The following is a 57,671-nucleotide window of genomic DNA, read 5'->3' as shown; positions in this document are numbered from 1 at the left end:
GCGTCTCACGGAGCGTATCCACCGCATCATTACACGATGGTTGAAAACTTCGGCCTGTACTGGCACTTTGTAGATATTATTTGGATCTTCCTGTTCCCATTGCTGTACTTAGTAAGTCGCAGTCCCGTGCATTGAATTCAGGCCTTCGGAATCTGTATTCGCGATTTCGGAGCTCTAAGTTAGCTAAACGAAAATTCGGCAGGAGCCGTTAAGGTAGGAAAGCATGTCCGCTGGCGGAGACCACATCGTTTCACCCAGGATCTACATAACCATCTGGCTGATCCTGCTTACGTTCACCGGACTCACGGTTTGGGCAGCTTTCCAGAACTATGGCATCTTCAATCCCATCATTGCGCTCACCATCGCCTGCACCAAGGCTACGCTGGTGATTCTCTTTTTTATGCACGTGAAGTACTCGCCGAAGATGATCGCGCTCGTGATCGGCTGCGGCCTTTTCTTCCTATCGATTTTGATGGTGCTTACCTTTGCGGACTACATTAGCCGGGCTTGGGCGAGTTAGAGAAGCTCCCCAAGGCTTTACGCCCCGAAAAAGAACAGCGAGAAATACTGGGCATTTGCGAATTTGAACTCGCCGAATTCTGCCCAAATAGGCAAATTTTGCTTAAGGGCAGGGCGCTCAGCAGGGAGTATATGGATTTTGGGACTAACCCATATGAGCCAGGCAATTCGACACCTTTCTCGCTCGATGCAAGAAACAAGCTTGGAACCACCAGAGAATTCTGGGCCCTAAACTTCACGCAGCACCTAGTAGTCCCACTCACCTGAAGTTCGGCCGCCACCAGCCGCTTGCGATGGTCTAATCTTGTGTGCCTGAGCTACTTCTCGCGATGATGCCATGGTCCCGACGGGCAACTAGGTTTTCGTTAGAACCAGGAGTCCTTTCCCTCCTTATTCTAAGCATTTTCACGGTCAATCTTTCCTGGCAGCAGTCTTCTGCTCAGAAATATACCGCCAGCAGACGCCTTCCGATTCCGGCAGATTCGATTCGCTTCATCGCGTTTGCCGACGCTGACCCAGTCATCAAAGCCTTCTCTGCCGACTTGCCGGAGGAGTTGGTGCACGCCGTTGCGGCCCACGACGAGTCGGAGTGGGACAAGTATGTGCGCGGCAAAGACCGCGAAATCAGAGAGCGGCTTCGTCGTGGCGATCTTGATACTCTGGCGAACCTCCTGCTTTTTGGCACATCGTACACGGTTGCGACTCCGCTAACGGCGGAGCTCCTTAAGAACATTCACGCGCAGACGGCGCGCACTGCAAGTTCCGATCTGGGAAGCCGGGCGGTACTGAAGCGTCTCGACGACCTCACTGCCGGAGTCGCGCGACCGAGAACGAACGAGCGTCTCAAATATTTTCATGACCTTCTTGCCGGCCAGCAGTACCGCTTCGAAACTCCGGAGCAGCTATTCAAGGTAAAAGAGTTTCTCGGATCGAATCTTTTGCGCATGATTCACGAAGACACCGCCTATGCCGCCGCTCTGGCCGAAGCGCGGCGCGTGCAGAAGAATGAGTTCCAGAAACGCTCGCAGGTCTTTGCCCAGCGGGGCATTTCGCTGGATACTTCTTTGTTCCCAAACTATGCCATCGAGAAAGCGCTGCTCCACGCGAAGCAGCAAGGACTTCTTCCAACTTGCGTGACGAAGGTTGGCATCATCGGACCTGGGCTGGACGTGGTCAACAAGGACGAAGGATTGGACTTCTATCCGGAGCAGACGATTCAGCCATTTCTTCTGGCAGATAGCCTGGTCAGGTTGGGACTGGCAGATCCTCAGCAACTGCAGATCACGACCTTCGATATCAGCCGCCTGGTAAACCAGCATATCGCCGGCATTCGGGCGCGTGCCGAACACGGCTCGCCGTACACGGTTCAGTTGCCGATTCGTTCCGACATCCCTTGGACGCCGCAGGCACTCGCCTACTGGAAGCATGCCGGCCTGACGCTCGGTCGTACCACTGTGCCACTCAAAAGCAGCAGGCCGGCTCCGCTCAAGTACAAGGCAGTGACGTTCCGCCCCTCGCAAGCACTGCGCATTCAACCGGTGGACCTGGATGTCGTTTATCAACGAGCCGAGGTTCCCGAATCGGAACGATGGGACTTGATCATCGCAACCAACATGTTCGTGTATTACGGCGGCTTCGACCAGGCTTTGGCGATGAGCAATCTTGCGCCAATGTTGCGCACGAGTGGAGTGTTGCTGACCAATGACGTCCTACCAGAGCGGCCCGATCTCGCACTGAGAGCTGTGGGATTCAGCGAAACCCCGTATTCTTTTCGTCCCAATGATGGCGATCGAATAACTGCTTACCAATCTCGATGGTCGCAATAGCCACATGCCGTTAAACGCCATTTTCTGCCGCATGGTCTAGGGATACTCAGCCTAAAAAGTGGGACAAGATACATTTTTTTGGATTCCAGTCTGTCCCGTTTTCCATTTCTCGTATCCCACTCTGGTCCATTCGTACCTAAGCCCTTGGTCTGTAAGGCCTATTGAGCATGGAATCGCGCATGCTCGTACATAAGGTTTTTACCCAGCACTTGGAGTGTCGGCAGAGCTCCTCTTCTTTGAGGTTCTCTCTTCTGCTCAAACATTCCGAATTTTTGGAGAGATTAGATTATGAGAAATGGAATTCGTTATTTCCTATGCTTTATCGCTGTGTTAGCGCTTGCGAGCTTCGCGCTCGGTCAAACCGAAACGGGCCAGATCAGCGGCACGATCACCGATTCCACTGGCGCCGTGGTCTCAGGAGCGAAGATTACAGCCACATCCACCTCGACCGGACTGGCGCGTGTGGCCGTCAGTAACTCAACGGGTAACTACACGATAGCCAGCCTGCGACCTGATACCTACGAAGTGGCAATTGAGGCTCCTGCATTCCAGAGATTCACTCGGCAACTCAGAGTCACAGTCGGTTCCAGCAATGAGGTTTCGGCGCAGTTGAACGTTAGTGCATCGTCAACGACCATTGAAGTTACCGCCTCAGGCGAAGTAGCGGCGGTTAACACCGAGAATCAAACCCTATCCCAAATAATCGATTCGACGCAGGTGTTGGAATTACCAACGCTCACGCGCAATCCTTATGACTTCGTTGGCACAGCCGGGAATGTGACGGAAGACCTGGGGACTACGCGGGGTGTTGGCTACACCATCAACGGAATGCGTTCCGCTTCGACCAATATCCTGCTTGATGGCGGCGAGAACGTTAACCTGTTTGATACTTCTGTTGGGCAAAAGGTTCCGCTTGATTCAGTCCAGGAAATGAGCGTCCTAACCAACAATTTCACGGCTGAGTATGGTCGAGCGAGCGGCGGCGTGGTTAACGTCATTACTAAATCAGGCACCAACACGTTTCATGGCTCCGCATATGAGTTCAACCGCGTGTCTGCCCTGGCATCAAACACCTACCAAAACAACGCGACAGACACTCCCAAGGGCGTATTTACTCGAAACAATTACGGCTTTTCGCTGGGCGGTCCCATAGTCAAAAACAAGCTGTTCTTCTTCAACAACACTGAATGGATCCGTGTACGTAGTAGTTCGCCGGTACAGTTCACCATTATCGATCCCGCATCCATTCCCACGCTCGCTCCGGCAAGCCAAGCATATTTCAAGGCATATGGAACATTGGCGCCTGGTGTTCGCACGTTAAGCAAGGTTCCTTGCGGAACTCTTACTTGCGACACGGTAGCCATTGCGGTTCCTACGGATGCTGGTGGCGGGGCTCCGCAGAATACTTGGGAAGAAGTCGCTCGAATTGACTACAGCCTAAGCGAGAAGACCACTGTAACGGGCAGCTACGACTCGTACAAGGAACTCGATTTCGCTGGGTTCGTCAACAATAGTCCCTATGCCGGTTACAACACTGGACAGACGAACTACGATCAACACCTTACGCTCAACGTTACTCACCTTTTTGGTCCGAACGTCGTAAATACTTCGAAGGTCGTCTATAACCGCATTAACGGACCCGTCCAGCCCCTAGGAACAGCGCCAGTTGGCCCGACTCTCTATAGCTCCGGAGCGGTTCCGACTGTGAACGGACAGCAATTAGTGTTCCCCGGCTACAACGAAACCGCCCCCGGACTTGGACTGCCGTTTGGCGGCCCGCAAAATCTTTACCAGTTCTACGACGATGTCTCCTGGACGACGGGAAAACATCAGTTCAAATTTGGCGGCCAGTACATCCATGTACGCGACAATCGTACTTTCGGAGCGTACGAAAACGCCGTTGAAATTCTGGGCTCGAATTTGAACAATGGCCTTGCCAACTTAGTCGCCGGAAACATTTTCCAGTTCCAGAGCGCGGTCTATCCGCAAGGCAAATTTCCGTGTCCGAAGGATGCCAGCGGGAATGTTCTGCAGAGTCCCAGCTGCACGCTTAACCTTCCTGTCTCAAAACCGGCATTCAACCGCAACTACCACTACAACGATCTTGCTTTCTATGGGCAAGACTCGTGGAAGCTGATTCCAAACTTTACGGCCAATCTGGGGCTTCGTTGGGAGTATTACGGCGTACAGCACAATGCCAATACCGCTCTAGACTCGAACTTTGTCTTGGGTTCAGGTAATACGCTTTTTGACCAGATTCGCAATGGCTCGGTTAAGTTAGCTTCTGACGGTGGCGTGTTCTGGAAGCCAAAATACACTAACTTTGGCCCTCGAGTTGGCTTTGCCTGGGACCTGTTCGGCAACGGCACAACTAGCCTTCGCGGAGGCTTTGGAATCAGCTACGAACGTAATTTCGGAAACGTAACTTTCAACGCCATACAGAACCCACCAAATTACGCTGTGCTTAGTCTTACTTCGGGCACCGATGTTCCGACCATGCCAGTGTTCACGGACAATAATGGCCCCTTGGGAGGCACGGGAACGAAGGCATTGCCCGCAGTCAGTCAACGTGCCATAAACCAAAACATCAAGACTGCTTACGCCGAATCATGGGATCTTGCGATCGATCGCCAGGTAATGAAGAATTCGGTGCTCTCTCTTGATTATGCAATGTCGTACGGGTTGCATCTCTACGATATTGCCAATATCAACCCTTCCTTTGGCGGCTCCGCATTCTTGGGCGATACAAGGGCGGCGAATCGTATCAACTACCAGTACAGTAATCAGAATTTCCGCAGCGACAAAGGCTACAGTCACTACAATGCCTTAAACGTTAAGTACGCCGCCAACAACTTTCTGGACAAAGGCCTTAGTCTTAACGTCAATTACACTTTCTCCCACGCATTGGACAATCTATCGTCCACGTTCAGTGAAACAAACGGTGGCGGCCAGTCAGGACTGTACCAACTCGGCTATCTCGATGCCTTTAATCCGCAGCTGAACTACGGGAACGCTGATTTTGATGTTCGCCATCGGTTGACAGGCTACTTAATGTGGCAACTTCCGTGGCTGAAGAACTCAAGCAACGGGCTCGCGCGGACGATATTTGGAGGCTGGGAAATCGTTCCCGTTGGCAACGTCCGCAGCGGTTCGCCCTTCAGCATCTATGACTGCACGAACGCCCGGAATGGTGTCTGCCCAGAGTATGTTGCGAACGCACCAATCAGCACTTCGGGTTCGTCGACGCCGGCAGGATCGAATTTTGCTGGAAACACTTTTAACTACATAACGCTGCCGAATGCGGGCGGGGTCGTATCGAACCAGGGAGATGCGCTGGACGTGCCAAAGTGCAGCGGCTTATTCCACGTCGGTTGCAGATACTCGACGAGCGGTCTCCCATATCCCGAACGGAACCAATTCCGTGGACCCGGCTTTTGGAATATGGACTTTAACGTCTATAAAGACTTCAAGCTCACCGAGCGAGTGGGCCTGCAGTTCCGCGCTGAGTTTTACAACATCTTCAATCACTCGAATCAATACGTAGCCACTGAAAACCTGGACGTTTCCTCGCTCGCAGACGCTAACGGAGATCCCGCACCTTTCGTCCAAACCGAGAAGGGCGGCAAGTTCGGTGTCGCCGGCCAGCCCACCGACGAGCGGCGCAACCTTCAATTTGGATTGAAGGTAAGATTCTAAGTAGGCGCGACTGCGGTAACCGCGGGAGCCTTCGGGCTCCCGTTTTGTTTTGGTGTACTTGCTGCGGCGATTTGAAAACCGATTACCATTGTAATCTTCACCGCAACCTTCAACGGGCTTAATCTCATTTGACTAGTCGGTTACCTCGACTTTTTCTTCCATTTGCTGTTGACGAGGCATCGACGCACTTTTGGGCGTCTAAGGAAAAAGGTGCACAACAAACTCTCCGTGACTCTGCTGTTTGCTGCCAGCTTTGCAGTATCGAGTGCTCTTGCCTCCGATTCGGACAGAACGGACGGCAATTCGGCTAACACCGCTGCGATTTCTACGTCCAACAAATCAGAATCGACGCTGAGCAATCATCGACCCGGGATTGCATTCAAAACTTCGTTGCTGGGCTTTGGAGGGGACGTGGCGGTCCCCATGACTCGACGCTCGAACGTGCGTGTCGGATTCGCCGCGTTCAACTATGGTCGCGGATTCGACAAGGATGGGGTTAGCTACTCCGGCCGTCTGAACCTGCGGTCGATGCAGGCGCTTTACGACATCTTTCCTTTCGGCGGCGGATTCCATCTGAGCCCGGGCGTGATGATGTACAGCGGCAATCAGCTCAGCGGCAGTGCAATCGTTCCCGGTGGACAGACGGTTACGTTTGGTGGAGTTGACTACGCCAGCGATCCAGCGAACCCACTCAAAGGCAATGGAAAGCTTCAGTTCAGCAAGGCGGGACCGATGTTTCTGTTTGGCTTCGGCAATCTTGCTCGTCGCAGTGAGCGCCACTTTGGCATGACCGTTGATATTGGAGCTGTGTATCAGGGAGTGCCTCGCACTACGCTGAACTTTACCGGCGGAGCGTGCGATCCCACCGGCTTGGGCTGCCGCGACGTCTCGTCAGATCCGACGGTGCAAAGCAACATTCAATCGGAGCAGGCGAAGATCAATCACTCGGCCTCGCCGTTAAGGTTTTATCCGGTGATCTCGGTCGGGTTCGGTTATAAGTTCTGAAGTTTATTGCGACACCAGTTTCCGACGAGCCTCGAGCAATCGAGGCTTTTCTGTTTCGAAGCCAGCCGAATTCTCCACTGATCTGGCCATTCTCGAAAACACTGCCGCGGTCTTGTAGTCTTGATATGAATTGCTGCGATGTTCCAATGCGCGAAACCCCATTTTTTTGCTTGCCGTTTTGTGGTCTGCTTTTGGAATTTGCGACGCTGCCCTCGGACAATCATCCCAGGAGCAGCTGTTTTCGAAGTCGCGTGGGGCGATGGGGAGCACATTCACGATCTATCTGTATACTCACGACCAAACAAAGGCGGATGAGGTGTTCGAGGCAGCATTTGACGAGATTGAGCGAGTGGAAGAAGTCTTGAGCAACTATCGGCCGAGCAGTGAACTCTCACGAATTAATCGTATGGCGGCAACCGAGGCGACCACGACGGATCCGGAGGTCTTCAAACTGCTTGAGACATCGTTTGAGTACAGCCGCTTGAGTAATGGCGCATTTGACATTACCGTGGGACCGCTCATGCGCGCGTGGGGCTTCTTTCGCAAGAATGGGCGCTATCCGACGCGCGATGAGCTATCGCACGCGCGAGCAGAGGTTGGGTGGACCAAAGTGAAGCTCGATCCGAACCAGCGAACGGTCAGATTCGCTGTTCCCGGAATAGAACTGGATCCGGGCGGCATCGGCAAGGGCTATGCTGTGGATCGAGTGATCGATGTGCTGCGCGATGCAGGAGTCAAGGCCGCTTTGGTCGATGCCGGCTCAAGCTCGCTTTACGCGTTAGGCGCTCCGCCCGGAAAAGAAGGGTGGAAAGTGATTGTGCCGCGACCCGGCGATCGTGCGCATGCCGTTGCCGAGGTTGTTCTGCGCGATAATTCTCTCTCGACTTCGGGCAGCTATGAGAAGTTTTTTCGCCTGAATGGCAGGACGTACTGTCACATCATGGATCCGCGCACTGGAGAGCCGGTGCAAGGGATGCTGCAGACGACTGTGATTGCTCCAACCGGCACGGCGACCGACGCGCTCTCTACGACGATGTTTGTCATGGGCCCTGCGGAGGGCAGGAAGCTACTTGAATCCATGCCCAACACCAGCGCTATCTGGATTACAAACAGCACCAACGAACCCTTCATCGAGCAGTGGCATTGGCCGGGCCGGCTTTGCCGGATCCAAGACGACTGCCCGGCGGCAGGAGAGGAAAACAGGAAGCAATGAATCGACGAGAATTCCTGGGAGGCGCGGCGGCTGTGGCTGCCTCGACTCTCGTACAACCGAGCAGTGCCACGATGATGGCGGCGTCTGATCGCGTGAATTTGGCAATTATCGGTCCGGGCAGCCGCGGCCAACAGCTGATGCGGACTTTTCTCCGAGTGCCCGGCGTTCGCTTCGCGGCTCTCTGCGACATCTATGAGCCGCGGTGGGATCAGGCACGCAAGATCACTGGCGAGAATACACGGGCATTCAACGATTATCGCGAACTGCTTTCCACGAAGGATATTGATGCGGTGATCGTTTCCACCCCTCTGTCATTGCACTCGGAGCACGTGATCGCGGCTCTCGACAGCGGTCATCACGTTTATGGCGAGAAGAGCATGGCGCTCACCGTCCCACAATGCGGAGAAATGCGCGACGCGGTGAAGAAGAGCGGACGACATTACCAGATTGGGCTGCAGTATCACTACGCTCCGTGGTATCGGGAAGCGATGCGGCTGATTATGTCGGGGAAGATCGGTCAGGTTACACAAATCTATGCCTACTGGCACCGCAACAACAGTTGGCGGCGTCCGGTTCCCAACGATGATCCAAAACTCGAGCGGCTCATCAACTGGCGTTTATATCGCGAGTTCTCTGGAGGCCTTGTCGCTGAGCTGGGGTCTCACCACATTAACTTTGCAAATGAGGTTTTTGGAGGAATTCCCGAATCGGTAGTGGGAAGCGGCGGCGTGGATTTCTGGAAAGATGGTCGCGAAACCGCGGACAACGTGCAGGTTATCTACCGTTATCCTGACGGCAAGACGCTCTTCTTTAGCGCGATTACTACGAATCACTTCGACGGATGTCAGGTGCAAGTGTGTGGCACCGGTGGAAGCATCGTTTTGACAGAAGCCGATGGCACCTACTACTACGAGCCGAAGACCAGTTCGTCAGCGGTCCCGGAGGCGCTGGCGGTTGAGCATGGAGTCGTGACCGGTGCGAGTTACAAAGCGGAGTTACCTTATCGCGGCCAGGGACGCCCGCTGACTGTTCCTGCGGGCACACAAGGGAATCCGGATTTTGTGGCCTGTGATTCGTTCATTGAAAGCATTCGGAGCAACCAGCGTCCGAAGGCGAATGAGGACGTTGCCTGGAATTGTGGTGTGACGGTGGCGTTGGGGAACTATGCGATTGATCACGAGACGGGGATCAAGTTCGCGGATCATGTGCGGGCTTGAAGTTGAGTCCGTGGCTCCTCAATCACTTGAGTTCCCAACTCAAGCCGCAACGCCAGCGTTGCGCGCACGAGGATATTGCGTGCGCTCACCTCCTCGATTGCGAGAATCGTTGCAATCGTATCTAGCTTCAATCCGAAATACTGCTTCAATTCCAGCACGATGCGTTCGCGAGGCGATAGTTGCTCCAGGGCTTCTTGTAAGTGATTAGCTTGCCCGTCAATTGCCGGAGCTCGCCGTGTGAGGAACTCTATGCAAGTGCGGGCGACGACTCGGTAAATCCATAAGTAAAAAGAGCACTGAAACCGATAAGTGCGGAGTTCCTTATAACTTTGAAGTAGAGCTTTCTGAAACAGGTCGCGTGCTTCGCGTTCCGAATGGGCCAGGCGCAATGCCAGCGCCAGGATCGCGCGGTCATAGCGGCTTGCGACTTCGGCAAATGCTTCCCAGCGGCCGGCCTGCGCCTGACGAATCAGCGCAGCGTCGTCAGGCGCATAGGGCAAGCCTGGAAAAGCGCCTTGCGAGGCTGCCATGGCTTCGGGCGCCGTTCCAATCCGGAATTTGACGTCAAACGACCGCATGGTGCTCACCTTGGTGACGCTCCAGATACAATCAGCAGACTCAGATCATCTGTACGCGGAGTTCCATGGGCGAAATCCTGGGCTGCTGCGATCATAGAGAACAAGGCTGTGCTTGCAGGCTGACTCTGACAATTCCGGGCTTGGGCGAGCAGTCGTTCGATTCCGAACTCCTCGTCGTTCCCGTTTAGGCATTCAATCAAACCATCGGAATAGCCAACAAACATGTCGGATGGGGAGAACGGAACGCGCGTCTCTTCAAACTCGGCCAGCGGAATCGCGCCAAGCGCCGGACCACCTGCCGAGATGCGTTGCACTGCACCGTTCTGTCGCTTGATGAACGGCGGGAAGTGTCCCGCATTGCAGTAAGTGAGTTCGTCTCCTTGCCAGTCGAGAATTGCCAAGACCATCGTCGTGATTGGGGCGCCCGAACCCAGGGCACACAAATCACGATTGATCGCCGATGCAACTAGATTAGGTTTGCGGAGATTAGCAAACGATGTGCGGAGCAGGCTCATTACGTGGGTGGACCACATCGCTGCAGTCAAGCCTTTGCCGGCGACATCGCCCAACGCGAGGAGGGTAGAATCGCCGCAATCGAAGATGCAAACAAAGTCGCCGGAGAAATGCTGGACGGGAAAGATCTCCGCGGCGATTTCGAATTGTCCGCGCTGCAGCCTGCGCGGCCCGCTCAACCTGCGCTGCACCTGCTGCGCTTCGAACACTTCGCGATACAGCGCGGTAACTTCGGCCAGGTCAACTACGGGCATGCTGACCGCGGAACTATCTAGCGAAAGCTCAATGTCGAGCACGCTCGGGAGCGTCGTGCTCTCGAGCATCACTGAGCGATTCTCTGCGGAGCGTTCTCGGATTCGATGTGTTGCCGTGCAACCCATAAGTCACCCTCAAGAGGTTAGCCAACGAAGCGATACCCCATTCCATGAACCGTCAGAAAATACCGCGGCTGTTCCGGATTGGGTTCAAGTTTCTGGCGTAGGCGCACCAGGTGTGCATCTACTGTGCGGGTTGTTGGATACCTGTCGTATCCCCAGACGTCTTCAAGCAGACGCTCACGACTAAGAACTTCGCCTGCATTGCAGATGAAGTACTTCAGCAGTTCGAACTCCATCGCGGAAAACTCAACCTGCTTCCCGGCGCGACTAATGCGGCAGGTGCGAAGGTCGACTTCGACGTCGCTGAACGAATACTTGTCATGTTCCTTTGGGAGCGTGTGGCTACGACGCAGGACAGCTTTCACACGCGCGACTAGCTCCCGAATTGAGAACGGCTTCGTCACGTAATCATCTGCCCCCAGCTCGAGACCGACAACTTTGTCGATCTCCTGGCCGCGCGCGGTAAGCATGATGATGGGGATCGATGGCCGCTTGGCCTTCAGCTGCTTGCAGACATCGAGGCCGCTCATCTTCGGCATCATCACGTCCAGCACTACCAGATCGGGAGAGGTAGCCAAAGCCTTCTCGAGTCCTTCCGATCCATCGTATGCGCTGAGAACTTCGTAGCCTTCGAACTCGAAGTTGTCACGCAATCCTGCGACCATGTTGGGTTCATCTTCAACTATGAGTATTTTCGTCATGCCCCCACCGTGTGTACCTGTTCATTTGCTGGTTTGGAACCTTCAGCCGATTTGAGCGCTGCGTGCAGCGGCAGCGTGATCGAGAACCTGCTTCCTTTGCCGGGCGTGCTTTCTACCGAAACCTCTCCGCCATGCGCCTGCACGATGTGCTGCACGAGCGACAATCCAAGCCCGCTGCCTTTATTCTCGTGGCAGAGCGGATCGCACACGCGGTAAAACTTGTCGAAGACCTTATGCTGTTCCGATCGGGGAATTCCGATTCCGTGATCGCTCACATCCAGCTTCACCGATCCGTTCGCTCGATACAGACTCACGGCCAGGTACTTATCCTGATTTGAGTACTTAATCGCGTTATTCACCAGGTTGAGCAGAGAACGCGCGATCGCCTCGCGATCGATTCGGACCGGCGGCAACTCGTCGGTGATGTATTCCTCGTACGTAAAACCGTTTTGCTCGATCTGATAGCGGTACGCATCGAGTGTGCTGCGCACCAGCGACGACAAATCGGTGTCGCGAAATTCGTATTCTTTCTTACCGGCTTCGATTCTCGAGAAATCAAGAATGTTGTTGATCAGCGCAGTAAGCCGCTCACTCTCCTTGCGAATAATCCGGTAATACTCGAGCTGCTTGGCATCGTCAGGAATGCGTCCTAACTCGAGCGTCTCTGCATATAGGCGAATGAGAGAGAGCGGAGTGCGCAGCTCGTGGGAGACGTTCGACACGATGTCCGACTTGAGCTTCGCGAGTTCCATAGCTTTATTCACGCTGCGATACGTAAAGTACAGTCCGCTAATGAGCAGCAAAGAGATGCAGCCCAGCGTGATATAGCTTGTTCGCAGGAAACGCTCGGTGATTGCCTGAATCGTAGTGCCCTGATACTTGATACCCATTACTAACTCGGGAAACGCACCTTCCATCTTGCGCTCGACTTCTGGTTCACCACCGTCCCAGCCTGTGGACGCGGCGACTGGTTCCGAGTCTTTGTATTGGTGCAGCATGATCCCGATCTTCGGATGCGAGCTGTCACGAGCTGCTTCGGCCTCAGTATCGGCCATGATGGAACGCAGCGTACTTGGAAGAAATTCCCGCTGCAGAAAGTCGGCATCGAAACAGATCCCGCCCAGAGTGATTCGATCTTTTCCCGCAGCGTCTATCGGGAATACGAGAACGTTCTGATAAGCAGGATGTTTATCTCCCTTCGCGGCCGGATAGGAGAAGGCGAAATATGGCTTGTCGCCCTTGTGTTGCATCTTCCGGACTTTCTCCAGCAGACTCTCGGCCTCAATGCTGAACCACAGCTGAACTTCGTTCTGCAGCTTTACGCCTTGGGCGCGTGATTGGGGATCGCTCATCTTCGAACTCTGAGATCGGACGATCGTCCCGGTCGGCTTATCGAAGATGAAGGCGTGCGCTATCCAGGGATGGTCTTTGACAATCTTGTCCAGCTCCTCGCCGGCATTTGGTGCTGTGGGACACGGGAATTTGTGGCGCGCCTCATCCGCCATTTCGTAAGCGCGCTCGGTCAGCCGCTTATCGGAGATCGCTAGCATTTGCTGGAAGTCGCGCTGGAAAGCAGCTTCAACCGCGCGGTCGCGCTGGATGGACTTGAGGTGCAGCACGCTAAATACAACAAGCGCTGCCGCGGGAAGAGCCACTAGCTCGAGCGTCAGCAGCATTCGTGTGCGTGCATTCCAGAAGGGTTTTTTCATCGCCGTGCCCCAATCAACTCTGCAAAATCCTCAAGATCCGTCCAGAAACATACCCCGATGAACGTGAAGACATGCGAAAGCGCTGTAAATGATGGTAAAAAAATTGTAAAAACATCGGTCATTGGCCGCACTATATATCGAAACCTGCTTCCAGGCTTCCGTTCCATTGGATTCTTGGGGGAATTTGCCCGAGTTTGACAGGTTTGATATCAATCCATAGATTGATTTGCCGCTGTCTGGAAAGGATATATGCAGAATGAAATGAGCTTTGTGGAAGTCGCCAAGGCAATTGTGACCGACATTCATTTCCTCATTCCTGTGGCCGTCCTGATCGTCGGTGTGGCCCTGCTGATCAAGCTGCATTGATTCCTACGTTTCCGAACTAAAAGACCAGGGACCTCGCCTAAAAAATATGAGCACAGCGACTCAACCACTCACGTCTCAACGACTCGGATCGTTCCATAGTCTCGGCGTACTCTGCGGGCTTGGTGCCGGTGTATGGCTAGGGGCAGCCGAAGCCCCAACCAAGCTCGTGAATTCCGGTCTGTCTCCATTTGCCATTTCGCTGTGCATGGTGGCTGGGGTCTTCACTGCGCGATGGACATTTCCCACACTGATCAAGGGCACGCGATCGGTTTTTTCCGATCTCATGCAGAAGAAACACCTGATCGTGTGGGCAGTACTTGCGGGCGCATTGTGGGCTGTGGCCAACACTCTGACGGTTTTCGCCATACGAGACGTGGGACTCGCGATCGCGTTTCCATTATGGAATGCAAATTCGTTGATCGGAATACTTTGGGGATGGGCGCTGTTTGGAGAGCTGCGCGGTGCGGATAGTAAGACGGTGGCGAAAGTCGTGATCGGCGCGGTTGCGATTGTGATCGCCGCGATCCTGCTGGGCTTCAGCACAATCACGGGCGGGATCTCGGCGCCTCATGCAGCCCTCCGTGGAATTGCCGCTGCTGCCGGCGCCAGCTTGCTCTGGGGCACGATGTACGTTCCTTATCGGAAGGCGTACATCAGCGGAATGAATCCACTCTCGTTTGTTACGGCATTTACTGTCGGGGAATTGGGGGCGATGATCTCGCTGGTTCTGGCGCTGGACGGCGGCACAAACTCTCCTGTGTTCCATTCCAGTGGAATTCGACCGATGCTCTTTTGGCTGTTTCTTGGAGGGTTCGTTTGGGTAATCGGCGATCTGCTGCAGCAATTCGCGGTGAAGTACCTGGGAATCGGCCGCGGTATTCCGCTATCGAACACGAATCAGCTCTGGGGACTCGCATGGGGCGCGCTGGTTTTCGGGGAACTGGCTCACGCGGATTTCACGCACAAGCTTCTCGTGATTTCCGGTTCGCTTGTGATGGTGCTCGGAGCGCTATCGATCAGTTCTGCGGTGGCAGGCCAGGGAGAGCATTCGTCCGCAAGCGAGGCGGTTCTGGCTGAATGCAATCGCTATAAGTTGAATTATGAGAAGGTCCTGTCCGAATTCCGTGGTGAGTCCGAGGAGCGGGGAAAAAGCCGAGGCTGGTGGGACTACCTGATCATCCTTGGCGGAGTCGGCGTCTTTTTCTGGCTGGGGAGCCAGGCGGCTGTGCCTCCAATCTCGATGAATTTTTACTGGCTCGGACTTTTGAGCCTGATCCTGGTTGTCGCGCTGATTGCTTGCGCGTGGGCGCTGTGGAGGTCTACGAGGTTCTCGTGATCGCGCGAGCTTTATTCAGGTGAAGTCTAAGTTTGAGAAATTCACTGCTTATTCACTGTTAAACCAGGTAACAGCGAAAATATCAGCGAATTTAACAGTGAAAAAATCGGGCAAAGCTAGAACCCGCTTAAACAGCGGAGATGACGGTTGGCGCAGTGAATTATCAGCGAATTAACAGTGAATTCGGATTTGCCCTTCCCAAAGATAAGGCGGCCAAATAATCTCACTCGCGCGTTCCTGAGCCAAAGCTAACGTAAATGGGATTGCCGAGCAACTCTAATTTTCCAGATTGCGATACGACGTCAGCGCGTAACCAGTGGCGCTGACCGTCACTGCGCCACGCTGCTGTAAGCGTCTGGTCGGAGGTGGTAATGGCGACCGGCGGAATTGAGGCTTGCGGCTGACCATCGGCCAGAATTCGTAGTTGCGACCCCGCGCTTCCTGCCACTCGAACCGATAGACCCACGGTATCGCCAGCACCAACTTGCAGAATGCCGCCCATTGCCACTTTCGTGGTTCCAGCCTGGGCCGTGAAGTCGAGCAATCTATCCTGGGACCCCGTAAGGTCGACGAATACCCGTCCAGAATGGATCCCAGCCAGGATCCCAGGCACCGACAACTCGGAGGCGTACACGACGGTCGTCGGGCTTCCCACTGAGCCAGGCTTGTCCGGAGGAAGATCGGGATTGTGATTATCGCTGCCGCCAATGGCGGTAGCGCGATATCCGGCACTTAACTGTTGCTCCCAAAATGGAACTCCGGAGTAGGGGCCTTCCTCTGCCCCGCCATTCACCGCTTCCACTGCCGAAACCAGACGCATGTCCCAGGCCTTCGGGCGCCAGCCGCAGCCCATGCATACCTCTCCCGTAGGCGCACCGGGATGGTTGATCGAAAAGAGCGCGCCACGATTTCCGATCCGCTCCAGCAAAGTTTTCACATCAGGAACAGAGCCGGAGCCGATGCGGAAATCGATGAAGTCAGTTGTGCCGTAGACATTGGCATGCCCTTCGAAGGTTGTAATCTCCCGGCCGGGAATCAGCAGCAGGCGGTCGAAGTACGGTTGCAGCTCACGCAGCGCATCGAAGTGCGAGACGGTGTTGTGATCCGTAACCGCTATAAAGTCGAGCCCACGAGCAGCAGCAGCCTGAAGTGTTACAAAAACAGGACAAGGCATCTTATTCCCATTCTGGCTTTTGCAGGAACCATCACTGTGCGCGGTATGCATGTGCAGATCGCCGCGATACCATCCGGCGCCGGAACGAAGAGGCGCTTCTGCGAATCCTTCTACAGCTCCTTTTCCCGCCGCCTCAAAGTAGATCTTGGCCTCGTAAGAGGCCACACTCTGCGGGCGAATGTTGGGTACGCCGATCCACAGCTTCCATGTGCCCGGCAGCACCACTCCCGGAAGATACGACGGCGTAGCGTCAGTCGCGCTGATCGTGAACGAACTCTTGTTGCCTCCACTCCATCCACGAAAGCGCTGCGGATCCTGAATGCCGAGGTCCAAGGTGGTGCGCTCTTCTTTCCCTGTGTAGTGAAAAGAAACCGTGAGCCTCGCCGTATTCGCGGGAACATCGAAAGGAACTTCGATGTACGTGTTGTTCTGTTCGCCCTTCACTGTGCCATGCAGGACGAGGTCAGGCTGTTGCGCTGATGCTGTGACAGACATTAGAAGCACCGCGATGCCCAAGTGGAACCACATTGTTGGATAGAGTTCTCTTTGTTTTGTCATCCGCGAATCTCAGGAGGATAAGCTCTCCATTATCCACGCCAGCCGCAAAACCGGCGGCCGCTATGAAACCATTTCTCGCGTAGCGAAGTTAGAGGGCAGCCAATCTTCATCGAGCGACTGAATACAGCCGCAGGCGATAGATATGCTGTCGGTGTGGGTCCAGCAATAACTGACGCCCTTGGTTAGTTTGATCACCGTTAAGGCGTCGATCGGTAATCCATTGTCCCGAGGTGCGGGTGACTTGTTCAACGCTTTCAATGCCGGCGATTCCCGAATCGACATCCGGATCGCGTGTGATGCTCACGGTGAGACCGCTGCCGACAACGTAGAACTCTGAGGGGGACGATTGCAGGATCAGCATGGCGCCGTCATCGGCAACGATGGTCCTTGCCGGCCAGGAGCGCGAGAGTGTGGCTTCGAACAGGTATCCTCCGAGAGGGACTGTTTGCGTCTGGCGCGGGCTGGTTGCGTGTAGCACGAGACCGCGTGTCTGTCCTGCCGCCTGAGCTGCCGGCAGGAGGTCGCGCAGGCTATCGAGCAATTCATAGCCCTGCATGATCTTCGGTTTAGGATCGTCGTCTTTTTCTGGGAGCTTCACGGTATCAATGGCGAACGGACTAAAGCCAAAACTGCGTGCCTGCCCATAGGCATAGAACGCGTTATACCAACCGCTCTCGAGTCGCGCCTCGGGTATGAAGACTGGATTGGCCGGAATCTGATAACGCTGCACCCAATATTCGAAATTGGGCCAATAGATATCGGGTGAGTAGAAATCGATGCTGGGCGCGGCCGCTCGCCAGACCTCCAGATAATAAGGATGTGGCCCACCGCTGGGATATTCGCCTGCTCTCTCCTGCGGCGCGGGAAGCTGGGCGTTTGCGTACATAGGAAGGGCGTATTCGGTCTTGCCGGCGTGAGCGACTGCTTCGATGAAGTTCGCGTAATTCCAGGCCATGAAGACCTCATTCGCGGTGTCGCCAAACACCTCGCTCCAGCTTTGGCCGTGCTCGTTGAAGTGTGCGGCCAGTTCCGGCGAAAGCTGGAGACGTTTGGCCGCGAGAGTTCGGATCAAAGCGTCCGGTACGCGTCCCTGAAAGAGGCGATTGGCTTCCGCAGAACGGTCCCGACCACCTTGTCCCAGATAACCGACTTCATTTTCCACCTGCACCATCAAGACGGTTTGCTGATCGGAATCTTTCTCACGAAGGTGATGCATCAGTGTGGCGAATGCCCGACCGTCAGAACGGCGAGCCTCAAGCCCTAGCGTTGAAAGAATCTCCAGCGGTCTGCCATCGACAGATTCCGCGCGCGGGAAGCGCTTTGGATTGGACTTGACCCAAGCGGGCGCGTAATTGGAAAAGGCGTTCTTCCAACTCCCGAACCACAGGAGCACCAAGTGGAGATTGCGTCCTCGTGCGGTCTCAATCCAGTGGTCGAGTATGCTGAAGTCGAAGCTACCCTCTCCAGGCTCGATCTGTTCCCATGCAACTGGAATGAGGATCGTGTTCACATGCAATGCTGCCAGCTTGGGGATGATGACATCGGCCTGCGCGGCGGTGCCACCGGAGGAATTGCCGAGTTCGCCACCCAAAATCAGAAATGGCCGGCCTTTGACGATGAGCTGGCCGGTTCCATTCTCCTGTCTTATATGTGGCAATTCGGCAGCATGCAGCGCAAAGGAAAAGAGAACTATGCTCAGAGAGACGGCGCGAACAATGATCGTCACGAATCCTCCCCAAGCCGAGATTATCCGGCCTCGCTGGGATTCCGGCCAGTGAGAAGATTGGTGTTGATGAGCGACCTTGGAGTTAGAGCGCGGCTACGCGTCTATGCACTAGCAGAAAGTAAAGCGCAACGCCGATCAGCATGAGTCCGTTGACAGTTAGAACAATAGGAGCGCTGAGAACTGGGACCATCCATCCGGACACCAGGTTGCCCAGGGGCATGCCTCCTCGGAAAGCACAGTTGTATACGCTCATCACGCGCCCGCGCATTTCATCTGACGTAATCAGCTGAACGAGGGAGCTTACGCTGGCAAACACCGCCATTAGCGAAAAACCGAACAGTACCAAAACGGTACAACTGAACGCCAGCGACCTGGAGATGGCGAAGCCGCCGATCGTAGCGCCCAGACAGAGGAGCATAATTAGCGCACGCCGCCCTTTACCCGAAGCGTTGCCGAGGCTGGCGATAGCGAGCGATCCGCAGATGGAACCGACGCCCATCAGTGACAGTAGATCTCCGTAGATTCTCGGGCCGGCATGGAAGATATCGTTTACGTAAACCGGAATATAGGTTCGCAGAGGCATGCTCAACGCCGTCATGCAAAATGCCAGCACGATCAGCGCCGTCATGGACTCCTGCTGTCGCACGAATTTAATGCCCAATTTGAGGCTGGTAAGGACTGACTCATTCGAGCTCTTCGGCAGGAAGCGACTGGAGATGAGAAGCAAAGCGATGATCGGCGCCAGGAATGAAGCCGCATTGAGGCCGAAACACCATGTCTCTCCGATGCGCGCCAGAGCTTGTCCAGCGAGCGCGGGTCCGATGGTGACCGCCATGTTGAATTGAATCGAATTGAGCGCGATGGCGTTGGGCATGTCTTCGCGGTTTACGAGCGTTGGGATGAGCGCCTGGTAGGCGGGACCACCGAATGCCTGGGCGAACCCGGAGACGAACGACAGACAAAGGATGTGCCAAATGTGGACAACACCGGTGGCAACCAGAATGGCAAGCAGCGCCGAACTTGCGAGCTGCACGTATTGGGAGGCAAGCAGAATCTTTCTTCTCTCCACACGGTCAGCAACGACACCACCCAGAAGCGAAAAAAGAAAGATCGGAATTCCCCCGAGGAATTGATCGAGTGCGAGCAGAAATGCGGAATGGCTGAGGCGGTAGATCAGCCAGCTCTGGGCGACGATCTGCATCCACGTGCCGATGCTGGAGATACAAGCTCCAAACCACATCAGGCGGAAGTCGCTATAGGAAAATGCCTTGAAAACGCGGGTGAGGATAGAGGGCTTCGCAGTAACTGCCAGCCCGGATGCATCAACTTCAGTCGGCAAGAGTCTCGTCCCTTAGTCAGCTTACACTTTGACGCATCTTTCGGCGAAGTGTAAGGAAAATCGGGGGACGAGCGGGGGCGTAGGGGACAGGGAACAGGGGACAGTTGCATCGGGCGATGGGTGATTGTGATCGGGTGATCTGGTGATCTGGTGATGTGAGGCACTGTCGGGGATTAGTGTTGGCTTTAAAACGGCACGGCTCCGCTTTTGCTGGAGCCGTGCCCTTCAAAGCAATGCAAAACTAAAGGCACTCAATCATTGCGTTGCTGCCTCCTTGCTGGGCTGAATCACATCGTAGAGGGGCTGTGCAGGCCAGGCTTGTGCGCTCTGGTTCGACACTGTCGCAGCAAGAATTCGAATATTTGGATTGTGCGGCAGTGTGAGTGTCTTCGCTCCTGCGGGGACGTCGATGGGATAAACGAAGAGATAGGCATAGGCGTAGGCGTCGTCCATTGCGCCTGAGTTGTGTCGATGGGAGGCGAACCAGCCGATGTCGGCACGTTTGATATAGCCGGGCAGCATGCCGACCATCTCACCGTAGGGGTTGATATAAACGTTTGGCCGACGCGGATCGGGTGGGACGTCCCCCTGGCGAGTGGAGCGATTTTCCTCAGCGGCCTTCCAGACGCGCGTGTCCCACTGGCCGACGAAGCCGGTCCATTCCTGAATGTTCAGATCTGTGGATTTATCACCAACCTTGAAGGAAGCCTTGTGATCGCCATTGGCCGCGGCTGCCAGCAGGTAGAGTCGCCTGAAGTTCCCCGCGGGTAGATCGATGGCTTGGCCATGAGCCGTCACGGCATTGAGTTTTTCCGTTTTGGGAGCCATGGTGAACGTCAAGCCGGCGTAATCAATCTTTGCGGGCACTATTTCTGCCGCGAGAGCTCTGCCTTGCGGAGTCGTGGGGCGATCGAAAACACAGTCGAAGCATCCGTCTGCCGGACGATTATGCGTGCTGACGACCGAAGTATCGTAGGGCAGCTTCACTGCGGCGAACGCCGGCGCGGATACTTTCTTTGGCGCGGGGCCGAGTCGAAGGGCGAAGCTGCGCGGCTGGTTTGCCGTAAACGATGTGACCAGCTCGCCGCCTCCGACCGTTGCACTCCCTACAGCCTGTTCCTGACCGTTGATTTCTCTTGCTGCTAATACTGGCGAGGCGAAGGTGATGTGAACGTCTTCGGCCGGTTTGCCATCCATTTCGACCATACGCAGCACAATTTCGTCCCCCTGCTCGGCCTTCTTGAGGGCGAGAACTCGGATGCGCGGGTTGTTCAGATGCACCAGTGAGAACTGCTTGCCCAGCGATCCGGAATGCTTCGTCGCCTCAAATGCGACCAGTGGATCGTTCAAGCGATAGGCTTGCCAGTCAGTCTGTCCGGCTCGCCAATCGTTGGAGTGGCCGGCAAGTCCAAAGACAATGTCGTGGTGACCGATGTCCTGCGTGCCCTGATCATGATATCCGCCGCGGGTTCCGGGGGTTCTGATCAGAGTTAAGCGCAGGGTTTGGTCATTCGGTTTATCAGAGGCGTTCTTGCAGTCGGTGAGCACCGTGGCGCCGTATCCGCCCCCTTGATCAGTGAGGTCGATCCACTGATGTGAGGCCACTTCGAACTGCCGCTCTTCCTCGTTGGGACGCTGGATGGTTCCGATGTCCCAGTTGTAGGTCGCCATGTTGTTGCGGGCGCTCAGCGGAAAAGTAGCTTTGAGATTGGCTTCCTTGGTTTTCCAGTCGATCAGATTGGCAAACTCGACGCGATTGCCGCCGTCGCCTGCGGCTAAACGAACTGTCTGAACGAAGCTCGAGCCCTCGGTTTCGCGCTCGACTTGGAGGGCCACGCGCGCAGGGCCGTTCTCAACCACCGTGATCTTCGGCGAGCCGCTCACGTAGGAGCGCGGCGGCCGCTGCTCGTCGGCAAAGTCCATGTTCCACGCCGGCCAGTGCTCGGGATTGTCGGTGGAGATTGCGAGGCGAATGGGCGACGAGAGCAGTTCGTTGTTCAGTTTCTTATCGAGGATGCTGGAGACGTCGCCCTTCGAATCAACCTTAAGTCTGTAGCGAGCGTTCTCCAGCGAGGACTCCGACGCTTTGAGTTCCGAAGTCGATGGAACTGCATCGCTGGGTCGAACGTCAAAGACGGCGTATCCCACCGAGGGAACTTTGGCTAAAAAGATGACCTTGGCAGCTCCGTCCTTTTCGCCGCTAACTTGAGCGGGGACTTCCTTTCCGTCCGGACCGGTTACGCGAACCCCGCGCGGAGTTCCATTTTGGAAATGAACGCCGGCCTCTACGACGTCTTCGCGATCGATGTTGAGAGGGTTGTAGACGATGATCGGCGTGCCTTGCGCTTGCGTATCGAGCGCCGAGGAGACTGCCTCGGTCGCGCTCGACAGCACGCTGGCAAACTGATTCATCGCGACGATGTCGTCATTCCATGCGTACTCGAAGGATTTTGGAGTCGCAGTGCCGGGAAGGATATCGTGGAATTGTCCACCCATTACCAGGGTCCATGCATTGTTCAGACGCTCGAGAGGATATGGGCGTGCACCCAGCCACGCGGCCGCAAGCGAAGCCTTCTCAGCCGCATCGGCGAGCAATTCGTTCTTGCGCATCCAGCGCTTCTGGTATGCCTCTGAGGTAATCGAGCCGGCGGAGTGGTTGATCAGTTCGAGGTCACCCTTATAGCGCGGCATGCGATCAGTGTTGCAGCACTTTAGGATGTCGTTGAACATCTGATCGGCCGTCGACCAGACGACCCGAATTGGGCCATCGCCCACCTGCACCGGCTTCGCATTGGACTCAGCTAGTTCCTGCTCCGCCTCCCAGGATGATCCAGGTTTGGGTGGGCCGGGAATGGTAGCTGTGGATTTCGTCACAATCGCTTCCATCAACTTCACCGACGACTCATTTGGCGCGCCACCAATGTCTCCGGTACCAACGTAGTGATAGTCAGTTTTGATCCCAGTTAAGTCGCCATTGATCTGGATGCGCTGCACCCAGTCTTCACGCGCAACGCGCCGGCGACGCTCATTCTCGCGATCGGTAAGATTCGGATCTGGTGGGGGAGGAGGGGGAGGGGTCTTGCTGATGTCGTAGACCACTTGACTGCCATACGTGAGCGGATTCAGAGCGGCCAGCACAGTGCTGCCATCGGTGCCTTCCCAGACACCGACGTTGAAAGGAATGCCATCCGGAGTCTTCTCCGGCGAGTTGGGTCCGCCGACGTGTGGCGCGGGCTGCCAGTCGGACGAAAGCTTCTGCGTCGAGAACCCAACGATTCCTGCATGGTGCAGGATGCTGGGCAGAGAAGCTGGAAATCCGAAGCAGTCGGGGAGCATGTACTCCTTGCTGGCTACGCCGAACTCGCGGCGGAAGAAATTATTCCCGTACAGTATCTGGCGGACGATGGATTCGGCGTTCGGCGAGTTCACGTCGCCTTCCTCCATCGAGGAGCCTGCCGGAAACCAACGACCTGCAGCTACATATTGCTTCAATCGCTCGAAGTCCGTGGGGAAGTACTCCTTCATGAGCCGGTAGCGGTTGGCTCCGGTGAAATTGAAGATATAGTGCGGGTACTTATCGAATAGCGCGAAGTTGTTTCGCAAGGTCTTACTTAGATATTCCTGGATACTTTGCGGATACTCCCACCGCCATTGCGTGTCCAGGTGCGCGTAGCCAACGGCGTACAGTGTGGATTCTTTACTCAAGTCCGAAGAAGTGGCCGCGAGCGGCGTTTTCTTCTCGGTAGCTGTGGCTTTCTTCGCAGTCTGCGATTCCAGCAGGATTGACCATACGATTATGCATAAGCACAACAACAGCAACCGCTTCGATGTTGCTTGCATTCAGTAGCTCTCCATTAAGAAATATTGATTGCACTACCTGCATGGTAGAGACACAGCATGCTGCGTCTCTACGAGGATGCCGATTACTGTGACATAGCCTTTGTTACAACGGAATCTCAAGTTCCCGGGAAAGGTAAGACAGAATACGTCCTGAATCGCTGAGCTTCATCAGACGATCACGGAACTCTTCATTCATCAGCTTGCGCGCAAGCTTCGCGAGCACTTTCATGTGGCTGTTATTTGCATCGGACTCATGAACGGCGAGCAATACGACCATCTGCACAGGTTTTCCATCGAGTGAGTTCCATTCAATCGGACGCCGCAATTTCAACACGGCAATCGAATTCGCATTGATCAAATCGCTCCGGCAATGAGGAATGGCAAAACCATGTCCCAGCCCAGTGGAGTAGGCGGCTTCGCGCGCCCACACAACGTCCTCCAGACGATCGGGGTTTTCCGTGCGCCCCGCGATGAAGAGCGAGTCGATCAACTCGCGAATCGCTTCCTCCTTGCTTCGGCTATCGCTTTCTACGATGACGAGACTTGAATCCAGCAGAGACTGAGAAGTATCCCGATGGTCGTCCGCCAGCAGCTTGTTCACCTGCTCTGCCTGTGTACAGGCCATGATTCTCGCCAGAAGCTCTTCGCAGCTTCTTGCCGAAAGCTGGGAAATCCTATCCTTGAGTGCCGGAACCTGGGATGCCGAAGCGCTGATCTCATCGAGACCGAGTCCCACCAGGATGGCAAGATTGCGAACATCGCCGGCCATTTCTCCGCACATGCCGATCCATTTGCCATTGGCATGAACGCCATCGACGATGTGCTTGAGAAAGCGGAGGAAACTGGGATGACGGACGCTGGACAGCGCCGCCACTTTCGCGTTATCGCGATCAACAGCCAGGAAATACTGATTCAGATCGTTGGTGCCAATGCTGAAGAAGTCAACCTCAGCGCAAAGTTGATCGAGAATAAACGCCACTGAGGGTACTTCAATCATGATCCCGACCGGCATCGCCGCATCAAACGAAATTCCTTGATTCGTCAATTCATTCTGCGATTGTGCAAGCTGGTCCTTGAGCCACTGCACCTCCTCGATGGTGGAGACCATTGGGGCCATAGTCTGGAGTTTCCCAAAAGCGGAAGCACGCAGAATAGCCCGCAATTGCGTGGGATAATGACCGGGCGCTGGTCGGCAAGTTGAGCAGCCCGTTTGTAGATCTCAAATTGCTCGTCCTCGGAAGGAGCGCGATCATGACCGATAAACAGCATCTCGGTTCGGAATAGTCCGATGCCCTCGGCGCCTTGAGCGCACGCAGCAGCGACCTCCTCGGCGGATGACACATTCGCGGCGACTTCCATTCGCAGTCCGTCGAGTGTGACGGCGGGCCGAAATTTGTTGCGGGTTAGCGCCGCGTTGCGTTTCTCGATCGCTTGCTGCTCGCCATCATAAAAACGCCGAACGGCGGCGGTGCCATTTGGGAGAACGAGCCCACGATTGGCATCGACTACAAGCTCGCGCTCACCCGACAACAACACCGGCGCATCCTTTACGCCGACTACGGTTGGAATTCCCAGCGAGCGCGCCAGGATTACCGCATGCGAAGTTCTACCGGCGTATTCCAACACGAGGCCGCGAAGCCACTGGCGATCCATTCCCAGCAGCTGTTGTGGGGCCATGGTTTCGGCGACGATAATGCTTGGCTGCTTCAGCTCAACTGATGCGGCCGTGAACTTGGGGCCATAGATTTCTTCCAGAAGGCGCAGGCATATCTCCTGGATATCGACCGCACGATCGCGTATATAGCTGCTTTCGGATTTCTGCAGGATCGACATGAAGAACTGCGCGCTCTCTGCGAGCGCCTGCCCGGCTGAGCGGCTTTGCGCGAGCAGCTCGCCAATCTTGTCGGAGAGCGAGATGTCTTCGAGGATCGCGAGATGCGCTTTAAGTACGCCCGCCTCGGCAGGTGAAACTGAGCGCGCGAGCATGGCCTTGATCCGCTCACGAACCGTTGCCATCGCGCGTTCGACGCGCCTCTCTTCTCGTTTAGCATCTTCCGCAACTTCGGAATCGAGGCCTGCGGGCAGCGTTATTCCGCCAACGATTACAGGCGTCCCCATTCCTATTCCGGGACTTACCCCAGCACCAAAGTAGCATCGAATACCGGATGCCAGCAGCGCCCGAGGCAGAGGGCCAGTCCTGCGCTCAGAGCCGGATTCCACCAGAGGCTCGTCGCTCTTCGGCAAATCGCGAGTGATATAGCCGAGCAGGGCAGCGCCGGCGGAAGTCTCGTCAGTCCCAGCAACGCGGATGGAGCATTCGTCGCCACTCCGGATGTCAGCCGAGATAATTGCGAGCGTGCTTTTCAGATTCGCCGCAGCACCTGTGCGAAGATTTATCAGGGAAAGGTCGCAGGCGAAATCGCTGGCAAACTCAGCAAGTTGGCTCGCAGGCCGGGCATGGAGTCCGTTTGGCAACGGGCAAATGAACTTGAACTCCACCGGATTGCAAACCTGCGACATACCGCTAGCCCTGGATTCTCTTGAATACCGAAACGGGATTCTTAATGGCTTCCTGAACTGGAACTTGAACGACCCGCAGATGTTCGAAGCGCTCGCGCTTTTCGATCTCGATATCGACCGCAAATATGGCAACTTCGGCCTGGCGTATCTCGCTTTCCTTTAGCTCATTTTCGATTCCCATGGCTCCCTGGGTTTCCACTTTGATCTGGTGTCCTAATGCCTTGGCGGTCTTCTCCAACTGTTCCGCAGCCATGTAGGTGTGAGCAATTCCGGTGGGGCATGCGGTTACAGCAACGATCTTCATGCGGCCCTTTCCATAGCTTTGTTTCGCTTTTGCGCGAAAGTCTTAACGGCACTGATCGCGAGAGCTGTGACCACGGTTCCGGCGACAATCGCGATCACATACATGAGTTTTTGTTGGACGCCGATCAGAACGATCGGACCTCCATGGGGTGCGGGATCGCCAACTCCGCCGAGCATGGCAATCACTGATGCCACCATCGATCCGAGGACGATACAGGGGATTACGCGAACTGGATCGGCAGCGGCGAAGGGGATCGCGCCTTCGGTGATACCGATCATGCCCATCGCCAATCCGGCTAGACCTGCGTCCTTCTCCTCCTGACTCCAGAGCCTCTTACGAATTAGCGTCGCCAGACCTAAGCCTAGTGGCGGTGTGCAGATGGCAGCGGCGCAGGCACCCATAATGCGGTAATCGCCTTCACGGATCATGGCGGCGCCGAAGAAAAAGGCGGTTTTGTTGACCGGACCACCCATATCGAACGCAATCATGGCGCCTAGCAGCATTGCCAGAATCACCGCGTTCCCAGCGCTCATCGTTCTTAGAGCGCTGTTTGCTGCGCTCATCAGATGAGCGATCGGAATACCAAGAACTTTCAGCATCAATACACCAATGAATGCTCCTGAAAGGATGGGGATGATCAGGATTGGCATCACCGGCCGGAGGTACTTCGGAACAGGCAGCTTCTTCAGGAACTGCACGACATATCCGGCGATCAGGCCCACGAGGATCGCTCCCAAGAAGCCGGCGTTGATTTGGCCCGACAAGTAGCCACCAATGAAACCCGGAACCAGCCCCGGCTTCCCGGCTATGGAGTACGCGATGTAGCCGGCCAGAACCGGCAACATGAGTGTGAATGCTGTGGTTCCAATGTCGAGGATCAGCTTGAGTCTTGGAGAGTGGGAAAAATCGGGGCCGCTGGGGGTCATCGCGAGCGCGATCGCGAACGCAATCAGGATGCCTCCGCAGGCAATGAACGGAATGGCAAACGAAACGCCTGTCAGTAAGTGTTGCCGTAGTTGTTTGAGCAGTTCAACCATGCGCTCCATCATCTAAAGAGCTGGATTTCGTACCGGCGTATTGTAGCTGCGTCGCCGGAACGCCCGACAATGAAGTCGCCACTGTGCTGGCCCGACTTTCGCCGACAATCGCGTAAACTCCTTGCCCCTCGTCGCCGTTTTGTCCCGCTGCAGGCACGAGCCTGTGTTCCCTGAGAAAGCCATGCTTTCCCCAATTGGGACACAGGCGCGTGCTACCTGTTATCGCCTCAGAATTGGGCGCGAAGCGAGAGCTGGAGGTTGCGCTCGCCCTGGCCGGAGTTACCGCCTTTGGTTAATACCTTGCCGAAGGTCGAGGCGGTCGGATTCAGGCCGATGTTGTTTGTACCATTGCAGCCACTGCCGTTGCACCAGTTCGGATGATTGAAGACGTTGAATGCTTCGGCGCGGAACTGAAGTTTCACCCGTTCCGTTACGGGAATCGCTTTGAATAGACCCATATTCCAGTTCCAGAACCCAGGCTGGTAGATAAGGTTACGAACCCGTTGCGTGTTGAAGGTGAATGGCGCCGGCTTGGTGAATATTGGCGTTCCATCCGGATTCGTGGTAGTGAACCACTGACCGTTTGGACCAAAAGTACCGATTACCTTGGGATGTCCATTCACTACCCAGTATTGACCGTTTACTCCACAACTGAAGTTTGCGTCCTGCCCCACATGAGCGAAGTCGTCGGTCGAGGCAACGCTGCAAGGCAAGCCGGTCTGGAACTGCCCAATTCCGCTGATCTGCCAGCCACCGAGCACCTTTCCGGCGAAGCCTCTTTCCTCACGGAAGAAGGGAGTCGGATAGAGATAGTTGAAAACCAGAATGTGACGAGCATCGAATTCTGACGGTCCCCAGAGGAAGCTGGTGTCATAGGTATCCGGGACGACATCACGTTGATTCGACCCATTGTCGACGCTCTTCGCCAAGGTATAAGAAACGCCATATTGCAGGCCATTCCCGCCGCGTCGATTTACGCTCACCTGGAGCGAGTTGTACCTCGAACTTGCAATATCATCTGTCTGGCGAATCGTGCCGAAGCCCTTGTACGGTCTGAAAGCGTCGATACTGCATGGTGGCTTTGCTATCAGGCATGGGTTGGCAGCAGCAGTAGCCGTGGTGATTTGATTGATATCCGCCTCACGCTGGAGATGGATACCACGACGTCCGACATATCCCACGCTGGCTGTCGTCCTCCAAGGCAACTCGCGCTCGACCGAGAAGTTCCAGTTCCATGCCTCTGGGTTTCTCAAGTTCCTGGCCTGAGTCGTCACAACCAAGGGTATTTGGCCCGCAGAATTGGGACCAAGGCTATCCACATTGCCGTTGGTGAGACTGGCGCTTGGCTGGAACGGTGGATTGCCGCCCAGGAAAATAGAGTCACTCACCCCTAGACGTGTGTAAAAACGTCCGCCACCGGCACGAAATACGGTCTTGTTGCCAGGTTGATAGGCTATGCCCAGCCGTGGCTGAATATTGTTCCACTGAATGTTCGAATAATGATCGGGTACGCCGCGGAATAATCCGTTGTACAGGGTTGTGTTGGCTTCAGGAACGTGCGCCTTTGCCGAATCGGGAAAACGGCTTCCGGGAATCACCATCCCATTGTAGAGCTGTTGGATAGTCGGTGACCCGGTGATAAGTCCGGTTGTTGGATCCACATTCACTGCCAGATTCGGATCATAGAATGCGGGATCGAAGACGGCCTGATTCCCCCAAAGCGTGTGATAGGGTTCGATGATGGTGGAGCGAAGGCCGGCATTCAGGGTCAGATTCTGTCTGACTTTCCATGAATCCTGCGCAAACATTTCATACATAATCGCGCGAAAGACAGTGAAGGCGCGATGACCGATCTCTGAATATCTGTCGAACAACCCTAGAGCAGCGTTCGCCGATGCGACTCCGGTTCCTCCAGCTCGGCTATCGAGGAACTGGAATTGGCCATTCTGGTTATTGGTGCAGGTTGAGCAGGCAGAAACATTGATCTCATCGTTATCGTTTTCGCCCTGATACTCGAACAGGCCGCCGAACTTCCAAGTATGGTTTCCCATGACCCATGTCAGACTGTCGCTGGCGTCGATGATCGGTCCGGAGGAATGGGATGGATACGGGCCCCCATTCAGCGTAGAGAAGCTCGACATGTTTACGCTTGGGATTCGCGTGGGGACTAGTTTCCCGTCGTTAAATATGTAGTTATAGTTTGTTCCGAACAGACCAGCTCCCTGTGCGGCTCCTTTAGTGCGATCCAGGAAATTGGGAGCATCGATCGGGATGTGGACGTTGTCCTTGCTGCCACTGATCAGGAGTTCGTTGACCTTCGTTGGACTGATATTCCAGACATAATTGATTGAGTTTGTCTGATTCGGCCGATCGAAGAACTTCGGCGCTTCGTTGGTGCCGCCGTCAAGTGGCTGGTATTCGAAGAAGGTGAAGTACACACGGCGGAAACGGAGTTGCTGGTTGTTGGTCAGATTGTAATCAACGGCGATCGTGTCTTTGCGCTGGTTCTGCGGATGCTTGGCGGAGAAAAACCAGTTTTGGTTGCCATTGATAGGAGTACTTAAATTTGCCTTGGGATACGCATTCAGAATGCCCAGGCCATTATGACTGACTTGGTTTGCCGGAATGATATTTCCCGGAAAGCATCCAGCCGTACTGATAATTCCGGATCCGGCGGGAATTTCCTTGCCGCACGACGAAGATGAAGCTGACTGTGGATCTGCTATGTACACCGGAATCTTTTTGCCAGTTGAATCCTTGCGCGTGACAAAAATATTGTTCGGGTCTAAAAGTTCGCTGAAGTCTCCCGTGCGCATGGCAAGCGTTGGGACAGTAAGGGCACTAGTATCCGTGAAGACATACCTTACCCACTCCTGGCCCCAATAGAAGAACAGCTTGTCTTTATTGGCGTTGAAGTGATTCGGAATGTAGACCGGGCCTCCGATGTTGTATCCGAACTGGTTGTAATGGATGGGAGCGGTGATGAACGCGGTCGCGGGCGTGGTGTTCCGCTGCCATGTATTCGCGTTGAAGATCGTGTTGCGAACATATTCATAGGCTGCGCCGTGGAACTGGTTGGTTCCACTCTTGGAAATTATGCGGATCTGCCCACCCGATGACCGTCCGTACTCAGCCGCATAATCTGCCGTGAGGATTTGAATTTCTTGCGTGGAATCAACATCTGCCGCGCCGATGCTGTTTCCGTTGGAGCGTGTGCGCACCGCGGGAGCACCGTCATACGTAATCAGACTCTCGGGCGTTCGCGCACCGTTGATGTTCGACGGTCCCTGCGTGAAGTTAAAGCTGAGGTTCGCCAGCGTACCGCCACGCGTCCCGGGTACCAGATTGGCCATGAAGATTGGGTTGCGACCGTTGATCTCGAGCGCGTCAATTTGCTGCCTGGTGACGAGTTTTTGGACTGCCGCCGATTCTGTCTGCAACTGGACGGCGGTCGCCGACACCTCTACCGTCTGCGTCACTGACCCGACAACCAGCGTCGCGTCCACCACGAGGTTTGAACTTGGGTCGAGCTTGTTGTCCGTGGATTGGTAGCGCTGGAAGCCTGGTGCCTCTGCTGTGACTGTATAGAAGCCTGGTGGAACATTGGTGATTATGTAATAGCCGGACTCGTTGGTTGTGGCTTGGCGCTCTACGCCGCTGTTGTTGCGGACGGTGACCTTGGCGTTCGGAATTGTCGCCCCGGACGGGTCTTTAATAAAACCTGAAATCCGGCCCAGGTCAGATTGCGCGAATGCGAGCGGCAAGCTCAGCAGAATCAAGAGCCCAATGCAGAAAACCAAGTAGGCGGCACGGCGGATGCATGGAGACATGTTCACCCTCTCTAAAGTTTTGCAGTCTGCGACGTTCGGGAACAAAGTTCCCAATCTGGGATGTCATGGATGTTGATCGTTTGCGCGCGGATTGGCCTCGAACGACGCTTGTTGTAAATCCGCTGCGGTCGGGAAGTATCTACTAGAACGGGGCAACGGAAAAATAGTAGACAAGACACATTTATTGGACTAACGTAACATTCCGTGCGTGCCTCCTCGGCAGTCGAGATTGCGCCCCAAACTCTCGCAACGAGAATTATCACGGCGAAGCTGGAGCAGTTCCTTCGACGCGATCATGTACGCCGCGTTTATTTTGCCGAAGACAGCGCCCCTCCCCAAATTCTGGCGTACGTGACGCATTTTCCGCGACTCTACCTTCCTTTAGCGGGATCGCACGTGGTTGAGCTGGCGCAAAACGCTGTGCCGACCACGATTCGGCCCACGCGTGGGCAAGCTCTGTTCGTGCCCGAAAATGCCTGGGACAAACCTGAATGGTCGGGGCCGATCGAAGTGCTGACATTCCTGTTCGGTGCCAAGCATTTTGGCATCAGTCTCGCGCAGCACAAGGGGCGTTCGGAAATGCCAATCAATGCCATCAAGACTCACATTCATGGCGCTTATGACGCAATGACGCACAACATCCTTGCGGCGCTCACAGCCTTCGCGTCGGATCGTAGCCAGGGGCCTCTTGGTCGATTACTGATCGAGGCTTTGCTGCATTCCTGCCTGAGATTGTTTCGCGTGCCTTCTTTGGAACGTCCGCGGAAGGCAATCCGCACTCATGAGTCCATCTGTCTTTATATGCAGGAGAATTTCCAGACAGCTCTGACGCGCGAGAGCGTCGCTGAGCACTTCGGACTCGCGCCGAATCACATTTCCCGACTCTTTCGTCGCGAGGGCCAGATCCGATTCAATGATTATTTGAATTCCATACGGATGAATCGCGCCAAGTTCATGCTGCGTAACTACAGTCTCACCCTCAAGGAAGTAGCCGCCAATTGCGGATACAACGACATCGCGTACTTTTGCCGCATCTTCAAGAAGATGAACAACGAGACGCCGACCCAGTACCGGGCTGTGGATACCGGCGTGGCGCGTTAGCGTGGGGGCGGCTAAGCAGCTAAACAGTCAAATAATTGGAGTTGACCCGGCGTAACAATTTCTTGACGCACTTTGAATATTCAGGCGGCGCACACTTTGCCGATGATCTCCAAAGCCTGTTCGCAATCCGTCCGGCTGACGTCCATATGAGTGACTAGGCGCACGATCGAATCGCTTACCGCGCTGGCGATCACGTTCTTCTCGCGCAACCGGCGGAGCATCTCCTCAGAGGTCATCCCGGTCTCACTCACGTCGAAAATGACGATATTAGTTTTTACCTTCTCAGGCGTAATTCTGAGCTTCGGAATCGCGGCGAGACGATTTGCGAGAAATTTTGCATTATCGTGATCTACCTGTAGACGCCTCGGCATCTCTTCGACTGCAATAAGCCCAGCTGCGGCGAGGACGCCTGCCTGCCGCATCCCTCCGCCGAGTGCTTTGCGGACCGAGCGTGCCTGGTCGACGAAGCTTCGACTGCCGACCAGCATAGAACCAACCGGCGCTCCGAGGCCTTTTGAGAGACAAAACATCACAGAGTCGAACTTGTGCGTAACTTCTGCAACGGGCAGCTTTAATGCGACCGCTGCATTGAATACGCGAGCACCGTCCAGATGGACCGGAATGCCACGTTCGTGAGCGGCATCACAAACTTCTTCCATGATCTCCACCGGGGATACGGTGCCTCCCGCCATGTTGTGCGTGTTTTCGAGTTCGATGAGTCCGGTCTGCGCGCGGGCGTAGCTGTAAGAGGGGATCTTCCTTTTAATCTCACTCCACGTGGAGATGCCATCTTCGGCCCGGAGGGTGCGCAGGATGCATCCGGAAAAGAGCGCCGGCATACCCATCTCCCAATCGATTATGTGAGCGCGCTCCTCGCAGATGATCTCCTGGCCAGGGCGAGTGTGCACCTTGATGGCGATCTGATTGCCCATGGTGCCCGTGGGCACGAAGAGCGCGGCTTCCCGTTGGAAGATGCGCGCTGCGGCAGCTTCCAAACGATTGACCGTCGGATCTTCGCCGTAGACGTCATCGCCTACTTCCGCCTCGGCCATGGCCTTACGCATGGCGGTCGTGGGGCGAGTAACGGTATCGCTGCGAAGATCGATTACAGACCTCGTTGTAGGGTCTTGTGCTTCGAGTAACTGCGAGGATGACTTAGTCATTTAATTCCTTGGCCTCGTCCTAATCATCGGTGGCGGTAGCGGCTGAGTTAGTCGGGCTCATCTTGAGCAGTGCGACAGAATGTGACTTACCCAGCGGGTACCGCGATAAAGCGTTCGAACACCTCGTTCGACAATAATCGGCCTTGGGGCGTGAGTCGAAGGAAGGTTCCGCATTGCTCAAGCAGTCCGGCATTGCAGAGTTCCCCAATCTGCTGTTTGAAATGCTGCACAACCGGCTCGCCCTCAACGTCGATTCCGCGGTTCAGGCGCAAACCAAGAAACATTATTTCTTCACTCGCCTGTTGGTCGTCGACTAGTGTCGGTTCCGGTTTGGACGAACCTGCCGAAAAAGCGGCCAAGTCATCTGTATTCGCAAGACGGATGCATTCGAGCTTCGTGGACGTGTTGCTCGCATACAGCATCGAATGCGCGTCGAGTCCAAAGCCGAGATACGGCTGGCGCGTCCAGTACTTCAAATTGTGACGAGACTCGGAGCCAGGTCCTGCGAAATTCGAGATCTCATACTGAGGGACTCCAACGCCATCCAAAAAATCGATTGCTTCAAGATACAGGTCGGCGACCAGATCCGAATCGGGAACATGATGCGCATGATAACGCTCGCCTCCGGCCATCAGCTCGCGTCCGAGGCGCGAATCTTCATCGACCTCAAGAATGTAGACGCTAGCGTGCGGAACGCCCGATTGTGCGAGTTGATTGAGAGAGATGTGCCAAGTGTCGGCGGTCTGATGCGGCAGGCCGGCGATCAAGTCCACATTGATATTGCTAATCCCAGCCGCCCGAAGGGTACCGATATCAGTCAGCGTTTGCTCCGCAGTGTGAAGTCTCCCGACGGATTTGATCTCTTCGTTGATAAATGACTGCGTTCCCAAACTGATTCGATTCGTGCCACCTTCGAGCAGAGCATCGAGTATCTCTGGGCGCAGAGTGCCCGGTGCGCACTCAACGGTAATCTCAGCTTCGGGCCGCACGTCGAATTGGTCACGAATAGCGTGGAAAATGCTGAGGAGTTGATCTGGAGCCAATGTCGTTGGGGTGCCGCCGCCGAGATAAATCGAATCGATTGAGCGTTCAAATTTGGCGCCGAAAGCCATTGCGAGTGCTTCAGCGCTCGCAATCTCCTCTCGGAGTCTCGCGACATATGCATGCATCTTGTCCCGTGAAAACACCCCAGACGCGAAGTTGCAGAAGCTGCACTTCGACCGGCAAAAGGGAACGGAGACGTAGATGCCAAGCACTGTAGTTCGATTATAGGGAGAACCGCTGGTGGTTGCGTGATTGAACGAACCGAGAATCGGGTGATCGGGCCATCCTGGTGATCGGCCGAAGTGAAACCCAGGCTTGCCGACTTTTACTTTGCCCAATGACCCGTTCGCTCCCTCCATTTTGTCCCTATCCCGGACTTAGCCACATTAAGCGCATAGAATCGAAGGGCTGAGGGCCATTCATGGTTAAGCGGGCAGTCATCACGGGCATTGGCGTTGTCAGTCCGAACGGAATTGGCAAAGAAGAGTTCTGTCGGGCAATCCTGGCAGGCAAGAGCGGCGTTAAGAAAATTACGCGGTTCGATGTCAGCGATCTTCCGGTGCAGATTGCGGGCGAGATCACCGATTTTGATGAGCTTTCCTGGATCGAGGCACGCGAGCGCAAGCACGTTTCGCGCGCCGTGCCGTTGGCGGTTGCTGCTTCCACTGAGGCTCTTCGGGATGCAGGCATCGATTGGGCGTCGATGTCACTCGAGCAGAAGCGCGATGTTGGCGTGATGCTCGGCAGCGGAGGTGGAGCACAGGAGTTCAGTGAGGAGCAATACCGTCATTACTTTCAGGGCACAGTCAAGCAGGCGAGCTTGTTCAGCATTCCCAGCGGAACGATGGGGACGCTCTCCAGCGAAGTGAGCATGCGGTTTGGGTTTCGTGGATTCAGTCATGTGTTTACTACCGGCTGTACTTCCTCCACCGATGCGCTGGGTTACGCTCTGCGTCAGATTCAGTTCGGGTCTTTGCCTGCGATGCTGGCTGGTGGCGTCGATACACCACTCGCGCCAGGCATTATGAAGGGATTCTGCCTGATGAAGATCATGACGCAATCCTGGAACCATGATCCTCAACGCGGTTCGCGTCCATTTTCGCAAGATCGCAATGGCTTTGTGGTGGGCGAAGGCTCGTGGATGTTTGTGCTCGAGGAGTATGAGCACGCGCGGGCACGTGGAGCGCGCATCTATGCGGAGATCGTGGGATATGGTTCTACCTGCGAAGCCTTTCATCGCGTCCGGTTGGCAGAATGCGGTGAGGAGCCGGCGCGCGCGATTCAGCTTGCGATGGAGCAAGCTGGCGTCTCTGCTGATAACGTCGACTACGTAAATCTTCACGGTACATCTACGCAGCTGAATGATCGCATTGAGACGCGCGCCCTTAAGCTTGCTTTAGGCGCGCGCGCGTACTCTACTCCCATGTCAGCATTGAAATCCCAAATCGGGCACCCGCAAGGGGCATGCGGAGCCGCAGGAGTAGCGGCGACGGTGATTGCGATGCATCATGGGGAGATTCCGCCGACCATTAACCTTGACAATCCAGATCCCGAGTGCGATCTGGATTACGTGCCGCAGCCTGGCCGAAAAGTTGAGATTGAGCATGCGGTCTGCAACTGCATCGCGTTTGGCTCGAAGAACTCCGCCCTGGTGCTAAGAAGAATCGCGTAATGGTGGCCGCAGCGATACCCCTAGTGTGCTGGGAACGTAGAGGGATCCAAGTATCAGTGCCGTGGCGGCTACTACCGCCGTCGGTACAGCCTGGAGCCGATTTAGAATGGCTCCTATGAATCTCGACGCCATTCAGTCTGGACTCAAAGAGCGCAAGCTGAGCGCTTGGCTCTTCTATGACCATCATCATCGTGATCCTATTGCCTATCGCGTGCTGGGCTTACGGCCCGATCTGATGGTCACGCGGCGATGGTTTTACCTCATTCCCACGGAAGGGGAGCCGCAAAAGCTCGTGCATCGGATCGAGGCAGGGCATCTCGACGATCTGCCCGGAAACAAGAGGAGCTATTCCTCGTGGCAGGAACTGCAACGAAATCTGCAGGAGATCGTTACTCCTTATCGCAACCTTGCCATGCAATATTCGCCGCAAAATGCAATTCCATACGTCGGGTTGGTAGACGCCGGCACAATAGAACTCGTGCGTAGCTTTGGAGTGAATGTTGTCAGCTCGGGCGATCTGGTGAGCCAGTTTGAAGCGGTGCTCAGCGACGAGCAGATTGCTAGTCATTTCATCGCGCGTGATGCCATCGATCGCATCACGGCCGGAGCGTTCAAGACAATCGGCGAGCGCGTCCGCAATGGTGGCACACATGAGTACGAGATGGTGCAGTGGATCCTCGAGGCTTTTCGTCGTGAGAACCTAGTGACGGAAGACTCGCCTATTGTTGCGGCGAACGCGCATAGTGGAGATCCGCATTTTGAGCCACGGCCAGACAAGTCACAGCGGCTGAAAATGGGCGATTTCGTATTGCTTGATATCTGGGCCAAGACTAGAGCTCCGGGAGCTTGTTATTACGACATCACTTGGACGGGGTTCATTGGCGAAAATCCTGGAGATCGGCAGCGTGAAGTGTTCGAGATTGTCCGCGATGCACGCAAGCTGGGTTGCGAAACGGTGAAGAAGGCTTTCGCCGATGGCCGTAAGATCGCCGGCTGGGAGGTCGACAAGGCAGTGCGCGAATTCATCCACAGCAAGGGTTATGGCGACAAGTTCGTGCACCGCACGGGGCACAACATCAGCAACGCAATTCACGGCAACGGCGCCAACATCGATAATTTTGAAACTAAGGATGAGCGCGAAATCTTGCCAAACACCTGTTTCTCCATTGAACCAGGAATTTACCTATCCGAATTCGGCGTGCGGAGCGAGGTCAATGTGCTCACGCGTCCAGGTAAGGCAGAGGTGACAGGGCGAGAACAGGAGGAGATCGTGCTGATCTAACTGCTGGGCTTCTAAGCTGCTAAGCTTCGGAGCTTTGTCTTGGAGGCATACGTGACCGATTTCAAGCAGCTCAAAGTTTGGCAGAAAGCTCATGATTTGACGCTCGCCGTCCCTCGAATGACTCCCAGTTCCCAAGGGAAGAGCTTTACGGATTGACCTCCCAGATGCGCAGATCCGCGATCTCCATTGGATCGAACATTGCTGATGGTCGCGGTCGCAATGGTGATCCGGCCTTCCAACGGTTCATTTGGATTGCGATGGGCTTGATGGCCGAACTTGAGTATCAACTGCTACTGTCAAGGGACGTAGAGTATCTCAAACCGAAAAACTACGAAGAACTGCTTCGATCCATTTCGGAAGTCGGCAGGATGTTCGCTGCGCCGCGATTGAAGGTTAAGGCAGCCAGCGTGGTAACGAAGTAGATGCCGCAACTTGGGCCGCTCGGACTATAAGGCCCGTATTTTCAGAGTGTTATGGCTTAGAAGCTCAGCAGCTTAGATGCTCATTCGCATTTTGCCGTTCAGAGCGTGGCATAATGTTCTGAGGAAATTATGACTGCTCTTCATCAGCAGCTTGGGGAATGGTTAGGCGTTCGACCTCCCGAATCGGAACAGGATGTACTCAATCTTATCGAGCGTCAGCTTCCTGCCTCCGCAATCAACCGCTTGCTCACGCTTGGGGTTACTCGCTCCGAAGTCGGCGCCCTTGTGATTCCCCTGCGTACCCTCCAACATCGGCGGTCGCGCAGAGAAAAGCTCACCGTAGAAGAGTCGGATCGCCTGCTCCGACTTATGCGTGTGCTTTCCCAAACTGAAAGCCTGTACGGATCGCGGGAGAGAGCGCTGGCGTGGCTGCGCCGTCCGAATCCGCGGTTGGCCAACCGCTCTCCGTTTGAGCTGCTGAAGACCGATGCGGGCAGCCGCATCGTGGAGGAACTGCTCGTTCAAATCGACGAAGGTATGTTCGTCTGATCCAGCTCTGGCGTATCAGTAAGCACAAGGAGCTAAGTGGGACCGGCGGCTTGCGTGCTCCCGGACGCTGGCATAACGCCGGCTCTCCCATTGTGTATCTTGCTGAAACTCCCGCTGGCGCCCTGCTCGAAGCCTGCGTGCACACCAGCGCAAATGATTTTCCTCCAAAGTACACGCTGCTTTCGGTGCGCATCGATGATCAAATCCGTACCGAGATTTTTGATGGAAAAGCACTACGCAAGGATTGGATTAATCATGTGGACGAGACGCGCGAGATCGGCTCCGAGTGGCTGAGATCGCAACGTTCCGCCCTGCTGCTGGTGCCGAGCGCACTGGTGCCAGCAACTTCGAATGTATTGCTGAACCCGCTGCATCCGGACGCGGCGCGAATAAGGATTGATTCTGCTTACGAGTATCCATTTGAGATGAGGATCAAGAAATAGCTGGGGAGCTATCTTCCCGGGCCGACGTTCTCATCGGAATTCGGATCCCACGTGAGTTCCACTCTGGAACCCTCTTTCACCTTCCCGGTAAAGCCACTCGCTTCCTCCGGAGGTAAACCCGCCAGTTCGCGCTTGCGATTTTGAATCTCGCGCAACTCGCGCAGAATCTCCGCCTCCTGCTTGACGTATTCATCTTCGGTGATCTTGGCCTCCTCGAGTTCTACCTGAAGATGCAGTAGACGTTCTTTAATAGGAGCGTCATCGGTGTACTGCTCCTCAGCCACTTTGGCTAATGTCCGGAGAATCGACTTGAAGCCGGTGATCGGGAGAGCGAGAAGGTCGTCGATGAATAGCACGTCGTTAGCTTGCCGTTCCTCTCTCCAGCTTCAATCGTATGTTCACGAAGTTATACGGAGGCCATGGGCCGGTATATTTGAAGTTCAAGCGATCGCCGAATTTTTGCGCCACTGCATTTACGGCGGCATCGAATTCGGATTCCTTATCTTTTTGGATGAGGAAGGCGGCATTCATGATCATCTTGTCGCCAATGACCTTGTTGTCACGCGACGCCACACATACAGTTCGAAGTCCGTCGTAAATCTCGCGGACGACCTCAGCCGCGCGCTCGGAGAGTGCCTTGTCAATCATGCGTCCGAGCTGCATGCGGGCGAAGTAGGTGGATTGCAGGTGCTTGCGCGTGAGTTCGTGCTGGAAGCGATGAATCTCTTCATTCTCACGCTTTAGCTCTTCGACGATACGATCGCGATCCCAGGTCACCTTGAGCCCAAATTCCAGCTTGTTGGCCATCTGCTTGAGCACATCTTTGAGGGATGGATAAATGCTCTTGAGCACCTCGCGGATGTCGTCGTCCGTGCGGAAGACCGTGCCGAAGCTCATCGGGATGATGGTGTTCGTCTTCATCACCGTTTCGATCACATGCTCGTGGGCGAGGGCATTTTCGCGTGTGGGATCGAAGATGAAAACTGGGGTTTTGCTTACGACTGCGGCGACGTCGCCGTGGTGGACTGAATACACGTTCTCGCCCATGCCACCAATGCCGATCTTGCCGAAGCTGACGTTGTCGCGTGCTTCGATCACTCCGTACACATAGCGGCCCTCTTGCTGCTGTGATTGGGGCTGGCCGTTAAATTGCGCGACTGCGGGGACGTCGACCGGTTGCAGGCTGTGTACTTCCTTCCTTGCGGCTTCCTTCTTCGGCCGCGCCGTGCCTGTGCCCGCTTTCTTCTTCGCTGTTTTCGAGGGACTCATACTTTTCTCTCAAAAGTTTATCGATTGTTGTAAAGAATTCTTCGATGTCTATCGGCTTGTATAGAATGGCAATCCCATCTTTACGTGCCTGCTCGGCTGTCTCCTTGCTTGCATATCCGGTAAGGATCGCGGCCTTCGTGTTCGGCTTCTTTTTGCGGCCGTAATCGATGACCTCAAATCCGGTGTGCTCTTGCTCCAGCGAGTAATCGCAGAGTAGGAGATCGAAATCCCGGCGATTCAACGCCTGCAAGGCTTCCGCTGATGAGATTGCAGTCTCTACATCGTATCCCTTGCGCGACAAAATAAGGCCGTAGGTAGTGAGCACTGCGCGCTCATCATCCACAACCAAAATCGAGAATTTCTGGTCGGAGGACATCTAAGGCAAAACCCTTTTCACCACGGAGATTGAGACATGGAGAGAGGCGCCGGTTTGGCTTTTCTGAATCCTGACACATTTCTCATTAACAGCCATGTTTGTGGCCCCGCCGATCCGCCTGCTCTAACGGATTTTCTCCGTGCTGTGTCCCGGTGATGAGCAAGTGCTTACCTCACCGCGGGCAATTCGATCTTGAAGACCGTACCCCTGCCAACCTTACTTTTTAAAGAAATCTTGCCCCCATGGTTGCCGATGATACCGCGAACAATCCACAATCCGAGTCCTGTGCCCTTTTCACCTTTTGTCGTCACGAAAGGCTCGAAAATGGTCTTTCGCAATTCTGGCGGAATTCCGCTTCCAGTATCTGCCACCAGAAGGCGAATACTTCCCAAGGGATACTCTTTGCTGTGATGCACATGGCGCGTGCGTATTTGTAAGCTGCCGGCGTCAGGCATGCTGTCCTTCGCATTAATCACCAGGTTTGAGAGGACTTGGCGCAGCTGATCAGCGGCCACGACTGCAGCGGGCAACTCGCGCAGCTTGGTCTTAACCTCGATGTTGTTTCGCTGGAGCTGCCGATTCAACAACAGAAGGGTGTCTTCTACGAGCAGATTGATGTTGACCGGCTTGACCTGCTCGTTGTTTCGATAGAGACCGAGCATCTGCCGAACGATGCGGGCGACGCGCTCGGTCTCGGACTTCAGAATGTCATAGATTGGTTGCGCATCGGCTTTCACCGAATCGGAAAGCAGATAGATGGCGTTCTTGATCGCCTCCATGGGATTGTTCACCTCATGGGCGATAGTTGCAGCCAGGCGTCCGGCGGCAGCAAATTTTTCGATCTCCAGCATGCGACGCTCAACTCTCAGCTGCTCGACACGCCGCAGCGCTGTCAGATCCCGCAAAACCGTGACCGTGAAAGCTACTTGTCCTCGCTCGTCATAAATCTTGCCGGAACGTGTGTCGTACTCGATCTCCTGCTTCGTATCGGGATCGGTGAGCTTAAGAGTGCCACTTTCTTTATCGGCAAAGCCAAAGGTGAAGGCAGTCACGTATGCGTCAAGTTGCGCCTGATTTTTGACACGAACGGTATCGGACAGCGTCTCCTTCTCGCTAATACCAAACAAATTTTGCGCAAGCGGATCGAGAAGCACGACTTTTGCCGATCCGTCGCATACCACAATGGGATCACCGACGCTTTCAATGATTACGTTCAGACGGTCGCGATCCTGACGGACTACTTCCTCAGCCGCACGCAGCTTCTCGTAGTTCGTACGCAATTCCTGGTCAGCCCGGCGGAGATCGGTGACATCGCGCATCACCGTAACCATGCCTAGAGGCATGCCGTCTCGGGTAAATGTTGGGGTGCAGACGGCCTCAAAGAGCATCTCTTCGCCTTCGATGGCATCGATCAACGTGAGATCGCGTGAGGCTTCTACGCCGGAAACGGCTACTGAAGATAGTGCTGCGGAGAAGAGCAGATTATTCATCTCGACAGCTCGCGCCAAGCCTTCGGTGAGGCCTTCCGCGACGGTGCTATCAGGGACTTTAAAGAAGCGTTCGGCGGCCCGATTTTGAACGATAACCCGGTAATGATTGTCCGTCAGGATAACCGGATCGCTCATGGATTGCATGACGGTTTGCAATTGGGCGATGGTCACGTCCATGTCCGTCATCCGGTTGTAGTAGTGCTCGACCTTGAAGAGTCGAGAGAGATAGCGATTCGCCATCTCGATCAAATTGCTAAGGGGCACCAGTTCTGGTGTGCTTTTTGTGGGAAGCTCAACCCCAACTAGTGCGGCATAGGCGCGCATGCTGCAGGTGCCGCATACCTGGCTTTCGAGACTCATCTTGCGGCGGCGCGCACTGTTGTCTACAGCCAGGCATTCTGCTCGTCGTTCCCGCTCTGCTTCCCAGCAGACGGTCGTATTGTTGTAGAGAATTGGGTGACAGTAGAGCGAGCGGTGGTGAAGGGAGGAGTCTCGTACCACGCTCGGTCTCTGCGAATGCAGCACATCAACAACCGGATTTCCAGCCGCAAATAGCGAACTGCGAAACCGGTCTAGATAATTCTTGGAGCAGTTCAGTGAGGCTGAGGGGAGGACCTCGCCAGTTTCGAAATCGACAGCAACGATGAATGTGCGTTGGAAGCCAAGGTCAACGATCTCCTCGAGCAGGATCGGATAGACTTCCTCAGAGCGCTCGGCCTGGAGCAGTCTTAAGGCCGTCGGGGTGCGTCGTGACGTAACTCGAACGCGGCGTTTGGCCGGCTCTGGCTTCAGCAGACGAAGTTCAGGCGTTGCCATTAGGATCCCTGGGGGCGTCTGGGCTTACCGCCGACCTCCGCCTTTTTTGGTCCTGCGAGGACGAGGACGTGGAACCGGCACTAGCTCCTCGCCTTCTTCCTCTTCGCCCGGTAATCCTTCCTCACCACTTGCCAATTTCGGACGGCTGATGGTAGGCATCAGTCCGACTGCATCGGCGTATCGCAGGTAAGTCTCAATGGAAGCCACCACAACGCGGGCTTCAACGGTAATGAGATCAATCCCGACCAGGGAGATCCGCACCCATGCGTCAATGACCATGCCCTTGTCGAGCACGCGATCAAGAACATCTATCAGGCTTGATCCGCCGGATACTCTCTCAACAGCCATCTGGGCCCCTCCTCAATTTCTCCATGATTTCCTGTTTCATTTGCTCTATCTCTGTCGCGATCCTGGTTTGGGCCGCGTAACTGGAGGAGTCGCTGACCGTCGCGGCCTTCCCCCCAACGCAGAAGCAACGCTGCGTCTTTGTGCCGCCGGCAGACTACGCGGCCTTGTGTCCGGCATCTGACGTGTAAGGTTTGGATCGAACTTCCACCAATTCATCCCGATCTGCTCGGCTTTATCGACGGAGCAGATCAGGAGCCGAATGCGGATAGTCAACAGTTCAACATTGGCCAGCGATACCCGGATATCTCCGGCGATCACCAGACCCTTGTCGAGGATTCGATCCAGGATGTCTATAAGGTTTGTAGTGCCGGATACTGTAGGTGCGCGATCCATCCGCCTCTCTCTACACTGAATACGCTAAAACACGAACTGCTCACTGTACAGAAAACAGCACCATTCAGCCAAGGCTGCGAGCCCTGTAAACAAAAATAAATCAGCGGAAACGACACCAGAACGGGTGGGGGGAAGCATCCGCAGGGAAGTACCTAGACAGATTCATAAATTCGATGCGGCTTGAAGAGGCGGAGTTGCCTCTGTGTAGAAATTTCAGCCCGGCAGTGCGGCCCGGGCTGAGACTTTCAGCTTGTTCGCTAGATGCGTACCGTACTCATTTTGCACAGACAAGACCGCATTATGGATTTGGACTGTTTATTGACGCGCGGAGCTCATTGACCGCGCGGCGAAGTTGCTGTCGCTACGTCCGTTCCGATCGCATCCCCCGAAAGTACCAGTTCCACGCGACGATTGCGTTGGCGGCCCTCAGGGGTATCGTTGCCGGCGATAGGCTGCATTTTTCCAAATCCTCGTGCCGTGACCGACGTTGCAGCCACACCTTGATTTACAAAGTAATTACGTACAGCTTCTGCACGCTGTTCGGAGAGCCGTTGATTGTAATCGTCGGTTCCGACAGCGTCAGTGTGTCCCTCGATCGCAACCTTCAGGCTCGAATAGGCCAGCAGGATGCCGGAGACCTTGGCGAGTCGCTCACGGGCTTCGGGCTTCAGTTCGTATTTGCCAGTTTGAAACAGCACGTCGCCCATGTTTGCGATCAGACCGCGGGCACTATCGTGCGTCTCAAGTACCGCATTGAGCTGCTGGAGAAGACGGGCGCGAAGTTCAGCCTTGTCTTTTTCTGCCTGCTGGCGCAGGCGATCGGCTTCTTGGGCAGCGGCACGGGACTTGTCGGCTTCCGCTGCTAACTGCTGCTGTTGCGCCAGTGCGGCCTGGCGGGCGGCTTCCGCCTCTGCCTTGGCTTGTTCAGCCTGAGCCTTGGCCTGTTGGGCCTGCTGCGCTGCTAATTCCGCTTCCTTGCGCATGCGCTCGGCTTCGCCTCGCGTTGCTTCTGCCGTGGCGCGATCCTCTTCTGCCTGCTGACGACGCTGGGCTTCCGCCGCCGCTTGAGCGCGAGCTTGGGCTTCGCGTTCTTGCGCTTCACGCGCCAGGCGCTCTTCTTCCTGCTTCTTGAGCGACATCACGCGCCCATCTTCCGCCGTTTGCGCCGCGTCGCGAGCGTATGTTGCAACCGAAGATTTCTGCTTGTTGCGATATGCCGTCTCGGCATTCGCCAATGATTTTTCAGCATTGGCGAGAGCACTGGCTGCGTATTTGTCAGCATTCGCGTTGCGAGCAATTCGAACGGCGTTGCGTGCCTCAAACAGCTCAAGCGGAGTGCGCGGATCGATTCCGAAGATCGCATTCTCAATGCGCGCATTGCTTGACCTATACGCGTCGCGTCCTAACAGCTGATAACTGAACTGGATCTGCTGCTCCATGCCGGCGGTGTCGGAGCGCAGCACGTTTTCCGAGATTACGAGACTTCCCGGCTGGGTGACAGCAAAGTACGGCTCGGCGGTCACGACGAGGCCGAAAGTCTGCAATTCCGTGGTGGCTTTCACCTGGGCTTGTCCGTGGCTGAGCACCAGTTCACCAAGGTTTACAGCTCGACCCTGAGGACTGATTGCCCACAAGACATACGTCAGGTACTCCATGCCGAACTTGTTGGCGGGCTCAAGGCCAGCCATCTTGAGTTCTACTTCCACACGTCCACTTCGGCTCTTAACCTGCGCATCGCCGTTGGCCGAAGGCATGAGCGAAGTGCCCTGCATGTCGACTTTCGAGGACGAAGCATTTCGGTAGTTGATCGCCTTCATCTGGTGAGCAACGGAAGTCTTACCTGGCGATGAAGCCTGTGAAGATGAACTTTGAGCGGCAGCCGTAAAGCTGAGAGAAGCTGCCAGGGCAAGATGAACGAGTGGTTTCATTGACCTCTCCGAATGGCGCATTCTGGGGAAGGACAGAGAATCGCCTAAAGGATGTTATGCAGCATCGGCCTGCCCGAGAACATCACTCAGGTACTAGAACGGTTGGACGTTGCCAACACAGGTGCCTTTGGCCGCGATGCTGGAAGATGGCCACGAAACTGCCCGACGTAGGGACCCGCGAATCCATGATCTTGCTCCAATTGTCGTTTTTCTTAAGCTGGTGGCACAGCCGCCCTCGGCTGTGAGTCAGCGGCTATAGAGGCGACCCCCTTGGCCATGCGACACAGCGTTTTTACTTTTTTTCGTCAGTCCACAAGTGGCCTAGCGGTCCTAGATCGAGATTCAAATCCTCTGGCCTAAGACCGAAATGGTCCGCGAGTTCGCGGATCTTCTGCTCGAGCTTCATCAACGCGAGTCCCATTTCTTCGATCTGAGAGTCGGCTAAACTGCCGCCTTCCATGCGGCGAATGGCTTGACGCTCGAGAAGTTTGCGAAGGAGCTCGATGAGACTGAGCACCAGGCGTGCGAGCCCTTGCTCGATGTTTTCGGAATTGCAGTCGAGACGCTGCGTAGTTCCACCGGCAATCGACGCCAGTTCCTGGTTGAGGCTTTCGATGGCCTGTTCCATGTCATCGGGAGCGATCTTCTTGGGTTCGTCGCTCAGGGTTCAGATCTCCGCGGAGCTTCCAGGAATTCCGTTGCCGGCCAAGGCCCGCTCCAACGTAGGCTAGTGTCGTGCTCGCGCTTGCCCAGTCTCTCACGGAAAGAGGTGACGTTAGCTCGGTCAATGAGTGCGTAGAGACGCATTCCTTGTGAAGTGTCGCGCTCGCGCCATTCGATCACCTCCGATGAGAGTAGGTTCTTCAACTCTTCTGCTGTGTTGCGTAATTGCCAGGACTCAGCTGCTCGGGCCCGCAAGTGCGCTGTGCCGCTTATAGCGTTTGTTGGTGAAGTGGTGGACGATGTGAGGCGAACTTCCATTTGCGTGTGCTTGGCATGGTTATTGAGAAATGTCGTATAGCGCTGCGACTCCTGTTGTAAATGCCTGCTGAGTTCTGCTGGTGTCAGCCAGGTAGGGAAGCGAAACGGCACCACGGCTGTTTCGTCAAAGACTGCATGTACGACTTTGTGGAATTCCAGGGCTGCTTGCTGAAAGATTCTTGGTGAGATCTCGCTTCTCAAAAGCTCGGAGTACAGTCCCCGCAGATTACCCTCACTCATTTGATGAATGCCGGAATTCAAAACTCCTGTTTTGGGAGTCGAAATACCAGAATCGCGAAGCACAATACAGTAGGGAAGTACTGGCATCCGAGCTCAGGAGGAGACGGAATGCTGCTCAATGTGCTTCATCGCGGTTTCGACAGAGGTAAGGATTGCATTCAATCCTAAGAAAACGAGATCGACTCCGGCCACCGAGATCACCAGACTCCCGTGCAGGACGATGCCAGCGTTCAGGACATGATCAAGGATGTCGAGCAGGGAAGCTTCGTCTTCAGCGGAGCGGGCAGGCTCGAGAATTACTTCGGCTTTGTTGACAGTTGTCATCCACAATCACTCAGTTGCGGTGGAACCACTTGGCTATAGCAAACTTTACCTTGACACGTCGGACCAGTTTGCCCGCCTCAGCTTCGCGAATACCTGCCTTAATTTGCTCGACATGCGAAGCCAACACCCAAGTCCACAGGAATAATCTCGCTGCGCAGGCGGCGGAAATCCAGGCCGGTTGCCCCTATCTCCTCAACTTTCGCCGGTTCTTGCGACCTGGACGACAACCTTTTATTCCTTGACCCATGATTCGTCATCATACTGCCGAACAGAACGCCTTCCAAGGCGTCACACAAATGAATACGGCGGCCAAGGCCCCGAACATTGGATTTCGCGGCGATCCGCCCACCGGGTGGCGTATCGCTTCAGCATGCTGTCCCATTTCGGGCGATCTTTCTTTCGAACCAGGAATGAGGCCTGCCACTCGAGATTGCTTTGGCCTGAGCTGACTTTGCCGGCAGGAGCTGAATCCGCCGCGATCGCCTGCAGCTCGCGCGCGAATTCAACAACGTCTGGATCGAGTTCCGTGCGCTTCTTGACTTGAACCATGGCTTTGGCTCGCAAGTAATCGTGCCCGGAAGTAGTTTCAATCGGAGACGCCGGAGGCAACGGATTCAGAAACAGCTTCACACCCCATTCTTCTGTGCCTTCAATGCGTAGAAGCGTCGCGGTGAGTTTGTCCTTTTCGGCCCGCACGTGTTCCAGCAACGATTGTTCATTTTTGAAGATGGTACCGAAACGGGCCGGCAGCAGCGTGACGGATTCGGAGATTTGAGAAACCGTGCGCTGATGACGTACGCTTGCGCCTGCCAGCCATTCGAGATCCTCCATATGGGCAGCCAACTTTTCTCCGAACTCCGTTTCGGGAACGCGGCTTAACCAGGCTGTCAGCCCCGAGTCTTCGAGGGTTTCGACCGCAGCGATTCCATGAATCGACCCCGTGATCTTCACCTTCGGATTTTTTGCGCTAATGCCATAGAGGTACAGCAAGCGGGCGCTGTTCGCTCGCGATTTCGATTTCAGTGTATTTGCCACAGTCGTTTCGTCAGTTTTTTCAGCCCGGAAAGCTCAGAAATCTGGCCAGCGAAGTTGGGGACTCCATAATGCACGAGATTATCAGCACGTGGACGCGATACAGTCGCAAGCTGCCAACGGCGTGTCAACTCACAACGCGGACAATTTCGCGATTCTTTCTCTGTAAGAATCCGATTCACGAACACAGCCGTGGGCGTGAGCTTCAGCTCGCGCAAACTCTCAAGCAAGCGTTCGGTCTGGCGATCAGGCAGCGGCTCCGGAAGCATGACCACAAAAACGTTGGCGCTCTTTTTATTCTTTAGCAGAGCCGTAAGCTCTCTCGCGCGTTGCGAGATCGACGCGACTTCCACTGCCAGATCCTGCGCCAGCGGCAGTGTACGGTGCCGAGCAAGGCTTTTCAACAGCAGGCGCGCCCACACGACCAGCCGCTCAGGCGTGCGCAACAACTCGAGCGCATGGCCGGTGGGCGCCATGTCGATCACAAGCGCTAGGTTGCGTGTCTCGACAAAGTCGAGCAGCTTGAAAACTGCAAAAATCTCGTCTACTCCTGGAGGCACGATGTCGAGCAACGTCGAGATCATTTCATGTTCAAACGACAGCTGAACGTGCAGTCCACCTCGCTCCATCTCGAGCGATTGCGAGATGATTCCCTTAACCTTTTTACTCCAAGCCAGGAATTCAGCGGGCGAGTCGATTTCCACGGCAGCGAAGTGCTTATCGTTCAAGACCGGCTTTGCCTCAGCCCCAACTTTCTGTCCAAACAAGTCGTCGAGCGATGGAGCGGGATCGGTGGAGCAAATTAAGAGGTTCTCGCGCGGATGCCGCTCGCGGCGGGCATAAGCGAGGCCTCCGGAAATCGTGGTTTTTCCCACTCCGCCCTTTCCGACTGTGAGTGTGAGCTGCGTCTTAGTCACTGGCCACTTCGCAGCTTCAAACTTCACCGGAGTTGTGCGCTTCGGTCGAGACATCTTGAGCCGGAGAGGCTTGTCAGCGAAGACGTGCTCGCCAAAGAGTCCCAGGTTTTGAGCGCCAATGAGCGGCGCACCTGGGTCTTCTCCTGTAAGGATGTCCGCATTTGGGAATCGGCTCTTCACGAATTTCAACGCGGCTGCATACTCCTGCACACGTTTGTGGCAACGTTTGCAACTTCGAGCGCGGGTTACGACACGATTCAGCACCACTTCCTCGATCTCTGCACGCAAGTCGTGTTTCAGCAGGCGAGCAGTTCGTGAAGCTTCTTCGAGCGAAAACATTTCTGCGCTGCTGACCATCACCAATTTCGATTGCTTTGACGACAGCGCAGCTCGAAGAGAAGTCAGTACGTCGTCCCATTTATCGAGGACTTTGGGCCGTCTTAGAGTGGTGCTTCCGCCGAAATGCTGAGCCAAGACTTCGTCGCGCTTACCTGAGAGCTCCAGAAATTCCAGGAAGCGCGCGAGCTGTGTGGGGATGCGAAACAGCTGAAGCGTGTGCCCGATAGGCGCCGTATCAACCACAATCTCATCGAACTTGGCGCTTTCCAGGAGGTCGGCAATTGTAAGCAGCGCACTTACTTCCGCAAGTCCCGGCAGAGTTGTTTCAAGAAACGAATCAATTTCTGTTTTTGAAAGAAAGGTTCCTTGCTCAACCAGATTCGTGATCGCGTCGCGGTATTCATCGAGGAATTCTTGAAACCGAGCCCCGGCATCCACTTGCCAAACCGAGAGCTTGCCGCGGGGTACGCCACGCACTGTCTGCATTCCCGGCTTCAGCTTTAGATCGAGCACATCGCCGAGAGAGTGCGCCGGATCGGTTGAGATGAGCACCACACTCCTCTGTCGCTTAGCGCTCGCATGAAGGGCATATGCGGTGCTGACGGTAGTTTTCCCGACACCTCCTTTGCCCAAAAAGAAGGTGAGTTCGGGATTTTTCGCAGTCTTTTGTGGCATCGATGACCTGGAATGCGCAACTCCCGGACAGAATTAGACCGTAAGAAATAGTTCTGCGAGGCCTAGGGAGCCCCAAAAACTGTCAAATGCAGCACTTAATCGCCCGAAAATCAACCCCGATCATCGCACTTCGGCCACTCAGAGCGCCTCCCGATAGAGGTTATTTTTCAGCAACATGCGTATCCAGCGGTGGTTCGGCGCCAATATTTCCGGGCTGTGCCCATTTACAGTTGCACAGAAGCACCCCGAAATGCGAAACTTATTGTGCTTCAGCCACTTAACTAGGCACATTTCCTGTGACTTTTGAGCGGCTGAGACATCTTACAGATGTCGGCTTCAACAACCCCGTAGGTGGGGCGTGAAACTGCGCAGCGCACCTACTGGAGCCGGCGGATTGCTTTCAACATCCCCGTTTCGAGCAACGTCGCCGAATTTTTGGTCGGTAGTTGTGTCGAGACTGAAGGCGGAAACTTGATGACTGCCGTTGCCGACCGAGCTTTATGCTCGCTGGATAATTATCTCGTCCTCCCCGATCATACGATGGATGACCGCATCGCCGAGGCTCGTCGCGAGCTCGGTCGCGACTGCTTCATTCTTGGACACCACTATCAGCGCGATGAAGTGATCCGCTTTGCCGATTACACTGGGGATTCTTACAAGCTTTCCAAGATTTCCGCGCAGACGGATGGACGTTACATCGTCTTTTGCGGCGTGCATTTCATGGCGGAAAGCGCAGATATCCTCGCGCGATCTGATCAGCAGGTGATTCTGCCGGACCTCAATGCAGGGTGCTCGATGGCTGACATGGCTGAAATCGGCCAGGTAGAAGACTGCTGGGAGCAGCTGGAGAGATTCGGAGTGGTTGGGAGGGACGGCAGCGGCATTACTCCGCTGACATACATGAACTCCGCCGCGGCCATTAAAGCCTTTGTAGGCGAACGCGGCGGGCTGGTTTGCACCTCCTCGAATGCAGGCGCTGCATTCAAATGGGCCTACGCGAAATCCCCCAAAATTCTTTTTCTTCCCGATCAGCATCTCGGACGCAACACAGCTTACAAGCTCGGAGTGCCACTTTCGGAGATGGTGGTGTGGGATCCGTACATGATCAATGGCGGACTGACACCGGATCGTCTGCGCGCGGCCAAAGTGATTCTCTGGAAAGGACATTGCTCGGTACATCAGCGTTTTCTACCGGAGCACGTCGACAATGTGCGCGCGAAATATCCGGGAATTCAGGTGATTGTGCATCCTGAGTGCCGCTGGGAAGTCTGCCAGAAGGCGGATCAGCTCGGCTCCACTGAGCGCCTGATTAAGATCATCGAAGACGCCCCCGCAGGAACGATGTTTGCAGTTGGAACAGAAATTCACCTTGTCAACCGCATGGGCAAGCGCTTCGCAGAGCAGAGAAAGAAAGTCATCACACTTGACGATTTGGGATGTCTGTGCACGACGATGTTCCGAATTTCGCCGCAGCACCTCGCGTGGGCGCTGGAAAACCTTGTGGATGGCAACGTGGTCAATCGCATTCGCGTGGCTGACCATGTAAAGTACTGGTCCAGAGTTGCGTTGGATCGGATGTTGGAGATCGGGACTTGATTTTGCCATTCCGAATGAAGTGAGGAATCCCTATCGTTTCCATGCGCTTCCGTACTACTGCCACGCAAAGGCCGATAGGGATTCTTCGCCGCAAACTGGGCGGCTTCGGAATGACATAAAAGAAGCGCCATCGACTAAAATAGGTTCATCCCATATGGCACAACGCACTTTTACCCTGCAGGAAGCCCAAGTCCTGCTGCCCGTCCTTAGGTTGCTGTTGAAGCAGGCGATTGACGGAAAGAAATTGATTGAGACGATCGATGCTGAGTTTCAGGCGCTCGGGCAACGGATCTTCTTGTCAGGAGGTCTGCTCGTCGAAATCGGAAAAGCTGCTACACGCCGGGCAGAGCGCGACAAGACTGTTCAGCGGATCAAAGATGTCGTGGCCGAAATTGATGCTACCGGGGTTCAGGTGAAAGATCTCGATATGGGCCTGCTCGATTTTCCCTGTGTGGTCGACGGCAATACGATTCTGCTCTGCTGGAAAATGGGTGAGGATAAGATTACCCACTGGCACGGAGTTGACGAAGGTTACGCCGGCCGCAAGCCGATCGATGAGAACATCAAGAAATTGAAGAAGAAACCAAATTAGCTTTAATGTCGAGCAATCGAATTGTCTTGATACGACATCGATTGACCGCTTTCTAAATTCTGACAATACGATCTGTGCTCCCCTCGCTGCGCAAATTTCCAAAAACTTTGGTTGCGTCATTTCTCTTCGCGATCTTAATCGCACTCTCTGCGTGCGGAATACACGGGGCGAGCAAGCAGGAAGACACTCTCTACGTGACCGCGCCTCAGGCATTTCTTCGCGACCGGGTCGCGCCTGTGTATACCAAAGCGGGAACAGTCCGCAACGGGGACCGCGTAGTGGTGCTCGAGCGTGGTAAGCGATGGGAACGTGTGCGCAATGCGGCCGGAGAAGAAGGATGGTTGCAGGATCGCTATCTGGTCGGCGAGAACGTATTCGCCGCCTTCCAGCAGATGTATCGCGAGCATCAGAATGATCCCATGCAGGCGCAAGGCGTGCTGCGCAATGATTTCCGCCTCCACCTCTCACCCGGACGTGATACCGACAGGTTTTTTTTGATCAGGGAAGCAGACAAAGTTGACCTTCTGCAGAGGACGACTGTAGCGAAGGCGGCGAGTTCTGCTCCACCCCCTCCGCAGCTGCAATCTGGCTCTAGCGCTTCCGAAGAAAAGCAGGACGCCAGCGATGCCGCTAGAGAGGACGAAAAGGAATACAAAGCGAAGGAGAAGCCGTCTTTAGCTGTGGCTGCGCCAAAGAAACCTGCTCCCCAAGAGAAGCTCACAGCAAAGGAAAAAGCCAAACACGACAAGATGCTGGCATCGGCTCCAAGTGTTTCTATGGAAGACTGGTGGCTGGTGCGTACCGCGCAGGGACACTCCGGATGGGTCCTCGCGCGGATGATCGACGTGGATGCACCACTGGAGATCGCGCAATACGCCGAAGGTCAGCGGATTGTTGCTTTCCATCCACTGACTACCGTTCACGACTCGGAATTGAACAAAGATGTGCCGTACTACCTGGTCCTGATGACTGAGCCGAAGGACGGAATGCCCTTCGACTATAACCAGGTGCGCGTCTTCACCTGGAACAACCGTAAGCATCGCTATGAAACCGCATATCGGCAACGGAATGTATTCGGATTGCTGCCCGCCAGCGTCGGTAAAGAATCATTCGAGAACCTGGGCCAACAGCCGACGTTTACGATCCACGTAAAAGATGAGAACGGCAGCACGGCTGAACAGAAATACCGGCTTGAAGGCGTCATCGTGAAACGAGTCCTCGCACCCGGAGAGACTCCAGTGAAAACTGCGCAAGTCTCCACTCACAAGAGCAAGAGAGCGGTGCGCTGAATTCCAGACCCTTCATAAATCCCAGAGCAAACGAAAAACAAGCGAGATAACCGGAGATTTTCGAATTCTTGCCGAAAATTGCGGAATTCTCCCCAAAAATCCGAAATTTTGCTTGCAGCCAGGACATGGCAGGGAATTCTAGATTTTCGCCTGCATCTTTCTGTGTGATAAGCAGTTATTCGGAGTTTCTGGCCCAAATAGAGTTAACAAGCGATTGCTTAGGGAATTTAAACAGGCGCATATCTCATCCAACGGTCGGAGCTGCTGCAACTCCGCGCCAATGTACGCCCTGCTTTGCGCCGCATCGTGCCAGATGCGTTCACAGGCATCAGGATTCTCTATTCTAGAATCCAAGGAACCCTATGGCGGAAAAGGTTAAGAAACTTGGGCTGAAACGCGATTACACGAAGTATCTCTACTTTTTGGACAAAGACGGCAACGTCTGCCAGAAGCCAAAGTCAGGCGACGGCAAAACGGAAATTGTCGTGGACAAGGCAGTAGACCGCGACAACCAATATCTTTATTTCATCGATAAAGAAGGCGACGTGTCCCGGTCGCCCCGAGTATCGCGAGGCAGCAAGAAAGAGGCTGCTTAGCCTCACCATACAGCGTGAGCTCAAGCGACAGTTGGAACCTTCTGGTCTTTCGCGACGGTAGGCGTGTTCTCAATGGGCCCGAACTTCTCGGCACGTTGCGAGAGAACCTCAACGCCCTGTACTCCATTTCAGACTTCAGTCTTCCATCCACCCGAGAGCGATTAACCGAGGCGCTGCTTCGGTCAGGGGAGCTGGAGTGCTCTCTCGCGGATCATGAAGGATGCCACCGAGCAGCCGACATCCTGGCCAGAACTACGGATCAGCTCGCAATCGCACTCTCCGGACAGTTGAAGCTTCCCTCGCCCATCCTTGACAACATCAATGCTCTGGACGTCCCCGAGCTTCTCGCCGTTCCCATTCCGGAAGGATTCTGCTATTACGCGCTGCACCCGCTGGATTACATAGACCTGCTGAATGAGAACCCACTCAGCGCTCCTGCCGCAGCAGTCGTCGGAATTCGATCGATCGGTGCGACGCTCAGCGCCGTTGTGCGTGCCTGGTTCGAATTGCGCGGAATTCCGGCCGACCGGATCACTGTCCGGCCGAGCGGGCACCCGTTTGATCGCACGCTGATGCTTTCCGATCGGGATCTGCAGTGGATTACAAATAAACTTCAGCGCCACGCATTGTTTCTTGTAATCGATGAAGGCCCAGGGCTCAGCGGATCGTCTTTTCTGGCGGTTGCAGAGGCTCTGGTTCGAGTTGGCGTGCCACAAGACCGCATTCTCCTGCTGCCAAGCTCACAACCCAAATTGTCATCGCTGCTGGCGCCGAATGCGGCTACGCGCTGGATTCGCTTCAAAAGCATTGCGCTGAAGCCCACGCGGCACATCCCAACAGACGCCGCTGACGACATTGGCTGGGGAGCGTGGCGAAGCATGGTATTCGCTAATGAACATCAATGGCCCGGAGTGTGGTCCTGGACGGAGAGACGGAAATTCCTCTCAGCCGACCGGCGAAACATCCTTCGTTTCGACGGCTATGGGCATTATGGAAGTGCCGTCCGCCGCCGAACCCACATATTAGCGGAGCATGGCTGGGGCGCGCATCCTCATCCCGCAGCGGACGGATTTAGCAGGTGTACATGGATCGCTGGCGAGCGGCGGACCCAAGCCGATCGCGACATCGTGCTGCAGCTTGCCCGATACTGCACGTTTCGCGCAGCCCATTTTGAGACTGCAAACGCTTCGACCAATGCACTGGAGGAGATGACCCAAATTAATCTCGAGCGAGCGTTGAATGTTTCGCATTCCGTCGTTTTGCCAATTGAGCGGCCGGTCATTGCAGACGCGCGCATGATGCCTCACGAGTGGATTGCTACTGACCGTGGTCGTCTGTTTAAGGTCGATGCCGCCACCCACGGCGATGATCATTTTTATCCCGGCGCAACCGACATTGCCTGGGATCTCGCCGGCGCCATCGTGGAATGGAAGCTTGATGAAGAGGCTAGTGATCTGCTGATTGGCGAATACGAGCGAATATCCGGCGATTCGATTCAGACGCGTCTGCCAGGATATCTAGTCGCATATTGCGCTTTTCGGCTGGGATTTATCCTGAGTGCCGGACGTTCCGTGAGCGACGCTAAAGAAAGCGCCCGCTTCCGATGCGAAGCCAATCAATATCGGGGAAAACTCGGGTCCTTGCTCCCATTAGCGACAGCGGCCAAAAACCTCACTCACCCGGAGCTCCGGGCAGCGGCTCTATGAATCCAAAAAATTCAATTTCTCCGTGAAAACTGGGACGAACGATACTGCTATCAAGTGGGTGGAAGACGGTTCCAGTCGGGAATTCCTGTCGTCCAACCGCCATCTCTTAGTGATGGCGATTCCAAAAATGGGATTCAGTCTGCGTAACTTCAAGAATGCGTATGCAAAACTCAGTGATGAGTGGGATCCCTCGTCCCTAAATCTCTGATTTACATAAGTTAACATTTGTTTACCAGCTTGGTTGCTGACCTGCTTAGGAGTTAGGCATTCGTCTTTGCTGGTGCCTTCGCACCGACTTCCGGGCTCTCGGAATGAGCGGGCAAGCGCTCCCCGAAATTCAGTTCGACGGCTGAACGCTTGCCCAGCGAAAGACGAACCATCTCCGAGGAGGATCGATGCGGCAAGATTTGCTTCGAAAAGCTATTGCAGGGCTGGCATTTGTGTTTATGGCTCTGGCGGGTGTAACGGCACAAGTCACCAGTAGAGGCACAGTAACCGGCACGGTTACCGATCCCAGTGGCGCTTTGGTCGCCAACGCCACAGTGATTCTCACGGAGCCGGCGACGGACGTCAGCCGGCGCACCACGACCAACAGCGCAGGGATCTATCGTTTCGATGCGGTTGACCTCGGCACGTACGTCGTGGAAGTGCAAGCGCCCGGGTTCAGGACGCTTCGCAAGAGCGGTCTCGAGGTGCAGGCGGCGCGTCAGCTCGAAGTCGATTTCGCCTTGAACGTCGGCGGGGGCAGCGAGATTGTGAACGTCGAGGCTTCCGCGGCGGAGGTTTCCCTCCAGACCTCCGAACAGGTTCGCAGCGAGCACATTTCCTCGCGTGCCGTAACCAATTTGCCGTTGATTGGTCTGGACTCTTTGACGCTTGCCATGACAGCGCCTGGCGTCGTGGTGTCGCCTAACAGCAACATCAACCAGAACGGGACTCTTGTTTTTACCGTCAATGGCCAGCGTCCACGCGGCAATAACTTTCTGATCGATGGCGTCGAGAACAACGACATCTCGGTTACCGGCCCGGCGTACACGATTACTAATCCGGACGCGATTGAAGAAGTCAACGTACAAACATCGAATTTCACCGCTGAGTTTGGACGCGCCGGAGGCGGGATCATCAATCAAATTACCAAATCAGGAACGAATTCCCTGCATGGAACTGCGGCGTACGCCTATACCGGCGACGTGTTCAAAGCACTGAATTACAACCAGAAAGTTGGTGGTTTAACGCGGCCCCCGCGAAACGTGCACAATATTCCGTGGTTCAGCATCGGCGGGCCAGTCGTACTGCCGCACTTGTACGACGGCAGAAGCAAGACGTTTTTCTTCGCTAGGGGTTGCTGCAGTGTTGCAACCGTTGGCAGCAAGCTGTCCAAATGTTGCGCTTTATCTAAAAGCTCTCGGTTCGGTGCGCGGCGCTACATCGCTTTCCAACATCAGTATTCAAGCTCCGAGTGCTACAGGCACTTGCAATGGCTCGGCGCGCACAGGCCAAAATATTCAAACCGGCCTTTTCGTTCGCGTGGCCTCCGCTGCGATTCCGGACAACAATCATCAGATTCGAATTGATCACATCGCCTCGGACAGACAGTCGCTGAGCTTCCGCTGGCTTTACGACAGCAACACGAATGATCCTGGATTCAACCAGAACGGCCTTGTCCCCGGCGTGCTGCCCGGCTTTGACAACAGCTTCACCGGC

49 protein-coding genes (1 of these 49 running past the window's edge) are annotated in these 57,671 nt (G+C 55.1%); 22 read left to right on the top strand and 27 right to left on the bottom strand.

Annotation, left to right across the window (positions count from 1 at the left end):
• From DMG62_09045 to DMG62_09010, 8 genes are all read left to right on the top strand, one after another.
• Positions 1-135, top strand: partial view of a cytochrome oxidase subunit III gene (locus DMG62_09045; GenBank protein PYY23335.1) — the end only. 480 nt of this gene lie to the left of the window's left edge; 135 of the gene's 615 nt are visible here — the last part of the coding sequence; its start codon lies beyond the left edge, outside the window; it ends in the stop codon at positions 133-135.
• An 88-nt stretch (positions 136-223) separates the two neighbouring features.
• Positions 224-520, top strand: a complete 297-nt coding sequence (locus DMG62_09040; GenBank protein ID PYY23231.1) for an oxidase — start codon at positions 224-226, stop codon at positions 518-520.
• The gene (locus tag DMG62_09035; protein PYY23230.1) at positions 508-786 is read left to right on the top strand and encodes a hypothetical protein; all 279 of its coding nucleotides are present in this window, start codon (positions 508-510) and stop codon (positions 784-786) included. Before DMG62_09040 ends, DMG62_09035 begins: the two co-directional genes overlap by 13 nt.
• A 62-nt stretch (positions 787-848) precedes the next feature.
• The gene (locus DMG62_09030) at positions 849-2,345 is read left to right on the top strand and encodes a hypothetical protein (protein ID PYY23229.1); all 1,497 of its coding nucleotides are present in this window, start codon (positions 849-851) and stop codon (positions 2,343-2,345) included.
• A 288-nt stretch (positions 2,346-2,633) separates the two neighbouring features.
• A complete protein-coding gene (locus DMG62_09025; protein ID PYY23228.1) occupies positions 2,634-6,041 on the top strand; it encodes a TonB-dependent receptor in 3,408 nt (1,135 codons plus the stop codon).
• Positions 6,042-6,251: 210 nt separating this feature from the next.
• Positions 6,252-7,046: a hypothetical protein gene (locus DMG62_09020; GenBank protein PYY23227.1), complete on the top strand. Its 795-nt coding sequence runs from the start codon at positions 6,252-6,254 to the stop codon at positions 7,044-7,046.
• A gap of 259 nt (positions 7,047-7,305) precedes the next feature.
• Entirely contained in the window at positions 7,306-8,259 is a 954-nt protein-coding gene (locus DMG62_09015; protein PYY23226.1) for an FAD:protein FMN transferase, read from the top strand.
• On the top strand, positions 8,256-9,476 hold the full coding sequence (locus DMG62_09010; protein PYY23225.1) for a gfo/Idh/MocA family oxidoreductase: 1,221 nt from the start codon (positions 8,256-8,258) through the stop codon (positions 9,474-9,476). Before DMG62_09015 ends, DMG62_09010 begins: the two co-directional genes overlap by 4 nt.
• Here DMG62_09010 and DMG62_09005 read toward each other — a convergent pair.
• From DMG62_09005 to DMG62_08990, 4 genes are read right to left on the bottom strand one after another with little or no spacing between them, the layout of a single operon-like run.
• The gene (locus tag DMG62_09005; protein ID PYY23224.1) at positions 9,461-10,063 is read right to left on the bottom strand and encodes a hypothetical protein; all 603 of its coding nucleotides are present in this window, start codon (positions 10,061-10,063) and stop codon (positions 9,461-9,463) included. The two genes, DMG62_09010 and DMG62_09005, sit on opposite strands and share 16 nt — an antisense overlap.
• Positions 10,060-10,947: a serine/threonine-protein phosphatase gene (locus DMG62_09000; GenBank protein PYY23223.1), complete on the bottom strand. Its 888-nt coding sequence runs from the start codon at positions 10,945-10,947 to the stop codon at positions 10,060-10,062. Before DMG62_09000 ends, DMG62_09005 begins: the two co-directional genes overlap by 4 nt.
• 17 nt (positions 10,948-10,964) lie before the next feature.
• On the bottom strand, positions 10,965-11,645 hold the full coding sequence (locus tag DMG62_08995) for a DNA-binding response regulator (protein PYY23222.1): 681 nt from the start codon (positions 11,643-11,645) through the stop codon (positions 10,965-10,967).
• The gene (locus DMG62_08990; protein ID PYY23334.1) at positions 11,642-13,321 is read right to left on the bottom strand and encodes a sensor histidine kinase; all 1,680 of its coding nucleotides are present in this window, start codon (positions 13,319-13,321) and stop codon (positions 11,642-11,644) included. Before DMG62_08990 ends, DMG62_08995 begins: the two co-directional genes overlap by 4 nt.
• Positions 13,322-13,615: 294 nt before the next feature.
• Between DMG62_08990 and DMG62_08985 the strand changes: the two genes are divergently transcribed.
• Both DMG62_08985 and DMG62_08980 read left to right on the top strand, forming a co-directional pair.
• Positions 13,616-13,720: a translocated intimin receptor Tir gene (locus DMG62_08985; protein PYY23333.1), complete on the top strand. Its 105-nt coding sequence runs from the start codon at positions 13,616-13,618 to the stop codon at positions 13,718-13,720.
• Between the two features lie 46 nt (positions 13,721-13,766).
• The gene (locus tag DMG62_08980) at positions 13,767-15,056 is read left to right on the top strand and encodes a glucose uptake permease (GenBank protein ID PYY23221.1); all 1,290 of its coding nucleotides are present in this window, start codon (positions 13,767-13,769) and stop codon (positions 15,054-15,056) included.
• A 223-nt stretch (positions 15,057-15,279) separates the two neighbouring features.
• On the opposite strand, the gene DMG62_08975 is transcribed toward DMG62_08980, so the two are convergent.
• The 9 genes from DMG62_08975 to DMG62_08935 form a co-directional block, all read right to left on the bottom strand.
• The gene (locus tag DMG62_08975; GenBank protein ID PYY23332.1) at positions 15,280-16,758 is read right to left on the bottom strand and encodes a phosphotransferase; all 1,479 of its coding nucleotides are present in this window, start codon (positions 16,756-16,758) and stop codon (positions 15,280-15,282) included.
• Between the two features lie 136 nt (positions 16,759-16,894).
• On the bottom strand, positions 16,895-18,538 hold the full coding sequence (locus DMG62_08970) for a hypothetical protein (protein PYY23220.1): 1,644 nt from the start codon (positions 18,536-18,538) through the stop codon (positions 16,895-16,897).
• Positions 18,539-18,596: 58 nt separating this feature from the next.
• Positions 18,597-19,802, bottom strand: coding sequence for an MFS transporter (locus DMG62_08965; GenBank protein ID PYY23331.1), 1,206 nt, complete (start codon positions 19,800-19,802; stop codon positions 18,597-18,599).
• A 306-nt stretch (positions 19,803-20,108) separates the two neighbouring features.
• Positions 20,109-23,693 carry an alpha-mannosidase gene (locus DMG62_08960; GenBank protein ID PYY23219.1) on the bottom strand — a complete coding sequence of 1,195 codons (3,585 nt, stop codon included), beginning with the start codon at positions 23,691-23,693 and terminating at the stop codon, positions 20,109-20,111.
• 103 nt (positions 23,694-23,796) lie between these two features.
• On the bottom strand, positions 23,797-24,462 hold the full coding sequence (locus DMG62_08955) for a hypothetical protein (GenBank protein ID PYY23330.1): 666 nt from the start codon (positions 24,460-24,462) through the stop codon (positions 23,797-23,799).
• Between the two features lie 272 nt (positions 24,463-24,734).
• The gene (locus DMG62_08950; GenBank protein ID PYY23218.1) at positions 24,735-26,213 is read right to left on the bottom strand and encodes a hypothetical protein; all 1,479 of its coding nucleotides are present in this window, start codon (positions 26,211-26,213) and stop codon (positions 24,735-24,737) included.
• Between the two features lie 4 nt (positions 26,214-26,217).
• Entirely contained in the window at positions 26,218-26,517 is a 300-nt protein-coding gene (locus DMG62_08945) for a PTS fructose transporter subunit IIB (GenBank protein PYY23217.1), read from the bottom strand.
• Positions 26,514-27,566, bottom strand: a complete 1,053-nt coding sequence (locus DMG62_08940) for a PTS fructose-like transporter subunit EIIC (protein ID PYY23216.1) — start codon at positions 27,564-27,566, stop codon at positions 26,514-26,516. The genes DMG62_08945 and DMG62_08940 overlap by 4 nt, the downstream gene beginning before the upstream one ends.
• Before the next feature lie 215 nt (positions 27,567-27,781).
• On the bottom strand, positions 27,782-31,384 hold the full coding sequence (locus tag DMG62_08935) for a TonB-dependent receptor (GenBank protein ID PYY23215.1): 3,603 nt from the start codon (positions 31,382-31,384) through the stop codon (positions 27,782-27,784).
• A 204-nt stretch (positions 31,385-31,588) separates the two neighbouring features.
• On the opposite strand from DMG62_08935, the gene DMG62_08930 reads away from it, so the two are divergent.
• Positions 31,589-32,485, top strand: a complete 897-nt coding sequence (locus DMG62_08930; GenBank protein PYY23214.1) for an AraC family transcriptional regulator — start codon at positions 31,589-31,591, stop codon at positions 32,483-32,485.
• A gap of 80 nt (positions 32,486-32,565) precedes the next feature.
• On the opposite strand, the gene DMG62_08925 is transcribed toward DMG62_08930, so the two are convergent.
• Positions 32,566-33,648, bottom strand: a complete 1,083-nt coding sequence (locus DMG62_08925; GenBank protein ID PYY23213.1) for a low specificity L-threonine aldolase — start codon at positions 33,646-33,648, stop codon at positions 32,566-32,568.
• A gap of 86 nt (positions 33,649-33,734) precedes the next feature.
• Positions 33,735-35,051 (bottom strand): coproporphyrinogen III oxidase, encoded by a 1,317-nt coding sequence (locus tag DMG62_08920; GenBank protein PYY23212.1) that lies wholly within the window; start codon positions 35,049-35,051, stop codon positions 33,735-33,737.
• A gap of 62 nt (positions 35,052-35,113) precedes the next feature.
• Between DMG62_08920 and DMG62_08915 the strand changes: the two genes are divergently transcribed.
• From DMG62_08915 to DMG62_08895, 5 genes are all read left to right on the top strand, one after another.
• Positions 35,114-36,364, top strand: a complete 1,251-nt coding sequence (locus DMG62_08915; protein ID PYY23211.1) for a beta-ketoacyl synthase — start codon at positions 35,114-35,116, stop codon at positions 36,362-36,364.
• A gap of 115 nt (positions 36,365-36,479) precedes the next feature.
• The gene (locus DMG62_08910) at positions 36,480-37,646 is read left to right on the top strand and encodes a hypothetical protein (GenBank protein PYY23329.1); all 1,167 of its coding nucleotides are present in this window, start codon (positions 36,480-36,482) and stop codon (positions 37,644-37,646) included.
• Positions 37,647-37,810: 164 nt separating this feature from the next.
• Complete coding sequence (locus DMG62_08905; protein PYY23210.1) at positions 37,811-38,068, top strand: hypothetical protein; 258 nt, start codon at positions 37,811-37,813, stop codon at positions 38,066-38,068.
• 129 nt (positions 38,069-38,197) lie between these two features.
• Positions 38,198-38,617, top strand: coding sequence for an antitoxin (locus DMG62_08900; protein PYY23209.1), 420 nt, complete (start codon positions 38,198-38,200; stop codon positions 38,615-38,617).
• Positions 38,614-39,060 carry an RES domain-containing protein gene (locus DMG62_08895; GenBank protein PYY23208.1) on the top strand — a complete coding sequence of 149 codons (447 nt, stop codon included), beginning with the start codon at positions 38,614-38,616 and terminating at the stop codon, positions 39,058-39,060. Before DMG62_08900 ends, DMG62_08895 begins: the two co-directional genes overlap by 4 nt.
• An 8-nt stretch (positions 39,061-39,068) precedes the next feature.
• Here DMG62_08895 and DMG62_08890 read toward each other — a convergent pair whose 3' ends face one another.
• The 12 genes from DMG62_08890 to DMG62_08835 form a co-directional block, all read right to left on the bottom strand.
• The gene (locus DMG62_08890; GenBank protein ID PYY23207.1) at positions 39,069-39,416 is read right to left on the bottom strand and encodes a hypothetical protein; all 348 of its coding nucleotides are present in this window, start codon (positions 39,414-39,416) and stop codon (positions 39,069-39,071) included.
• Between the two features lie 4 nt (positions 39,417-39,420).
• Complete coding sequence (locus DMG62_08885) at positions 39,421-40,329, bottom strand: GvpL/GvpF-family gas vesicle protein 1 (GenBank protein PYY23206.1); 909 nt, start codon at positions 40,327-40,329, stop codon at positions 39,421-39,423.
• Positions 40,205-40,705: a hypothetical protein gene (locus DMG62_08880; protein ID PYY23205.1), complete on the bottom strand. Its 501-nt coding sequence runs from the start codon at positions 40,703-40,705 to the stop codon at positions 40,205-40,207. Before DMG62_08880 ends, DMG62_08885 begins: the two co-directional genes overlap by 125 nt.
• Positions 40,706-40,872: 167 nt before the next feature.
• Positions 40,873-43,011, bottom strand: a complete 2,139-nt coding sequence (locus DMG62_08875; protein ID PYY23204.1) for a hypothetical protein — start codon at positions 43,009-43,011, stop codon at positions 40,873-40,875.
• Positions 43,012-43,035: 24 nt separating this feature from the next.
• The gene (locus tag DMG62_08870) at positions 43,036-43,359 is read right to left on the bottom strand and encodes a hypothetical protein (GenBank protein ID PYY23203.1); all 324 of its coding nucleotides are present in this window, start codon (positions 43,357-43,359) and stop codon (positions 43,036-43,038) included.
• A 45-nt stretch (positions 43,360-43,404) separates the two neighbouring features.
• Positions 43,405-43,752: a gas vesicle protein gene (locus DMG62_08865; protein ID PYY23202.1), complete on the bottom strand. Its 348-nt coding sequence runs from the start codon at positions 43,750-43,752 to the stop codon at positions 43,405-43,407.
• 332 nt (positions 43,753-44,084) lie between these two features.
• Positions 44,085-45,701 (bottom strand): flagellar motor protein MotB, encoded by a 1,617-nt coding sequence (locus DMG62_08860; GenBank protein PYY23201.1) that lies wholly within the window; start codon positions 45,699-45,701, stop codon positions 44,085-44,087.
• Positions 45,702-45,972: 271 nt separating this feature from the next.
• Positions 45,973-46,308, bottom strand: coding sequence for a gas vesicle protein K (locus DMG62_08855; GenBank protein ID PYY23200.1), 336 nt, complete (start codon positions 46,306-46,308; stop codon positions 45,973-45,975).
• A gap of 32 nt (positions 46,309-46,340) precedes the next feature.
• Positions 46,341-46,988: a hypothetical protein gene (locus tag DMG62_08850; GenBank protein ID PYY23199.1), complete on the bottom strand. Its 648-nt coding sequence runs from the start codon at positions 46,986-46,988 to the stop codon at positions 46,341-46,343.
• Positions 46,989-46,994: 6 nt separating this feature from the next.
• Positions 46,995-47,225, bottom strand: a complete 231-nt coding sequence (locus DMG62_08845; GenBank protein ID PYY23198.1) for a gas vesicle protein — start codon at positions 47,223-47,225, stop codon at positions 46,995-46,997.
• A 288-nt stretch (positions 47,226-47,513) separates the two neighbouring features.
• A complete protein-coding gene (locus tag DMG62_08840) occupies positions 47,514-48,260 on the bottom strand; it encodes a hypothetical protein (protein ID PYY23197.1) in 747 nt (248 codons plus the stop codon).
• Positions 48,245-50,188 (bottom strand): hypothetical protein, encoded by a 1,944-nt coding sequence (locus DMG62_08835; protein PYY23196.1) that lies wholly within the window; start codon positions 50,186-50,188, stop codon positions 48,245-48,247. The genes DMG62_08840 and DMG62_08835 overlap by 16 nt, the downstream gene beginning before the upstream one ends.
• A 474-nt stretch (positions 50,189-50,662) precedes the next feature.
• Here DMG62_08835 and DMG62_08830 point away from each other — a divergent pair, with 474 nt between their 5' ends.
• The 6 genes from DMG62_08830 (at position 50,663) to DMG62_08805 (ending at position 57,541) form a co-directional block, all read left to right on the top strand.
• Positions 50,663-51,784 (top strand): quinolinate synthase, encoded by a 1,122-nt coding sequence (locus DMG62_08830; GenBank protein ID PYY23328.1) that lies wholly within the window; start codon positions 50,663-50,665, stop codon positions 51,782-51,784.
• 154 nt (positions 51,785-51,938) lie between these two features.
• Positions 51,939-52,376: a DUF2203 domain-containing protein gene (locus tag DMG62_08825; protein ID PYY23195.1), complete on the top strand. Its 438-nt coding sequence runs from the start codon at positions 51,939-51,941 to the stop codon at positions 52,374-52,376.
• 107 nt (positions 52,377-52,483) lie between these two features.
• On the top strand, positions 52,484-53,665 hold the full coding sequence (locus DMG62_08820; GenBank protein ID PYY23194.1) for a hypothetical protein: 1,182 nt from the start codon (positions 52,484-52,486) through the stop codon (positions 53,663-53,665).
• A gap of 362 nt (positions 53,666-54,027) precedes the next feature.
• On the top strand, positions 54,028-54,261 hold the full coding sequence (locus DMG62_08815; protein ID PYY23193.1) for a hypothetical protein: 234 nt from the start codon (positions 54,028-54,030) through the stop codon (positions 54,259-54,261).
• Between the two features lie 14 nt (positions 54,262-54,275).
• A complete protein-coding gene (locus tag DMG62_08810) occupies positions 54,276-55,967 on the top strand; it encodes a hypothetical protein (GenBank protein ID PYY23192.1) in 1,692 nt (563 codons plus the stop codon).
• A 395-nt stretch (positions 55,968-56,362) separates the two neighbouring features.
• On the top strand, positions 56,363-57,541 hold the full coding sequence (locus DMG62_08805) for a hypothetical protein (GenBank protein ID PYY23191.1): 1,179 nt from the start codon (positions 56,363-56,365) through the stop codon (positions 57,539-57,541).
• Positions 57,542-57,671 lie beyond the last annotated feature (130 nt).

The sequence above is a fragment of the Acidobacteriota bacterium genome (genome assembly GCA_003225175.1).
Lineage (GTDB): Bacteria > Acidobacteriota > Terriglobia > Terriglobales > Acidobacteriaceae > Gp1-AA112.
Note: the sequence above shows the minus strand (reverse complement) of the source record. Positions and strands in the feature narration are given on the sequence as shown.

What these genes read in the sequence shown, in the direction of transcription:
- DMG62_08835 (PYY23196.1), bottom strand. Translation starts at nt 50,188, where the DNA reads ATGCCACAAAAGACTGCGAAAAATCCCGAACTCACCTTCTTTTTGGGC.
- DMG62_08950 (PYY23218.1), bottom strand. Translation starts at nt 26,213, where the DNA reads ATGTCGCAGGTTTGCAATCCGGTGGAGTTCAAGTTCATTTGCCCGTTG.
- DMG62_08955 (PYY23330.1), bottom strand. Translation starts at nt 24,462, where the DNA reads ATGGCCGGCGATGTTCGCAATCTTGCCATCCTGGTGGGACTCGGTCTC.
- DMG62_08845 (PYY23198.1), bottom strand. Translation starts at nt 47,225, where the DNA reads ATGACAACTGTCAACAAAGCCGAAGTAATTCTCGAGCCTGCCCGCTCC.
- DMG62_08885 (PYY23206.1), bottom strand. Translation starts at nt 40,329, where the DNA reads ATGAGTCCCTCGAAAACAGCGAAGAAGAAAGCGGGCACAGGCACGGCG.
- DMG62_08900 (PYY23209.1), top strand. Translation starts at nt 38,198, where the DNA reads ATGACTGCTCTTCATCAGCAGCTTGGGGAATGGTTAGGCGTTCGACCT.
- DMG62_08830 (PYY23328.1), top strand. Translation starts at nt 50,663, where the DNA reads ATGACTGCCGTTGCCGACCGAGCTTTATGCTCGCTGGATAATTATCTC.
- DMG62_08880 (PYY23205.1), bottom strand. Translation starts at nt 40,705, where the DNA reads ATGTCCTCCGACCAGAAATTCTCGATTTTGGTTGTGGATGATGAGCGC.
- DMG62_09040 (PYY23231.1), top strand. Translation starts at nt 224, where the DNA reads ATGTCCGCTGGCGGAGACCACATCGTTTCACCCAGGATCTACATAACC.
- DMG62_08935 (PYY23215.1), bottom strand. Translation starts at nt 31,384, where the DNA reads ATGTCTCCATGCATCCGCCGTGCCGCCTACTTGGTTTTCTGCATTGGG.
- DMG62_08875 (PYY23204.1), bottom strand. Translation starts at nt 43,011, where the DNA reads ATGGCAACGCCTGAACTTCGTCTGCTGAAGCCAGAGCCGGCCAAACGC.
- DMG62_09000 (PYY23223.1), bottom strand. Translation starts at nt 10,947, where the DNA reads ATGGGTTGCACGGCAACACATCGAATCCGAGAACGCTCCGCAGAGAAT.
- DMG62_08805 (PYY23191.1), top strand. Translation starts at nt 56,363, where the DNA reads ATGCGGCAAGATTTGCTTCGAAAAGCTATTGCAGGGCTGGCATTTGTG.
- DMG62_08925 (PYY23213.1), bottom strand. Translation starts at nt 33,648, where the DNA reads ATGACTAAGTCATCCTCGCAGTTACTCGAAGCACAAGACCCTACAACG.
- DMG62_08945 (PYY23217.1), bottom strand. Translation starts at nt 26,517, where the DNA reads ATGAAGATCGTTGCTGTAACCGCATGCCCCACCGGAATTGCTCACACC.
- DMG62_08940 (PYY23216.1), bottom strand. Translation starts at nt 27,566, where the DNA reads ATGATGGAGCGCATGGTTGAACTGCTCAAACAACTACGGCAACACTTA.
- DMG62_09010 (PYY23225.1), top strand. Translation starts at nt 8,256, where the DNA reads ATGAATCGACGAGAATTCCTGGGAGGCGCGGCGGCTGTGGCTGCCTCG.
- DMG62_08990 (PYY23334.1), bottom strand. Translation starts at nt 13,321, where the DNA reads ATGCTGCTGACGCTCGAGCTAGTGGCTCTTCCCGCGGCAGCGCTTGTT.
- DMG62_08850 (PYY23199.1), bottom strand. Translation starts at nt 46,988, where the DNA reads ATGCCAGTACTTCCCTACTGTATTGTGCTTCGCGATTCTGGTATTTCG.
- DMG62_08995 (PYY23222.1), bottom strand. Translation starts at nt 11,645, where the DNA reads ATGACGAAAATACTCATAGTTGAAGATGAACCCAACATGGTCGCAGGA.
- DMG62_08975 (PYY23332.1), bottom strand. Translation starts at nt 16,758, where the DNA reads ATGTGGTTCCACTTGGGCATCGCGGTGCTTCTAATGTCTGTCACAGCA.
- DMG62_08920 (PYY23212.1), bottom strand. Translation starts at nt 35,051, where the DNA reads ATGGAGGGAGCGAACGGGTCATTGGGCAAAGTAAAAGTCGGCAAGCCT.
- DMG62_09025 (PYY23228.1), top strand. Translation starts at nt 2,634, where the DNA reads ATGAGAAATGGAATTCGTTATTTCCTATGCTTTATCGCTGTGTTAGCG.
- DMG62_08860 (PYY23201.1), bottom strand. Translation starts at nt 45,701, where the DNA reads ATGCGCCATTCGGAGAGGTCAATGAAACCACTCGTTCATCTTGCCCTG.
- DMG62_09015 (PYY23226.1), top strand. Translation starts at nt 7,306, where the DNA reads ATGGGGAGCACATTCACGATCTATCTGTATACTCACGACCAAACAAAG.
- DMG62_08855 (PYY23200.1), bottom strand. Translation starts at nt 46,308, where the DNA reads ATGGAACAGGCCATCGAAAGCCTCAACCAGGAACTGGCGTCGATTGCC.
- DMG62_08985 (PYY23333.1), top strand. Translation starts at nt 13,616, where the DNA reads ATGAGCTTTGTGGAAGTCGCCAAGGCAATTGTGACCGACATTCATTTC.
- DMG62_08980 (PYY23221.1), top strand. Translation starts at nt 13,767, where the DNA reads ATGAGCACAGCGACTCAACCACTCACGTCTCAACGACTCGGATCGTTC.
- DMG62_08915 (PYY23211.1), top strand. Translation starts at nt 35,114, where the DNA reads ATGGTTAAGCGGGCAGTCATCACGGGCATTGGCGTTGTCAGTCCGAAC.
- DMG62_09030 (PYY23229.1), top strand. Translation starts at nt 849, where the DNA reads ATGATGCCATGGTCCCGACGGGCAACTAGGTTTTCGTTAGAACCAGGA.
- DMG62_08960 (PYY23219.1), bottom strand. Translation starts at nt 23,693, where the DNA reads ATGCAAGCAACATCGAAGCGGTTGCTGTTGTTGTGCTTATGCATAATC.
- DMG62_08870 (PYY23203.1), bottom strand. Translation starts at nt 43,359, where the DNA reads ATGGCTGTTGAGAGAGTATCCGGCGGATCAAGCCTGATAGATGTTCTT.
- DMG62_08825 (PYY23195.1), top strand. Translation starts at nt 51,939, where the DNA reads ATGGCACAACGCACTTTTACCCTGCAGGAAGCCCAAGTCCTGCTGCCC.
- DMG62_08865 (PYY23202.1), bottom strand. Translation starts at nt 43,752, where the DNA reads ATGGATCGCGCACCTACAGTATCCGGCACTACAAACCTTATAGACATC.
- DMG62_08905 (PYY23210.1), top strand. Translation starts at nt 37,811, where the DNA reads ATGCGCAGATCCGCGATCTCCATTGGATCGAACATTGCTGATGGTCGC.
- DMG62_08815 (PYY23193.1), top strand. Translation starts at nt 54,028, where the DNA reads ATGGCGGAAAAGGTTAAGAAACTTGGGCTGAAACGCGATTACACGAAG.
- DMG62_08910 (PYY23329.1), top strand. Translation starts at nt 36,480, where the DNA reads ATGAATCTCGACGCCATTCAGTCTGGACTCAAAGAGCGCAAGCTGAGC.